61 protein-coding genes and 1 tRNA gene (1 of these 62 only partly in view) are annotated in these 55,631 nt (G+C 55.1%); 26 read left to right on the top strand and 36 right to left on the bottom strand.

The window, feature by feature from the left end; genetic code table 11:
* Window positions 1-89: 89 nt before the first annotated feature.
* The 4 genes from CA948_RS02995 to CA948_RS02980 all read left to right on the top strand — a co-directional run bounded on the left by CA948_RS02995 (window position 90) and on the right by CA948_RS02980 (window position 2,164).
* Complete coding sequence (locus tag CA948_RS02995) at window positions 90-680, top strand: peroxidase-related enzyme (protein WP_108727293.1); 591 nt, start codon at window positions 90-92, stop codon at window positions 678-680.
* Window positions 681-682: 2 nt separating this feature from the next.
* A complete protein-coding gene (locus CA948_RS02990) occupies window positions 683-1,072 on the top strand; it encodes a YbaN family protein (RefSeq protein ID WP_094196352.1) in 390 nt (129 codons plus the stop codon).
* 46 nt (window positions 1,073-1,118) lie between these two features.
* Window positions 1,119-1,532, top strand: a complete 414-nt coding sequence (locus tag CA948_RS02985) for an NUDIX hydrolase (protein ID WP_108727292.1) — start codon at window positions 1,119-1,121, stop codon at window positions 1,530-1,532.
* Window positions 1,533-1,690: 158 nt separating this feature from the next.
* Window positions 1,691-2,164, top strand: coding sequence for a hypothetical protein (locus CA948_RS02980; protein ID WP_094196350.1), 474 nt, complete (start codon window positions 1,691-1,693; stop codon window positions 2,162-2,164).
* Here CA948_RS02980 and metC read toward each other — a convergent pair.
* Complete coding sequence (metC, locus tag CA948_RS02975) at window positions 2,144-3,367, bottom strand: cystathionine beta-lyase (protein ID WP_108727291.1); 1,224 nt, start codon at window positions 3,365-3,367, stop codon at window positions 2,144-2,146. The two genes, CA948_RS02980 and metC, sit on opposite strands and share 21 nt — an antisense overlap.
* 146 nt (window positions 3,368-3,513) lie before the next feature.
* Between metC and CA948_RS02970 the strand changes: the two genes are divergently transcribed.
* Entirely contained in the window at window positions 3,514-3,975 is a 462-nt protein-coding gene (locus tag CA948_RS02970; protein WP_009455584.1) for an Lrp/AsnC family transcriptional regulator, read from the top strand.
* An 18-nt stretch (window positions 3,976-3,993) separates the two neighbouring features.
* Here CA948_RS02970 and CA948_RS02965 read toward each other — a convergent pair whose 3' ends face one another.
* A complete protein-coding gene (locus CA948_RS02965) occupies window positions 3,994-4,863 on the bottom strand; it encodes an MOSC domain-containing protein (RefSeq protein ID WP_094196348.1) in 870 nt (289 codons plus the stop codon).
* A gap of 552 nt (window positions 4,864-5,415) precedes the next feature.
* Here CA948_RS02965 and CA948_RS02960 point away from each other — a divergent pair.
* From CA948_RS02960 to CA948_RS02945, 4 genes are all read left to right on the top strand, one after another.
* The gene (locus CA948_RS02960) at window positions 5,416-5,682 is read left to right on the top strand and encodes a hypothetical protein (RefSeq protein ID WP_108727290.1); all 267 of its coding nucleotides are present in this window, start codon (window positions 5,416-5,418) and stop codon (window positions 5,680-5,682) included.
* 180 nt (window positions 5,683-5,862) lie between these two features.
* Window positions 5,863-7,311, top strand: coding sequence for a GGDEF domain-containing protein (locus CA948_RS02955; protein WP_108727289.1), 1,449 nt, complete (start codon window positions 5,863-5,865; stop codon window positions 7,309-7,311).
* Between the two features lie 343 nt (window positions 7,312-7,654).
* A complete protein-coding gene (locus CA948_RS02950) occupies window positions 7,655-8,311 on the top strand; it encodes a 3'-5' exonuclease (protein ID WP_094198314.1) in 657 nt (218 codons plus the stop codon).
* Window positions 8,312-8,398: 87 nt separating this feature from the next.
* Window positions 8,399-8,665, top strand: a complete 267-nt coding sequence (locus CA948_RS02945; protein ID WP_230018614.1) for a DUF3892 domain-containing protein — start codon at window positions 8,399-8,401, stop codon at window positions 8,663-8,665.
* 91 nt (window positions 8,666-8,756) lie between these two features.
* On the opposite strand, the gene CA948_RS02940 is transcribed toward CA948_RS02945, so the two are convergent.
* A complete protein-coding gene (locus CA948_RS02940) occupies window positions 8,757-9,908 on the bottom strand; it encodes an ABC transporter substrate-binding protein (protein ID WP_108727288.1) in 1,152 nt (383 codons plus the stop codon).
* Window positions 9,909-10,123: 215 nt separating this feature from the next.
* Here CA948_RS02940 and CA948_RS02935 point away from each other — a divergent pair, with 215 nt between their 5' ends.
* The gene (locus tag CA948_RS02935; protein WP_108727287.1) at window positions 10,124-10,831 is read left to right on the top strand and encodes a tellurite resistance TerB family protein; all 708 of its coding nucleotides are present in this window, start codon (window positions 10,124-10,126) and stop codon (window positions 10,829-10,831) included.
* Window positions 10,832-10,934: 103 nt separating this feature from the next.
* Complete coding sequence (locus CA948_RS02930) at window positions 10,935-11,753, top strand: META and DUF4377 domain-containing protein (protein WP_108727286.1); 819 nt, start codon at window positions 10,935-10,937, stop codon at window positions 11,751-11,753.
* Between the two features lie 405 nt (window positions 11,754-12,158).
* On the opposite strand, the gene CA948_RS02925 is transcribed toward CA948_RS02930, so the two are convergent.
* Together CA948_RS02925 and CA948_RS02920 are read right to left on the bottom strand one after the other, a co-directional pair.
* The gene (locus CA948_RS02925; protein ID WP_094196341.1) at window positions 12,159-12,503 is read right to left on the bottom strand and encodes a DMT family protein; all 345 of its coding nucleotides are present in this window, start codon (window positions 12,501-12,503) and stop codon (window positions 12,159-12,161) included.
* Between the two features lie 115 nt (window positions 12,504-12,618).
* Complete coding sequence (locus tag CA948_RS02920) at window positions 12,619-12,855, bottom strand: hypothetical protein (RefSeq protein WP_203226741.1); 237 nt, start codon at window positions 12,853-12,855, stop codon at window positions 12,619-12,621.
* Window positions 12,856-13,064: 209 nt separating this feature from the next.
* On the opposite strand from CA948_RS02920, the gene CA948_RS02915 reads away from it, so the two are divergent.
* Window positions 13,065-13,595: a P-loop NTPase family protein gene (locus CA948_RS02915; RefSeq protein WP_108727285.1), complete on the top strand. Its 531-nt coding sequence runs from the start codon at window positions 13,065-13,067 to the stop codon at window positions 13,593-13,595.
* A gap of 444 nt (window positions 13,596-14,039) precedes the next feature.
* Here the strand turns inward: CA948_RS02915 and CA948_RS02905 are convergent, their stop codons facing one another.
* From CA948_RS02905 to CA948_RS17575, 3 genes are read right to left on the bottom strand one after another with little or no spacing between them, the layout of a single operon-like run.
* Entirely contained in the window at window positions 14,040-14,513 is a 474-nt protein-coding gene (locus CA948_RS02905) for a DUF2514 family protein (RefSeq protein ID WP_159086111.1), read from the bottom strand.
* Complete coding sequence (locus CA948_RS02900) at window positions 14,492-14,950, bottom strand: lysozyme (protein ID WP_108727283.1); 459 nt, start codon at window positions 14,948-14,950, stop codon at window positions 14,492-14,494. Before CA948_RS02900 ends, CA948_RS02905 begins: the two co-directional genes overlap by 22 nt.
* On the bottom strand, window positions 14,934-15,161 hold the full coding sequence (locus tag CA948_RS17575; protein ID WP_159086110.1) for a hypothetical protein: 228 nt from the start codon (window positions 15,159-15,161) through the stop codon (window positions 14,934-14,936). Before CA948_RS17575 ends, CA948_RS02900 begins: the two co-directional genes overlap by 17 nt.
* A gap of 136 nt (window positions 15,162-15,297) precedes the next feature.
* Between CA948_RS17575 and CA948_RS02895 the strand changes: the two genes are divergently transcribed.
* A complete protein-coding gene (locus tag CA948_RS02895) occupies window positions 15,298-16,284 on the top strand; it encodes a site-specific integrase (protein ID WP_108727282.1) in 987 nt (328 codons plus the stop codon).
* Here the strand turns inward: CA948_RS02895 and CA948_RS02890 are convergent.
* From CA948_RS02890 to CA948_RS02790, 20 genes are all read right to left on the bottom strand, one after another.
* On the bottom strand, window positions 16,267-16,962 hold the full coding sequence (locus CA948_RS02890; RefSeq protein WP_108727281.1) for a hypothetical protein: 696 nt from the start codon (window positions 16,960-16,962) through the stop codon (window positions 16,267-16,269). The genes CA948_RS02895 and CA948_RS02890 overlap by 18 nt on opposite strands.
* 1,107 nt (window positions 16,963-18,069) lie before the next feature.
* Window positions 18,070-19,668, bottom strand: a complete 1,599-nt coding sequence (locus CA948_RS02885; protein WP_108727280.1) for a hypothetical protein — start codon at window positions 19,666-19,668, stop codon at window positions 18,070-18,072.
* A 73-nt stretch (window positions 19,669-19,741) separates the two neighbouring features.
* The gene (locus CA948_RS02880; protein ID WP_108727279.1) at window positions 19,742-20,398 is read right to left on the bottom strand and encodes a baseplate wedge 1 family protein; all 657 of its coding nucleotides are present in this window, start codon (window positions 20,396-20,398) and stop codon (window positions 19,742-19,744) included.
* Window positions 20,398-21,849, bottom strand: coding sequence for a hypothetical protein (locus CA948_RS02875; RefSeq protein WP_108727278.1), 1,452 nt, complete (start codon window positions 21,847-21,849; stop codon window positions 20,398-20,400). The genes CA948_RS02880 and CA948_RS02875 overlap by 1 nt, the downstream gene beginning before the upstream one ends.
* A gap of 11 nt (window positions 21,850-21,860) precedes the next feature.
* Window positions 21,861-22,223 (bottom strand): contractile injection system sheath initiator, encoded by a 363-nt coding sequence (locus tag CA948_RS02870; RefSeq protein ID WP_108727277.1) that lies wholly within the window; start codon window positions 22,221-22,223, stop codon window positions 21,861-21,863.
* Entirely contained in the window at window positions 22,223-22,894 is a 672-nt protein-coding gene (locus CA948_RS02865) for a Gp138 family membrane-puncturing spike protein (RefSeq protein WP_108727276.1), read from the bottom strand. The genes CA948_RS02870 and CA948_RS02865 overlap by 1 nt, the downstream gene beginning before the upstream one ends.
* Window positions 22,891-23,796: a phage protein gene (locus CA948_RS02860; RefSeq protein ID WP_108727275.1), complete on the bottom strand. Its 906-nt coding sequence runs from the start codon at window positions 23,794-23,796 to the stop codon at window positions 22,891-22,893. Before CA948_RS02860 ends, CA948_RS02865 begins: the two co-directional genes overlap by 4 nt.
* Window positions 23,780-24,109 (bottom strand): phage baseplate plug family protein, encoded by a 330-nt coding sequence (locus tag CA948_RS02855; protein ID WP_108727274.1) that lies wholly within the window; start codon window positions 24,107-24,109, stop codon window positions 23,780-23,782. The genes CA948_RS02860 and CA948_RS02855 overlap by 17 nt, the downstream gene beginning before the upstream one ends.
* Window positions 24,106-24,672: a phage baseplate protein gene (locus tag CA948_RS02850; protein ID WP_108727273.1), complete on the bottom strand. Its 567-nt coding sequence runs from the start codon at window positions 24,670-24,672 to the stop codon at window positions 24,106-24,108. The genes CA948_RS02855 and CA948_RS02850 overlap by 4 nt, the downstream gene beginning before the upstream one ends.
* Window positions 24,673-24,751: 79 nt before the next feature.
* Entirely contained in the window at window positions 24,752-26,653 is a 1,902-nt protein-coding gene (locus CA948_RS02845) for a tape measure protein (RefSeq protein ID WP_108727272.1), read from the bottom strand.
* Window positions 26,654-26,795: 142 nt separating this feature from the next.
* Window positions 26,796-27,275, bottom strand: a complete 480-nt coding sequence (locus CA948_RS02840) for a phage tail assembly chaperone (protein ID WP_108727271.1) — start codon at window positions 27,273-27,275, stop codon at window positions 26,796-26,798.
* The gene (locus CA948_RS02835) at window positions 27,275-27,703 is read right to left on the bottom strand and encodes a phage structural protein (RefSeq protein WP_108727270.1); all 429 of its coding nucleotides are present in this window, start codon (window positions 27,701-27,703) and stop codon (window positions 27,275-27,277) included. Before CA948_RS02835 ends, CA948_RS02840 begins: the two co-directional genes overlap by 1 nt.
* A 77-nt stretch (window positions 27,704-27,780) precedes the next feature.
* Window positions 27,781-29,139, bottom strand: coding sequence for a DUF3383 family protein (locus CA948_RS02830; RefSeq protein WP_108727269.1), 1,359 nt, complete (start codon window positions 29,137-29,139; stop codon window positions 27,781-27,783).
* A gap of 96 nt (window positions 29,140-29,235) precedes the next feature.
* Window positions 29,236-29,766, bottom strand: coding sequence for a phage neck terminator protein (locus CA948_RS02825; RefSeq protein ID WP_159086109.1), 531 nt, complete (start codon window positions 29,764-29,766; stop codon window positions 29,236-29,238).
* Between the two features lie 125 nt (window positions 29,767-29,891).
* The gene (locus CA948_RS02820; RefSeq protein WP_094196322.1) at window positions 29,892-30,140 is read right to left on the bottom strand and encodes a hypothetical protein; all 249 of its coding nucleotides are present in this window, start codon (window positions 30,138-30,140) and stop codon (window positions 29,892-29,894) included.
* Window positions 30,137-30,517 (bottom strand): hypothetical protein, encoded by a 381-nt coding sequence (locus CA948_RS02815; protein ID WP_108727267.1) that lies wholly within the window; start codon window positions 30,515-30,517, stop codon window positions 30,137-30,139. The genes CA948_RS02820 and CA948_RS02815 overlap by 4 nt, the downstream gene beginning before the upstream one ends.
* 13 nt (window positions 30,518-30,530) lie before the next feature.
* Window positions 30,531-30,854 carry a DUF1064 domain-containing protein gene (locus tag CA948_RS17920; RefSeq protein ID WP_108727266.1) on the bottom strand — a complete coding sequence of 108 codons (324 nt, stop codon included), beginning with the start codon at window positions 30,852-30,854 and terminating at the stop codon, window positions 30,531-30,533.
* A 3-nt stretch (window positions 30,855-30,857) separates the two neighbouring features.
* The gene (locus tag CA948_RS02805; RefSeq protein WP_108727265.1) at window positions 30,858-31,565 is read right to left on the bottom strand and encodes a replication protein P; all 708 of its coding nucleotides are present in this window, start codon (window positions 31,563-31,565) and stop codon (window positions 30,858-30,860) included.
* Window positions 31,549-32,346 (bottom strand): hypothetical protein, encoded by a 798-nt coding sequence (locus CA948_RS02800; protein WP_108727264.1) that lies wholly within the window; start codon window positions 32,344-32,346, stop codon window positions 31,549-31,551. The genes CA948_RS02805 and CA948_RS02800 overlap by 17 nt, the downstream gene beginning before the upstream one ends.
* Window positions 32,347-32,782: 436 nt before the next feature.
* Complete coding sequence (locus tag CA948_RS02790) at window positions 32,783-32,974, bottom strand: helix-turn-helix domain-containing protein (RefSeq protein ID WP_094196318.1); 192 nt, start codon at window positions 32,972-32,974, stop codon at window positions 32,783-32,785.
* A gap of 82 nt (window positions 32,975-33,056) precedes the next feature.
* Between CA948_RS02790 and CA948_RS02785 the strand changes: the two genes are divergently transcribed.
* Window positions 33,057-33,746: a LexA family protein gene (locus tag CA948_RS02785; RefSeq protein ID WP_199827875.1), complete on the top strand. Its 690-nt coding sequence runs from the start codon at window positions 33,057-33,059 to the stop codon at window positions 33,744-33,746.
* A gap of 36 nt (window positions 33,747-33,782) precedes the next feature.
* Here the strand turns inward: CA948_RS02785 and CA948_RS02780 are convergent, their stop codons facing one another.
* On the bottom strand, window positions 33,783-34,049 hold the full coding sequence (locus tag CA948_RS02780; protein WP_108727262.1) for a hypothetical protein: 267 nt from the start codon (window positions 34,047-34,049) through the stop codon (window positions 33,783-33,785).
* Window positions 34,050-34,835: 786 nt separating this feature from the next.
* Here CA948_RS02780 and CA948_RS02770 point away from each other — a divergent pair.
* A tRNA-Ile gene (locus CA948_RS02770) sits at window positions 34,836-34,914 on the top strand.
* A gap of 144 nt (window positions 34,915-35,058) precedes the next feature.
* Here CA948_RS02770 and CA948_RS02765 read toward each other — a convergent pair.
* Window positions 35,059-35,544, bottom strand: a complete 486-nt coding sequence (locus CA948_RS02765) for a DUF4440 domain-containing protein (protein WP_108727260.1) — start codon at window positions 35,542-35,544, stop codon at window positions 35,059-35,061.
* Between the two features lie 290 nt (window positions 35,545-35,834).
* Between CA948_RS02765 and loiP the strand changes: the two genes are divergently transcribed.
* From loiP to nhaA, 7 genes are all read left to right on the top strand, one after another.
* Entirely contained in the window at window positions 35,835-36,593 is a 759-nt protein-coding gene (loiP, locus tag CA948_RS02760) for a metalloprotease LoiP (protein WP_108727259.1), read from the top strand.
* Window positions 36,594-36,994: 401 nt separating this feature from the next.
* Window positions 36,995-37,300: a YchJ family protein gene (locus tag CA948_RS02755; protein ID WP_395013465.1), complete on the top strand. Its 306-nt coding sequence runs from the start codon at window positions 36,995-36,997 to the stop codon at window positions 37,298-37,300.
* Window positions 37,297-37,767, top strand: coding sequence for a GNAT family N-acetyltransferase (locus CA948_RS02750; RefSeq protein ID WP_108727257.1), 471 nt, complete (start codon window positions 37,297-37,299; stop codon window positions 37,765-37,767). Before CA948_RS02755 ends, CA948_RS02750 begins: the two co-directional genes overlap by 4 nt.
* A gap of 36 nt (window positions 37,768-37,803) precedes the next feature.
* Window positions 37,804-38,322, top strand: coding sequence for a DedA family protein (locus CA948_RS02745; RefSeq protein WP_108727256.1), 519 nt, complete (start codon window positions 37,804-37,806; stop codon window positions 38,320-38,322).
* 6 nt (window positions 38,323-38,328) lie between these two features.
* Window positions 38,329-38,673 (top strand): DMT family transporter, encoded by a 345-nt coding sequence (locus tag CA948_RS02740; protein ID WP_094196252.1) that lies wholly within the window; start codon window positions 38,329-38,331, stop codon window positions 38,671-38,673.
* 16 nt (window positions 38,674-38,689) lie between these two features.
* Window positions 38,690-39,148 (top strand): D-aminoacyl-tRNA deacylase, encoded by a 459-nt coding sequence (dtd, locus tag CA948_RS02735; RefSeq protein ID WP_108727255.1) that lies wholly within the window; start codon window positions 38,690-38,692, stop codon window positions 39,146-39,148.
* Window positions 39,149-39,266: 118 nt separating this feature from the next.
* Complete coding sequence (gene nhaA / locus CA948_RS02730) at window positions 39,267-40,631, top strand: Na+/H+ antiporter NhaA (RefSeq protein WP_094196250.1); 1,365 nt, start codon at window positions 39,267-39,269, stop codon at window positions 40,629-40,631.
* A 51-nt stretch (window positions 40,632-40,682) separates the two neighbouring features.
* Here the strand turns inward: nhaA and cnbZ are convergent, their stop codons facing one another.
* On the bottom strand, window positions 40,683-41,444 hold the full coding sequence (gene cnbZ / locus CA948_RS02725) for a 2-amino-5-chloromuconate deaminase CnbZ (protein ID WP_094196249.1): 762 nt from the start codon (window positions 41,442-41,444) through the stop codon (window positions 40,683-40,685).
* Between the two features lie 379 nt (window positions 41,445-41,823).
* On the opposite strand from cnbZ, the gene mgtE reads away from it, so the two are divergent.
* From mgtE to CA948_RS02705, 4 genes are all read left to right on the top strand, one after another.
* A complete protein-coding gene (mgtE, locus tag CA948_RS02720; RefSeq protein WP_094196248.1) occupies window positions 41,824-43,164 on the top strand; it encodes a magnesium transporter in 1,341 nt (446 codons plus the stop codon).
* Between the two features lie 160 nt (window positions 43,165-43,324).
* Window positions 43,325-46,291, top strand: a complete 2,967-nt coding sequence (locus CA948_RS02715; protein WP_203226740.1) for an MHYT domain-containing protein — start codon at window positions 43,325-43,327, stop codon at window positions 46,289-46,291.
* Window positions 46,284-47,300, top strand: coding sequence for an HD-GYP domain-containing protein (locus tag CA948_RS02710; RefSeq protein WP_108727254.1), 1,017 nt, complete (start codon window positions 46,284-46,286; stop codon window positions 47,298-47,300). The genes CA948_RS02715 and CA948_RS02710 overlap by 8 nt, the downstream gene beginning before the upstream one ends.
* A 118-nt stretch (window positions 47,301-47,418) precedes the next feature.
* The gene (locus CA948_RS02705; protein WP_094196245.1) at window positions 47,419-47,949 is read left to right on the top strand and encodes a helix-turn-helix domain-containing protein; all 531 of its coding nucleotides are present in this window, start codon (window positions 47,419-47,421) and stop codon (window positions 47,947-47,949) included.
* 9 nt (window positions 47,950-47,958) lie between these two features.
* Here the strand turns inward: CA948_RS02705 and CA948_RS02700 are convergent, their stop codons facing one another.
* From CA948_RS02700 to CA948_RS02680, 5 genes are all read right to left on the bottom strand, one after another.
* Window positions 47,959-48,375 carry a hypothetical protein gene (locus CA948_RS02700; protein WP_094196244.1) on the bottom strand — a complete coding sequence of 139 codons (417 nt, stop codon included), beginning with the start codon at window positions 48,373-48,375 and terminating at the stop codon, window positions 47,959-47,961.
* Between the two features lie 12 nt (window positions 48,376-48,387).
* On the bottom strand, window positions 48,388-49,503 hold the full coding sequence (locus tag CA948_RS02695; RefSeq protein WP_238988639.1) for an aminotransferase class V-fold PLP-dependent enzyme: 1,116 nt from the start codon (window positions 49,501-49,503) through the stop codon (window positions 48,388-48,390).
* 15 nt (window positions 49,504-49,518) lie between these two features.
* A complete protein-coding gene (locus CA948_RS02690; RefSeq protein WP_094196242.1) occupies window positions 49,519-50,817 on the bottom strand; it encodes an MFS transporter in 1,299 nt (432 codons plus the stop codon).
* A gap of 98 nt (window positions 50,818-50,915) precedes the next feature.
* A complete protein-coding gene (locus CA948_RS02685) occupies window positions 50,916-53,315 on the bottom strand; it encodes a mechanosensitive ion channel family protein (protein WP_108727252.1) in 2,400 nt (799 codons plus the stop codon).
* Between the two features lie 43 nt (window positions 53,316-53,358).
* Window positions 53,359-55,631, bottom strand: partial view of a DUF3772 domain-containing protein gene (locus CA948_RS02680; protein ID WP_108727251.1) — the 3' portion only. 169 nt of this gene lie beyond the right edge of the window; 2,273 of the gene's 2,442 nt are visible here — the last part of the coding sequence; the start codon falls outside the window, past its right edge; the stop codon is at window positions 53,359-53,361.

Raw genomic sequence — 55,631 nt, 5'->3', positions numbered from 1 at the left:
TATCGTCTTGACCGACCCTGGACACCTTTGCGTAGCTGGATTTAATTACTCGATGAACTAGAACATCCATTTTCACCTGGAGACAAGCCATGCCCGAGACACAAGCACAACCCGCTATCAGCCGTTATCCCGTCCCTACCCTGGCCGACATGCCCGAGGATATTCGCAGTCGTATTGAAGCCGTACAGGAAAAATCCGGTTTTATTCCGAATGTATTTCTGGCTCTGGCACACCGCCCTGACGAGTTTCGCGCCTTTTTTGCCTATCACGACGCGTTAATGGAAAAGCCCAGTGGTTTGAGCCATGCCGATCGGGAAATGATTGTGGTGGCTACCTCCGCCGCCAATCAGTGTCATTACTGCATCATTGCCCACGGTGCGATTTTGCGCATCCGCGCCAAGAACCCGTTGGTGGCAGACCAGGTTGCCGTGAACTGGCGCAAGGCCGATATTCCGGCGCGTCAAAAAGCCATGCTGGCGTTCGCCATGAAAGTCTCGCAAAACGCCCAGGAGATTGAAGACGCGGACTTCCAGGCCCTGCACGAGCACGGCTTCAGCGACGAAGACGCCTGGGACATTGCCGGCATCAGCGCCTTTTTTGGTCTGAGCAACCGCATGGCCAACTTCATGTCCATGCGCTGCAATGACGAGTTCTACATGCTGGGACGCGTTCCCCGCTAAGCATGATGCGTTACGCCCTGATGGTTGCCGGGTGGGTATGTGTAGCGCTGGCCATTGCCGGCGCTGTTTTACCCTTGCTGCCTACCACGCCTTTTGTGCTGCTGGCTGCATGGTGCTTCTCCCGTAGCTCCCCCCGCTTTCATCAATGGCTGCTGGACCAGCGCCATCTGGGCCCTTATTTGCGCAACTGGGAAAACGGCCAAGGCTTGACCCGCAAAGCCAAACGTCGGGCGCTGATCATGTTGTGGCTGTCGCTGGCCGCCTCGGCCTGGCTGACCAGTCACTTGGGCTGGTATCGACTGGGCTTGTTAATTCCGGGCATTTTCGCCACTCGTTATTTGCTGCGAGCCAAAACCCTGGATGACACCCCTTCCGAGCCTGTGCAAAAATAGCCTGCTTGAACCGATCCTGGCTTGACCCCTTTTGCTTGAAGAACCCATGTCTCATCCTGTCATCTTGCTGGCTGCCGCCTACATCACCAACTCTGCCGGACAAATTTTGCTGGTCCGTAAACGTGGCAGCGCCTATTACATGCAAGCCGGTGGCAAGCTGGAAGCAGGCGAGACGCCCTTGCAAGCCTTGCAACGTGAACTGGATGAAGAACTGGGCTTGAAAGCGGAAGAAACCGCCCAGGCCCGGTACGAAGCCTACTTTGAAAGCCCCGCCGCCAATGAGCCTGGCCATATGGTTCATGCCCACGTGTTTACGTTGACAGTAGACCGCGACATTCAGGCCGCTGCCGAGCTGGAAGAAGCCCGCTGGGTCAGCCCGCAAGAAATCCGTTCGCTGACGCTGGCCCCTTTGCTGGCTAACCACATCCTGCCGCGTCTGTGCGCACAGGCCGCGGCCTAAGGCTCAACCTGCACAAGACGTCCTTCCGTCTTGTGCCGTCCAAACCACGAACCGCCTATTTTTTGGCATAATGTCGCCCTTGAGTCCCCTCTTGCGGGGACGTAGCTGTTTGCCCGACCAGCCCGCAACGGCGGGCTTTCTTTATTGAGCGCTAATTTATGTCCTCTTTGCCCTGTCAAGGCGCAATCGTCACCTTTACCCTGCAGCAGCTGCGTGCCGCCACGCAAGCCGGGGGCATTTTAGGTGTGTCCATCAAAGGACAAGGCAATCATTTTTTTGTACAAGTGGCCACGCGTGCCGGTCAGGCGGTGCTGGTTACCGCCCGCAGCAAAGATCCGCGCAGTTTCAAAAGTCCCTTGCAAGCCATGGTTCTGCTCAAGCAAGTGGGTATCGTTACAGGCCAGTTTGACCTGACCCAGTACTCGCCCGACCAACAGGAAACCGCCCCGCGCAGCCGTCGCCGCCCGGCCAAGCCCAGCAAACTGGGGCTGCGATGGAACCGAATTGCAGAACGCATCTCCAGCCCCGCTCAACCTTCTTTGGACGATCCCAGTCTGGACATTAATGAAGAACAGACGCGCCGCCTGATCGCCCGACAGGAAAACCAGCAGTTAAGCCTGCTGGGCAACTAAGCACAGCCCCTCTGTGTTTCTGGACGTGTTAAGGGCATAGGCCGCATCCAAAGCCTGTGCCAGATCTTGCTGCAAGTGCTGGGGCTCTTCCAGCCCTACATGCAAACGCAACAACTGCCCCTGCCCGAACAAGGCGCGCCCGTTGCGCTTGGGCATATCCATAGGCAAAGCCAGGCTCTCGAACCCGCCCCAGGATAGACCGATACCAAACAGGCGCAAGGTCTTGAAAAATAAAGATAACTGCGCTTGACTCAACGGTTCCAGCACCACACCGAACAAACCCGTAGAACCGGTAAAATCCCGCTTCCAGATCGCATGGCCGGGATGAGACTCCAGCGCCGGATGCAAAACCTGTTGTACCTGTGGATGATGTTCCAGAAAACGGGCAATCTGCAAGGCACTGGCCTGATGCTGACGCAAGCGTACACCTAAGGTGCGCATGCCACGCAGCGCCAAAAAGGCATCATCAGGCCCGGCTGTCTGACCAAAATCATGCGCCGCCCGACGCAGCAACGGCCAAGCGCGTTCATTGGCCGTGGCAACTCCCAGCAAGGCATCGGAATGCCCCGTCAGATATTTGGTGGCAGCCTGAATAGACACATCCACGCCATGTTCAAACGGCTTAAAAAACAAGGGGGTAGCCCAGGTATTGTCCAAAAGCACATACGCCCCGACCGCATGCGCACAACGTGCAATGGCCGGGATATCCTGAATCTCGAAGGTGGCCGAACCGGGCGACTCTACGTACACCACCTTGGTATGGGGACGAATCAGGCTGGCTATCTCCTCCCCCAAAGACGGCTCGTAAAACTGAACCTGAATACCCATGCGGCTAGCCAGTACCTGCTGCGCAAACGCGCGTACCGGTCCATAGACCGAATCCGGTATCAGCAAATGATCCCCGACTTCCAGCATGCCCAACAAAGCATGGGTACACGCCGCCAAGCCAGACGGGAACAGGCTGGCCTGAAAACCGCCTTCCAGCTCGGCCACGGCTTGCGTCAAGGTTTGCAAGGTAGGGTTGGTGAAGCGGCCATAAGAAACATAGGGATTGTCAGGTTCCTTGCGCTGGGCCCATTGTTCCAGATTGTCGGCCAAAATAGTCGAGCCACGACAAACGGGCACATTCACAAAGCCAGCCGACACGCGGGTGTCCCGGCCTAAATGCGTCAAACGCGTATTTTGATAATCGCAGTCCTGCATGCTGTTTTCCTGATCGTGATCGCTAAAGACGAATGGAAACAGTCTACGCAAGAGCCCAGGGGCAATTATTGCGTTTTCACGCTACCACAGGCAGAATTCAGAGAATAAAAATCCACAACTACCGATATTATTGGGAAATTATTTTTATGCTGGATAAATTCGACAAGCACATCCTGGAGATCCTACAAAACGATGCCACCTTGGCGATCCAGGAAATTGCCGATCGGGTGGGTTTGTCCAGCACTCCCTGCTGGCGACGCATACAACGTCTGGAACAAGAGGGCTATATCGAAAAGCGGGTGGCGCTACTCAGTTCAGAAAAGCTGAATGTAGGAGTCACGGTATTTGTGGCTATCAAGACCAATCAGCACAACAAGCAGTGGTACAGCCAGTTTTCGGCGGTGGTCGAGGCAATCCCACAGATTGTGGAGTTCTATCGCATGAGCGGCGATACCGACTATTTACTGCGTGTCGTCGTGCCGGATATCAAAAGCTTTGACCGGGTTTACCAGCGACTGATCTCGGAAATAGAGCTGACCGATGTCAGCTCCAGTTTTGCCATGGAGCAGATCAAGTTCACGACACGTCTACCCCTGGACTACGCCTGATCCGGCGCCGGTTAATGCTTAAAAGCTGTATTCCACGTCCAAGGTCTGGCCAATCGTCAGCCTCTGAGACCGGGATTCAACCAGCATGGCTTGCATGCCAAACAAGGTGCCTTGCGGAAACTGGCGACTTTGCGCCAAGGCCAAACCGGGTTGTGTGCCCACCTCGGCCGTTCGCTGGTTCACGTTGGGCATAGGGCAACGGGTGCACTGACGGACAAACGCAAAGCTCAGACCCTCGCTGCTCACACCCAGGACGTAGTCTTCCTCGTAAGCGGGCAAACCCGTGAAAACGACGTTGGCACGGAAACGATCCATGGGCACCGCTTGCTCCCCAGACTGCAGAACCAGGCGATTGAGCTCTTCCAGGGACGCCTCATTGGTGAACAAAAAGGGCAAGGCGTCGGCAAAACCAAAACCGTTTAGCTGATCACCGATCTGGCGCCAGCCCTGAGACTTTTCTTCCCAAGGGCGTACCCGTTCAGTCAGGACATACCGACGGGCACGACTATGGTTACGCAATACCCGACAAGGGGTTTGCAAAAAGTCGCTAAACCATTGCGCGACTTGATCGCCTTCATCCCGGCCCAACGTATCTGAACTCCAGATACGCACAGAGACGGCGACGTTATCCCCTACCGGAGCATCCAGAGACCAGCTCAACGTCTCCATACCGGGCGCTTGGACCGTAATCTGCCCATCCTGTACCAATGGTCGAATCAAGGACATACGCGGCCAGCGACGCTGCGTCATGAATACGCCCTGCTGGTCAACAACGACCCACTCGCGATCGTGGGCCAGGCCCGCAACGCTAACCTCAACGCCCTGCGGATGCGCCTGGGCTGCACAGGATTTGATGGGATGGGTGAACAAGCCGGTGATGGTAATCATGGGAGGCAACAACAAAAGGCAAGATAAAGAACGTATTCTAAAACAGCCTGTTCAACAGCCCGCCCCTGCTTTGACGATAGCGTGCAAAGAAGTGGATTAGAAACATCGACCTGCGGCAATGACGTCCCCCTGACACTTGACAACATCGCAAACCTATGACTTAATAGTTAGCTGATCGCGCCCATATATCCATTACATCAAGAACGTGCGATCAATATTTTCTTGAATATACCCACGTAAACAGGTCCCTTTGACCTTCTGGCATGTCCCCAAACATGCGGGTATTCATTTACTACGGCGACGGCAGCCACATCCAGACTTATTTTTTGCATCGTAGCGGACTACTTGCTCCGTCCATATGCTTGGCAAACGAATAAGGCGCTGTCCATGCTGTCACAGAGTACGTTTGCTTGACATTGTTATTGTCCAGTCAGCGATGCTCTACATTGAAATAGCAATGGCCTGACCTCCGTGTGGAGGCTGGTCCATCATGGTGTCATCAAATCTCAATAAAAAAACGATGTAATGACACCACACGATAAGGAAAAAAATATGAAAAACGTCTATCCAACTGGTTTGATCTCGCGCCCTGACCATATTGCCTTGAATAAAACCGATATTCGCATTGGCGATACGGTGTATCTGCAACCTAAAAACGGCCCTCGTATGGCTGGTACCGTGATCTTCAGTTCACCTGTACACGGCTGCACCACCTACACTGCCGACGCCCATAGTCAGGATGCCAACGTACGGTTTCGCTTCCGCCTGCAGGACGTGCATCACGTGGCCCCTCGCCATCCCATGCCCGCTCTGAATTAAGAATATGCTGCCTAATTAATACGGGGTAGTCAGATACAGCCCCGTATTAGTCTCATTTGATAACACATAATTACAATCTGTAATGGCCATTCCTGCTTTCGTCCTAAAATAGTGGCGGCTTAAAACTTATCCGACGCTGTAAAGCGTCCACGTTGAGCGTGCGCTCCTATGGCAACGGATATGAAACCAAAGCAGGCTTTCTGCTTGCGCCCACCCCGGCGCTACTCCTATCTCTCCCGGTTTTTCCTGTTCAGCCTGGTCCTACTTCTGACCCTGCTGGGTACCAAGCTGCACCATTCCGATGCACTAACCATCTTCTGGCCTACCGAAGCTGTGCTTCTGGGTCTGTTTATCCGCCGCCCAGACTGGGCCAGTCAAAAATTTAACTGGCTACTCATTACGCTGGCCTATTTCTGTGCCGAGCTACTTGCCACCAACCCCCTACCCATTGCGCTGCTTTTGACCGTAGCCGATGTCAGCGGCGTCAGCCTGGCGTATTGGCTGATCACCCGCAATCGCCAGTTGGATCTTTCCCTGCGTCGCCCCCAGGCGATGTTGACGCTGGCCTCCTACTACGGCCTGGCCTGCGTTTTATCTGCCTTGCTAGGCGGTTTTGCCCTGTATCTGCATACCGATCAGGATTTGCCTTTGGCCATTCTGTCCTGGATGCTGACTAGCTTGATTTCCTATAGCGCTATCTTGCCCGTCATCCTGACCGCCCCCGCGCGCCCTTGGCGCCGCTTTCTGGAATACTGGAACGAACCGCACCTGATGAGCCTGGCCCAGTTAGCGCCCGCTCTGTCCTTGTTATTGGCCAGCTTGTTAAGCCTGCTGATTGACGGCCCCGGCTCCCTGGCCTTTCCCGTCCTGCCTTTATTGTGGTGCGCCCTTAGCTACTCGCTCTTTTCGACCACCTTACTGACGTTGTTCTATGTGCTCTGGACGCTGTTTGCCCTGAGCCCGCCGGTGTACTTCTTGCCCAATCAGTTCCACTCCTCGCTAGACCTGCTGTCACTGCGCATCGGGATTGCTTCCATTGCGCTGGCCTCTATCACCAGCGCCAGCCTGATGTCAGCACGCAATCTGGCGGTTGAAAAACTGCAGCAACTTGCCCACCACGATGACCTGACGGGCTTGCTCAACAAACAGGCTTTTTATCAGCAAAGCCAGACAATACTGACCCAATGCCGTTTGAAACAGGTTCCTATCAGCGTCATCGTTCTGGACATCGACCACTTCAAGCCCGTTAACGACACCCACGGCCACCATGTCGGCGATCTGGCCTTGAGCGCTGTTACCCAACGTATTTCACTGGCTTTGCGCGAGACCGATGTATGCGGCCGGCTAGGCGGAGAAGAATTTGGTATTTTGTTGCCGGACTGCAGCGCACTACAAGCGCATGCTGTTGCTGAGCGAGTCCGTAAAAGCATTTCCTTGCTGCCCTTTTGCCTGGACAACGACCAACAACTGACTATGACTGCCAGTTTGGGCATCGCCACTTTGGACTCTTCAACCCTGGATCTACACGCGTTGCTACGCCAAGCAGACACTGCCTTGTACGAAGCAAAACGCGCGGGTAGGGATCAAAGTTATTCCTACCATTTGCCCGAGCCCAAGACAGGTACTTGACGCTATCCGTAAGCAAACCGATACTGATGTATCAATACGAAACAACACATCAGGGAGCGGTGATATGGCGTCAGTTTACGGCTCGCCCTTGTGCCAGGCATGTTTGGCCTTGCCACAGGGTGTCAGTACTAGCCAAGCGCATGCCGATTTGCGCTTACTTGGGCAACACCCCCCATCTCCTGACGGAGCCCACGAAACACAGTATCGCTGTCTGAACTGCCAGACTCACTGGCTACTACGCACCAATCGCTGGGGAACTCCTGAAGGGTTTCGCCTCAAGCCCGTATAGGCAAAGCCAGACACATGCACTACCATGACGGCTTTGTCTGTTAGCGATTCCTGTATGTCTGCCCTGCTGTTTGATACTGAAACCACCGGCACTGCCCAGCCTCAAGTCATCGAGGCCGCTTGGTTGCGTTTGAGCGACCCGGTATTTTTGCTGGTCAATGAAGAATTTGAGCAACGCTACCGGCCTGATCAAGCCAATACGCTAGGCGCCTTGGCCACGCATCACATCTATGACGAGGAGCTGCAGGACTGCCCCCCGCACACCGAATTCAAGCTGCCTGCCGACACCCAATACATCATCGGTCACAATGTGGACTATGACTGGGGGGTGGCCGGTTCCCCCAATATCAAGCGTATCTGTACCTTGGCCTTATCGCGCCACTTGATTCCAGGCCTGGATAGCTACAGCCAATCTGCTCTGATTTATCACATTGATCGCGCCAATGCTCGCGAACGCCTGCGCAACGCACACAGCGCACTGGCCGACGTACGCAATTGCCTGTCGCTGCTGCAGTATTTGTTGGGGCTCAAGCAGAACATCAACACCTGGGAACAGTTGTGGCAGCTCTCCGAGCACGCCCGCATTCCCACCGTTTTGCATTTTGGCAAACACAAGGGCATGGCTATTGCCGATGTGCCACAGGATTACAAGAACTGGTTGCTGCGCCAGCCGGACCTGGACCCCTATCTGATCAAGGCTTTGAAGGTATAAACCTCAAGGTTCGTAAAATCCCTAATGGCTACCAGCCTGCTTATGCCCAATGATGAAGGTCCCAACAAGAACTTCATGAGGTGGCAAATGATCGAGGTTGCATACGTCACGAAAGATATGCGTCGGGACCCTTACGAACGAATTACCCATCTTGGAGGAGCGGGCTGGCAACGCTCTCAACCCGATGTTGTCCAGCAAATTGAGCAGGGCCAAGAAGACTACTACATTCTTCTGGATGGCATTCCCGCCAAACTGACCGTGGCGCTCAGCCGTTTTGGTGCCAAGTACCTGAAAACTGAGCTTGAAGTTGAAGAGCCTCACATTTTGCTCAGCCTACCCAGCCAGGCTGCTTGAACAGCAGCCTGACTTTCCTTCCTCTATCTATCAGGGAACACAAAAAAACGCGGCGTGACGCCGCGTTTTTCATACCTGCCTTCAAACCTGCTTACGGTTTGAGCAAGCGCCATTGGCCGTTACGCACAGTGATCAGTTCACGACCACGCTCGTCAAAGCCGCTATGGTCCTCAGGCGACATGGTGTAGACACCTTGGGTTGCCACCAAGTCACGAGTTTGCTCCAGTGCATCACGCAAGGCAGAACGAAACTCAGGCGTACCCGGTTTGGCCTTGCTGGCTGCTTCAGGAATCGCCTTTTCCAGCAATAGGCCGGCGTCATATACGTTGGCACCAAAGGTAGCAGGGGCCTGACCATAACGCTCGGAGTAGCGCTGGATATAATCTTGAGCAATGGGCTTGGCAGGATTGCTGTCTTCAATCTCAGGCAACACCAGCATCAGGCTGGCGGCCAGAATCGTGCCCTCCACCTGCTCGCCCCCCAGGCTCAAGAACGCAGGCAAAGCGGCACCGTGCGTTTGATAAATCTGCCCTTTGTAGCCTTGCTTGACCAAAGTCACTTGCGGCAACACGGCAGCCGCGCCCGTGCCGGCCACCAGAACCACATCCGGTTTAGCGGCGTAAACCTTCAAGGCCTGACCCGTTACCGAGGTGTCCGAACGTACATAGCGTTCCGTAGCCACAATCTTGATATTGTTTACATCCGCCAAGTTTTTGAACACGTTCAACCAGCTCTCGCCATAGGCATCGTTGAACCCGATAAAACCCGCAGTCTTGACGCCATTGTCAACCATATGCTTGACCAGGGCCTGAGCAATAATGTCGTCGTTCTGGGTGGTTTTGAACACCCATTTCTTTTGCTCAGTCATCGGCAACACAACCGATGCCGCCCCCACCGGTGCCAGCACCGGCGTGCCCGCATCAGCCGCAAACTGAATCAGGCCCATTGCGTTGGGCGAGCCAGTAGGCCCGATCAGGGCATCGATCTTGTCCTCGGAAATCATTTTCTTGAACAAGGTGACGGTCTGGTTCGGATCACTGGCGTCATCCATGGAGATGTACTCAACGGTCAGATCTCCAACCTTGGTTGGCAAGAGGGGCACTGTATTGCGCTGCGGCAAACCAACCACCGCTGTCGGCCCGGTTGCCGAGGCGATCACGCCGATTTTGACTTGTGATTGGGCCGGAGCGGCCAAGGTGGCCAACACTACGGACAAAGCGAAAGCAGTTCGAGTCAATTTCATAATATACAGAGCCAGTTAAGCCCTTCCCCCCTTGATATCAGCGCAAGCGCGCCTATATGGATTGATCGGGACACAAGACACCCAATTGCCCATGCCATACCCGCCTTCTTAGGCGACTTTCCCCGGCAGGTCTGCTTACAATTGTACGCGGGCGCGCCCAATAAAGTAGTTTATAACGAAGCTACTGTTTACCCCTTACCTGATAGAGCGAATCCATGTCACTTCAGCAAATGTTGCAACAAATTCTGCAAAGCGGCCAAAGCGCCCTGAAACAAGGCCAAGGCCAGTTAAATACCTCCGGCCTGGGTAAAAAGATCAGTGAACAGGCGGGTGGTTTTGGCGGTGGGGCCGTTGTAGGCGGCGTTCTGGGCGTACTGCTAGGCAACAAGAAATTCCGCAAAATGGGGGGCTCCATGGCCGCCTATGGTGGAGCCGCTGCCCTGGGCGCCCTGGCCGTCAAGGTGTACCAGAACTGGCAAGAACAAAATGCGGGCCAACAAGCTGCCCCTTCTCCAGTGCAAGCCGTTCCTCCCGCCCCACTGCCTTTGGCCGCCAGCAGTCAAGCCGATACACACGCCATGGTCATCCTGGCCGCTTTGGTCTCTGCTTCCAAGGCAGACGGTCACATTGGCGATGCCGAGCGCGAACTGATCGATGCAGAAATCGATAAAATGGCCGCCCCCGAACAGGCACGCCACTGGTTGTCCCAGGAGCTGCTCAAGCCTGTTGACCCGCAAGCCGTTGCCCAACTGGCTCAAACACCCGAGATGGCGGCCGAGATTTATTTGACCAGCGTACTTGCCATTGACGAGCAAAGTTATATGGAACGAGCCTATCTTGATGAGCTGGCACGTTTACTATCCTTGCCAGACTCTTTGCGCAAAAGCCTGGATAATCAAGTACAGGCTTTAACAACAAACTAACTCCAACTGGCAACTGTTCCGTGCAACGACGTCACCGGAGCGCGTTTGTTTTCCTCAAGGGCGCCACACAAGGCAAGCCAAGGACTCAACAAGGAAACCACCCATGAAAAGCACCTTCAAGTTAACGATTGCGTCAATCGCACTAATGGGTCTGGCCGCCTGTGCGGCTCCAAACAACTCATCCAGCCCCGCTAACTCCGAGCACCATATGGACAAAGAAACCGCTTTGCAGGCTTATCACTGGCGTCTATTTGCCACTGCAGGCAAAGACGGCCAGCCAGCCCCCGCTATTGCTGGCGCAGGCGGTGAACAAGTCACCCTGAATTTCACCGACAAGATGATGTCGGTCGACAATCTGTGTAATGTTCTGGGCAGCGGCTACACCTTGAAGGGCTCCAGCATTAGCTTTACTTCGCCGGTCAGCACCATGAAAATGTGCGCGGACCCCGAACTGATGCGCAATGAGCAAGCCGTGGGCAAGCTGCTGCCTACGGCAACGACATGGAGCATGAGCAAGGCCGACTCTGCGCCGAACAACCCGGCCCCCGTCCTGACTCTGAGCTTCAAGGACGGCACCCAATGGCGCCTGAAAGGGGAGCCTACTGCCACGACCCGTTATGGCAGTGAGCCTACCCGGGTGTTTCTGGAAGTAGCGGCGCAGCGCGAAGCCTGCTCGCATCCTCTCATGCCCAACTACCAGTGCCTGAAAGTACGTGAAATCCAGTACAACGACTCTGGTGTCAAAACCCACCTGGGCGAATGGATGTACTACTACGGTGACATCGAGGGCTACACCCACACACCAGGTGTTCGTAACGTGCTGCGTATCAACCGCTACGAACTGAAAAACGTCCCTGCTGATGCCTCTTCCAAGGCCGACGTGCTGGACATGGTGGTGGAGTCTGAACAAATCGGCAAATAAGTCAGGCAGCTACCCTATCTGAGTGCTGTCTTCACGAATGGCCGAATCCAATACCCCCAAGGCTGGTTTAAGCCATCTTGGGGGTCATTTATTTCAGGCTGTTTTTTTATTAGGCTTAGAAAAAAACCCTATTTCAAATTGCCACAACAGGATAAGAAATCGCAGCCAGGGAGCCACAAACAGTTACGCACTGCTATGCATTGAACCTAGTCAACAAGCTTACTCATACGTAATATGGGAATACCGGATAACATTTTCCACCTCCCTATTTATCCGGCTTCAAGCCTTGCAATATGCGAGGCTTTTTTTTGTCGCCGGGCCGCCCCAAGACAACCCCCCCCCCGGGGGGCAGCAAGCCAAAGGCGTAGCGAGGGGGCCCTTTTTGTACCGGCAATAAGGTATTCCTTATTTCAGTGGCCCATAAAATATAAAAAATGCCCCGGCACCAATCAGCGTGAAACCGACCAGGTGATTAAGCGTAAAACTCTCTTTTAGATATAGCACCGAGAACACCACAAACACCAGCAAGGTAATCACTTCCTGCATGGTCTTTAACTGGGCCGCACTGTAAACGGTATGCCCCAAACGATTAGCCGGCACTGCCAGGCAATATTCCACCAAGGCAATACCCCAACTGATCAGTACAACTTTCAGCAATGGGCTATTGGGATACTTCAGGTGCCCATACCAGGCAATGGTCATGAACACATTGGAGACGACCAACATCAAGATAGGGAGGATCTTAGCCATTCTGGACACGAAGAAAAAAAGCGACCTGCGCCGCGACCCGGCCAGTGTAGCGTCACATTGGATTAGCGCCTATGAGGATAATCAGGCAGCAAAAAAACGGGGTATCAAGCAACGGTTATCCGTCCACGGTTTTCAGAAAACCCGCCACGATCTGCCCGCGACCACCAGACAACAGAAACTTGTGGTGGGCCGTTTGAGGTAGCAGATGGCCTTGCTCCCGCACGTCCTGATCATCCACAGGATGTTTCAAGGCTTCCGCTTGCGTCGTCTGACTACTCTCCGACGGACCCGTGTACTGAGCATGGGAAGGAAACGACAGCACGCTTGAGAACAAAGTCAGTGCAACGGCCAAGCACATTTTGACCTAAGTGGGCCCAATAACTCGTATTGTTCACCGTTTGAAACCCAACCATAACAGCAGCTATCATCAGCGTCCTGATCACAATAGCGGTGTTGGGCTTGCCTGCTTACCAAGCGCGACGAGATAGGGCTGTGATGATAGACTCACTTCACCTTAACTTAGCTCACCGCCACTGACCTGCCTCACACCTGCACTGCACCATGCCCCCTCTTGAAAGCCTCGGCCCCCGTATCTGCATTCTTGGTCCGTCCAATAGTGGCAAATCCACCTTGGCTGACGCTATCGAACGCAAACTGGCCATCCCGGCCGTGCACCTGGATCAGCTCTACCACCTACCCCATACCAATTGGATTCCCCGCCCCGAAGCGGATTTTGTTGCGCTGCATCAGGCGGCTATTGCGCAAGAACAATGGGTGATGGAAGGTAACTACACTCGTCACCTGGCCCCACGCCTGGAGCGCGCGACAGGCTTTATCGTGCTAGAGGTTTCCACTGCGACCAGCCTGCTGCGCTACTTTCGGCGCACCCTGTTTGAGCGAGATCGTCGTGGTGCTCTGGAGGGCAGTAAAGACAGCGTGAAATGGCAAATGATCCGCCACATCGCCATCGTCACACCGCCTAATCGCCACAAGTATTTGAGCATTTTTGAAGCGAGCACCTTGCCTAAAATTAGGCTGCAGTCAACGCGAGAACTTAACCTTTTCTACAAACGTGAACAGTTGAAAGCTTAAGCCAAACGCAATCGAACACTCTTTAAGCCCCCTCCCGCAAACGGCTGCACCTTTGAACGAAAAGCGCTATATTCATTTATTTTGACATAGGACAAAATATAATGCTTAGCTCTTGGGCACTCATGCTAAATGTAGGCTTTTATGCCTTTCTCTGGCTCTTCTTTACCACACTGATCGTCAATGGACTGAGAGATACGCTCCTCTGGGACGGACGCGTTTTTGGCGTCATTGCCCTCATTTTTTTAGCTATATTGATTTACTACTGGTGGCCTTGGTTTAGATATGACCCTATGCAAAGAGTGCCCACACTCGACATGCTTAACGAAGACGCATTGTTAAGTCGACTTAAGGCAGCGTTTATCGGATCCCTAATCGGAATAGGTGCTGGAGCAATCGCTTGGCAATACTTTCGCTCAAACCGATAACTATCAAACACAGCCAGCATTACCGCACATTAAATACATACCCCTGCAAACCACCTAAAGCGCTCCTGTATCCGTCAGCAACGCTTGCCATTTCTGTATATCGTTCTGCGCACAGGCCGACCACGTGGCGCAGCTCGCTGGCAATTCGGGCGTTTGCATCCAGCGTTTGTCCGGCTCGGGCAGCCTGAGCGGCGACACGATCATTGGCGGCGGCGAGCTTGCCGCGCAAGCCGTCAAGATCGGCGCGAACAGCCACAGCAGCACGCTGGGCCGCATCCAACTGCGTTTGATACATAACTCGAACATCCTCCACCTCCTTTTGTAATCGTTGTTCCATCAGGCGCGCACGGACTTCGGCCTGCAACTGCGCCGCCCTGGTCTCTGTGCGAGCCAGCTCATAGCCCTTGCGATACTGCCCCTGGCCATACAGCGCCCCCCATAAAAAAAGGGCTGCCAGAACAGCAGCCCCTGCTAAAGCAGACTTGATAGACATAGCTGCCTCTCTGCCTGACGCCGCCGCTCCAGCCCCCGCAGTTTGCGGCCACCGGCATAAACCCAACGGTCTAGCTCCCGACATGCTCCGGCTATATCCTGAACCCGTAGCTTGCACAGCAAAGTGGAATTGGAAAACGCCCCGGCCCCCACGTTGTAGACAAAGCTGCTCAGCGCCACACGCACTTCATCCGGCAAGGGATAGCTCACAGAGCGATCCACCACAGCCAAAGCACGACGCACCTCCTGCTCGGTCAAAGCGTCACAATGTGCCGGGCTGGCCACATCCCCCAGCTTGACGCCTTGCGTGTAGCCGTCGCAAATGGTCGGAATGCCCACCGGGTCCACATAGGCGATCAAAGAGCGCCCTTCCCAAGCAGCAACCAAAGCAATCGCCGCCGAGATCACCCCCGCCCCCCACTTAGTCTTCAGATCCATGCTTCCACTCCTTGAGCTGGCGCCAGGCCTGCCGCACCCCACCCACAATCCGCGCAGCCGCCCGAATGAACTCGGGCAGCTTGGTCACGATCAAAATCACCACATAAGCCGCCCATAAAGTCAGCACAAAATCCTGCATGGTCCAACCATAAATAAGCAGGGCCGAACCCGTGCTTATGGGTAGGTGAGCGGCGTCGTTATCGAACATCATTTTTTTTCCTTAAATAAGCGTGATCACCAAACTAGGGAACCCGCAAAAACGCCGAATAAACGCTCCACAGAAACATGGGCTGTTAAAAATCACAGTTGAAGCGACCTGCTATATGGCCTACAAGACAGATTTACTTATGAATGCCACCCGTCAGCGCCGCCTTTCCCGAACCTGCCCTTCATTGGCAGAGGCCTTGGAGCGATACCTGAGTGAGGTGTCTACACTAAAAAAATCGGCCTACCAGGAGCGTTCACTAACCCGGGCCTGGAATAGCACCCTGTTGGCAAACCGGAACCTAGCGCGGATTACCCCGCAAGACTTGCAACGCGTACGCGACGAATGGATGCAAGATCGCGCTCCCGCTACCGTCAATCGACGGATGGCCCTGCTATCCCATCTATATACCGTCGCCCGTAAAGATTGGGGCTATAGCTGGTTGGCTAACCCGGTTCAGCTAATTCGACGCCCCGCTGTCAACGATGCACGCGACCGTCGACTTTTTAATCAGATTCGTCTGTATGGCGTCAGCGCTGAGGAATGCCCACGCTCCGAGTTCGAGTGGATCCTGAAACACACCCGCTCCAGTTGTCTGCCCACTGTGGTCAGCTTGGCGGTGGAAACAGGCATGCGTCGCTCGGAAATCGTGAATCTGACGCGCGAGCAAATTGATCTGACCCATGGGGTCATTACCTTGCAAGACACCAAGAATGGGGACACCCGTTATGTGCCTTTAACACCGTTCGCCCGCGACGCACTGCGCAAATGGCTAGTGGGCAAATCACTGCGTGGCCGCATTTTTGATGTCACTCCCGGATCTATCAGCCGAGCTTTCGCGCGCGCCCGCCTGCGCGCACGTAAAGCCTACGAAGCCTTGTGCCGTGGCTACAACCGGCGTCCTGTACGAGCCTACTTTCTGGATTTGCGGTTTCACGACTTACGCCATGAAGCTACTTCTCGGTTAGCTGATGTCTTCCCCGCCCACGAGCTTGCCAAAGTGACCGGGCATAGAGATACCCGGATGTTGCAACGCTACTTTCATCCTCGCGGGCGGGACTTGGCTCAAAAACTGATGCGCAGCAAACTGGGCCGCGCCCAGGCTGACCACTTACGCCTGAGCGCCTGATACCGGCCAAACAATGGCTTTGACAGCCTCCTCGGAAACAGCAGCATCAATCTGATCACGCAAGCCCTGACGCACACCAATGAGATGCTGGGTCAACTCCAGAAACGACCGCACTTGTGTCAAGGTCTTTTCACGCATTTCGTCCAACGAAATGCCACGGGCAGTCGCAATGCCATCCAGATACGGCGTTGCTATCGATGAGTCTTTGGACCATGCCAGGGCCTCTGCCTGCTGTACAGGCCAGGTCAAGCGCTCAGTTGCAGGATAACCGGCAGTCAACTCAGACACGGCACTCTCAAAACCCGCGTTCACAAGGGCCAACTGCTGTTCACGCAACTGCTCCAGGCTTGGCTCCACCTCAGGACCAGACTCGACACTCAGCCAAGGGGGCAAGACTCCCAGGCCATCATAAGTCTGGCCAAGGTAGGATTCGCCGAGAGTATAAGGACCATCCGGGGTATAAAGCGTAGCTTGGCGATTGTCCTCCACCAGTTGCCACTCTCCAGTATTTGCATCCCCGTACTGAATATCCAGCGTTTCCAGGCGAGACACCCAACGTGCTACCTTACCGGCAGGAATAGTGCTGGGCGGCGCAACGACGACATCACCAAATCCTTTCTCTTGATAAGGGGTCTGGCCGCAAAACAGGCCATGAGCATCAGTTTGAAAATAAGTCATAAAAACTCCTGACCACATCGTGGTGGCTTGAAAAATTAAAAAAGTGACTATGGGACTGCAAATGCGAGGTTGCTAGGCAGCGGCCAGAATGACGCAGTAGAACGAATAGTAGGCTCAATGAGATTCGCTGAGATGATCGGGGGCGTCCCCTCTACGGGGGTCTTTCTAGAGAAGCGAGACCCTGTAGAAAACTCCTACCGTATGACTGGTGCAGGGTTCTCATCCACAGTTTCTTTTGACTCCAAACGGGTGGTTCGGTCGAGCTTAGAAACCCGTCCTTTAAATACCTCATTGCATCCGCGCCTTCAGATCTGAAGGCGCGGATAAAGTGCGGTGCTGATCGGACGACTCACACCCGACGTACGCACTACACGAGAACTATCAAAATCTACACGACTTAAAAAATACCCAGCACCAGGAATTGCCTCCTGCGCATAATGTGTCGCATGACTAGAGACTCTGAACAGTCCATCTGATGAGTCGGCAACTAAAGATCCGACAACACCGACTCAGGGTTGAGCTGTGTCTATTTGCACAGAAGCTAACCCTCTCAGCCCTCATCGAATAAGTAAAGCACCGTCGAGTTTTCAGTGCCTAATGGCTTTAACTTTGCTACCACGAATTCAGATTTGAATGCGCGGGTGGAGAGCCGTATTTTGCGGTCGCGTTTCGGAGCCCTGATTTGGGACCATTGCTGCGGATAAAGGCCCCAGAGAGCCGCCTGTATCAGCCCCCACTAAAGAAATAGATGCGCCTGTCACGTCAAAGCTACTTGATGCCCAAGTCTGAATCGGGAGCATTTTTGTGGCTGCAGGTTGCGCATTACCCAAACCTCTCACATTTGCAGTTGGGTGGCCACTTCGCTGCAAATGCGAGGCCATTAGGGACTCTTCAAATAGAGGCTGTTCGCTGGGAGAAACATGATGTCTATGGTTTGAAGTCGGGAGGGAATATCCATACGTTAGACCGAGCAAAGCTTGGCGCGACTGGGATTAGCGCGTCGATTGGTTTAGCCGACTCAGCAGATCCTGGGATTATTTACGGTGTTGTTCACACAGGTAATGGATCTGAAACCCGCTCAATTAATACGGCGCTATATCCACGTATTCAAATTTGAATACGTGGGTGCAGGGCGAGATTAATAGGTCGTGTTTCTGCTCCTCCCGTAGAAGTGGTAGGTAGTGTGCCACCAGGCTCCTCATAGTCATAAGAGTCCACGGCCGAACCATAAATGAAATATCGGGCACCGGTATTTCCCTCAGGGGTCGGTGCCAGGTGTGTGTGTGTTTTAAAGCCTTCAACTTGCTTGGTACCTATCAACCTCGCATTTGCAGTGTCAGCGTCAGTTCCGGTTGCGCGGATGAATTGATCACGCAAATCAGGCAGGCGGAAACTGCCTGCAGAGACTTTCGAAAACACAAATGCCCCCTTCTTCCAGTCCCCTGGAGCGACGACGTGGCCGTTTGCCTCCGCCCAGGCCACCAGGGCAACAAAGCGTGTATTGGTTGGAGCAACGACCTGCCCAATTGCATCAACTTCATCCACGCGGGCATTCTTCGACGTCCCCCAGACAAAACGACCGACGTTCAGGCTGGCATAGCCTGTAAACGAACCGATAGTCTGCCATTGCAAGAGCTGTTGGCGATCGATCACGTAAATCACCGGACCTTGGTTGGTCTTTGGTGCAGTGGCAAATGTGGGGATCGAGGTCGATTTGTCGGCCTTCGTATCGGGATCAAAGTTCTTGTTGTGCCAGATTTTGCAGGCGGCCCGATACTCCTTCTTGCCCGACACACCACCGTTCAAATAAAAATTATCAGTGTAAGGATCGGTAGAAAGGCGCAAACCAGCATTCAGTGCCGTGCCATACGGCATATCCAAAAAGAACGAGCCTCCACCCCAGGTCGTAGTACGGTTCTGGTAGTACCAGCCAAATGGATTGACACTATCCCGGCCATTAGCCGGATTAACGGTACCCGCACCCAAGCCATAGTCACCCACAGCCAACGCCCGGTTCCACGCGGTGTACTCACCGGATCGACGGCCACGCCAAGCAAGCTCACCATCAAAAGAGGCATAGAGCTGACCGCCACCGGAACCTGACTGACGGTGGAATACCACCCCTTGATTAGTCACACCGGCGGGTAAATTGCTGGCGGCTCCTTGTGCATTTGGCACGTAATACATGCCAGCCCCCACGTCCAGCGTGCTCAGGTTTTCCGCTGGCCAGGCATCAATCGTCGTATCTGCACCGGCCCTTCCCAAGCCAAATGCACCCACTGTCAGGATTTTGCCGGCGGTGGTATCCCGGGCCGAGGACTGCAGGTTCAGACCCAGACCATAAGGAGTCAGGGCCTTGGTCTTGACCGTCCGGGCAGCGGCTTCCGCATCACTGGCGTAGGCCGTCATGCCCTTGACCGTCGCACTCGCATCGGGCGTCGCTGCCGTCAACAACTTGTTCAGCCCCAGCAGGTCATTGGCACCAAGCGTGACCTTGCGCGCACTGGCAGCCGACTTGAACTGCCCCCACAACCAGGCAAACTTTTCATCATTCAGTTGCTGCAGTTTGTTGAACTGCTCCACAGAAGGCGGGGTCGAACCGATAAAGGCCCAGCCCAGTTTGTACTGATCATCTTGCAGATCAATCACACCGCCAGTTTGGCCCCATTTGTATTCGAAGCCAGAATAAAAATTCACTACTGCCATGTTCACACCTCATAAAAAGACCGTCCGAAGGCGGTGGCTACCAACACGCGTGCGTGGTTGGCAATATTGGTTGTCAAATCACTCGTGCAAGCATTCCGATGCCAAAGCCATAAAAGCCCTGACTGGTAAAGCCAAACGGTTTGTCGTTAGACCCTGTCAATATGTGGACCCCCACTCCAGCCGCCGCAGGCACCCATTGATACGGGTCGGCCATCAAGGGATTATTAGGGCCGGGTAAAGCGCTGATCCAGATATTCAGCTTGGCGTTACCCACGTCTTTGATGCGCACTTGGGACACGTCAAAAATCGTCTTCAAGGCCGCAGCCATTTCCGGGCTCGTGCCATGCCCATTGTTGACGGCGATCTTCCAGTACAGGATGCGCCGGTACTCCGGATCCAGAAGCTTGCTGGATCCGGATGTTTCGCTTTCATGCTCACGACGGATACGCGCCAAGTCGAAGCCAACGGTCGCAGGCTGGCCAACAAAGCCGAAGAACTGCACATAAACCGAGTTTTCAATTTCGCGAGATTGCCCAACGATCTGGCCAATGCCATCCAGTTGTCGGCCCACCGCGACATCCAGCCAGCGCTCGTCGTGCAAAGCCTTGAGCTGATGATGTTCAAGCGGTGCATATAAGGCTCGCACCAAGGACTCCAGTCTTGAGGAGCCACCGTATTGGTCCAGAAAGTGTTTCCAGGCAACATCGGCATGACCTTGTTCCAGATTCATCACGTCACCTCAATCCGGCTGGCATCAAACAGCGCCTTCTGGGCATCCCCGATCTCGATATTGGCTGCTTTGTAATCAGTTGGACGAGGCACAAAATCAGGATCAGTGGAGTGGGCAAGTTTCAAATCCACCTGTGCAATTCCCCTGGTGCCATAAATCAGGCAAAAGAATCGCTGGTGGCGCACATCCAGACCGATTGTGTGCTCTTGTCCGGTCGCCAAAATGGCTTTCTCAATCTGCCCGAAACCATCTGGCGGAAAGGCCTGCTCGTCCACCGGTAGCAGGCTCACCACTGCTCGCACCCACACATACACAGCCTGGGGCCGATCAAACTGAATCAGTTGGGTCCCTTCCGATGTGTCCAGTACTTTGGTGACTGCCCCGTTGGTATCAATGCCACCGCTCTTGAAGCGATAAATCGCGTGAGCAATATCATCATCAAGCCCACCATCAGCAATCACATGCACGCTGTGCGGCTTGCGCCCAGCGGCATCAATTTCATCGGTTTGATTGTTGAAGACCCGGATATCACGAATACCGGGGACCTCATTAAGAATGTTGGGGCCGATACTTGGCAGCGTGGCGGCACCAAACCGGAATACACCCAGGCGATAGCGCGCACGCAACTGAGCGTCTGTTTCTCGCTGATGTCCCACTGCACCTGGCTGCAAATTCACCACCCGCGCCCAGCCAGCAACCAGCGTCACTATCGAATCCAGATCACCTGGTTCGGCCTTCTCGGCAATCGCATCCACGGTTTCGGCCAGCACAGGCGAACCAATCTCTGCGAAAGACAGGTTGCTGCTAAGCTGGACACTGACTGCCAAGGTGGCCACAGCAACCAAACGGATGGTTGCGCCGTCACTGGCGATCTGCAAACCGCTGGGTGCCAAAGCCGCCATCAACCCCGCCAGGACAGAAGCCATGGTGGCCCCAGCGCCACTGGTATAGACATAAGGCGTGCCATCCACCGTCACCGAATAGCTGGCCGAAGACTGCACAAGCGGAGTAATGCGCACATCTGCGGCGGCCTCTGCTCCGATAGTCAGGTTCTGTGTTGTGCGCCAGATCGTTTGCGTACTGCGGTGCCGAATCTGTGCGCTGGCCGGAATTTGAGTGCCCTGCAAGCCGTAAGCCACGACATACACTCGACTGCGCTCTGCCTTCAGGCGCTTGACTCCCGAAAAGGAGACGGCCCGATCCAGGGAGGCGCCACTGGCCGAACCCGGGTACATGGCGTAATACACCCCCTCTCCCATTTCCCATAGAGCCGCTTCACGCTCGGCAAACGTGTCGATCACTATCCCCGTTACCGAGTCCGGCCTAGTTTCCATATCATCAGGCAAGCCGCGAACACGTAAATTGCGGCGCAGCTCTTCTATGATTTCCATCCGGATCTCAGGCAGGCGCGGACGCACAAATCCCTCCGGAGTCACACCGTAATCAGCCATTTTTAAAAATCCTATTGGGTGACGGTGACCGTAAGCGGGCCCGCGTCTGTTTGAATTTCAGGCAATGTGATCCGGGCTCGGCGCGCAATGGCATTGAGCTCAATCTGCACCATGGGCACAGCAATCACACCGGGGACGGCACGCACTTTGGCGCGCACAATATTTTCGATCTCGGCCCGATTAGGAGCCTTGACCATGATTTTTTCCAGATAGGGAACGCCCCAGCTCTGGTCCAGAAACCACTCACCCAGAAAAGTCAGCAAGGTGACGGTAATTTGCTGACGAATTCGCGCAGCACCATCAATCAGAACCAGATCCTGCGCTGAAGACAGCGCCAAATCATGACGGCCATTCAGTTGCAAATCCCATGTCATTACACTGGCCCTCCCGTCGTGCCACCACCGGTTTGCACCCCGCTATGACGATGGTCCGAACCGATGTTCTTGCCGTTATGCATAATCTTTCCCCCCTCAAAACTGGCACCACCACTGATGCTGATTGAACTGCCTGAGCCCCCCGAGCCGGCCATACCTGCCGTGTAAGTCAACAAACCATTAACCGTGACCGGGCTATCAAAAATGGTTTCCTGGGCAATGACATGCTGACGAGGCACTCGCACAGTCAAACTGCCGTCGGGTGCCAGCTTCAAAGAGCCGGGCCCATACTGCACTGTCAGGTTTTCCGTATCTGCTACCGGGCCAGGACGCATCACTGGCGTAGCGAAGGCATCACTCAAATCAAATTGACGGGGATCATCGGGAGCCTGGTCTGAGCCCGATAGCCAGTTTTCCAAGCTACGTTGGGAAAAGTGCAGAACAACAGGGTCGCCAGGTTTCAAGGGGACCGTAATCATGGCCTGCCCCCCATCCGCAATCGGCCAGCACACGGGTACTGCAACGATCAACGGTGCAGCCAAGGTTTGACCATTGGCCAATTGCTTGGGCAAAGCGGGTTTTGCAGTCACGGTCCTGCCGTCGTAAGCCTGCACTACGCCAGGCAGACAAACATTAATATCAGACAAAATAGACGTAATGAGCTGATTCATGAGCCGTCCTTCTCTTTAGGCGCAGCATGGCGATCCAGCAGCTCCATCGTGGTTTTCCAGTCACCGGAACCATCCCAATCACCCGAGTGCTTCAGACTTTCCACCCGGAACCAATCCACCGCCTGACGGCTTTCCAGTTTGACCAGATCACCAGGGTTCAAACTGGGCAGCAGCAACGATGTGACACGCCAACCATCGGCCTGCTGACGCTCGGACTTGATCTTTTCGCTCCCTTTACTGTCCGCCTTTTCTTTGGCGCTCTGCCGTATCCGCTCGGGATTACCCAGCAAGCCACTTTCCGGCGACAGCACAAAACCCTTGCGAGGCGTTACCCCGCAACGCTCAATAACCTGCAGTTCACCGTTCTGTATGGAGTACTCCAGCCCGCTTCCCTGCACGACTTTATGCAAGGCCACTCGGGCAGCCCCATAAAAACTGAAGCCGTTTTGCCAGACCCGATCCGGAGCATCCTCAGACATCACCAATGACAAGCCCATTTGAAATGCAATGTCTTCAATGATCAGCCTGGCCCGAACGCCGGCACCACAGCCCAAACTGACAACGGTGTCTCGAATTTGAGCAAAGCCGTCCCGCACTTCCAGCTCCGTCACAATCTCCGCGTTCTGAAAGCTGCTTGCCCCTTGCACCACGGTTCCATAAGCCAGGAGCAAAGCCCCCTCTTCCTGCTCGTAACCTGCATAAAGAGCGACCACATTATCGGGCTCCACAACAGCCTCGCGGGTGTGCGGGCTCAGGTTCCAGATACTGATCTTGATCTGGTTCGGGGACTCGTTGGTATCCTTGCTCACTTCAAATTTCATACGCAATGGCGGAGCGATCTCCAAGCCCGGTTCTCCAGGTCGCCCCACCAGCAATCTGTACGTTCTATCGAAGCGCGCCATACTCTTGCCTGCTCAAGTAAAAGAAAGTGGCCTGACCGCTCAGAAAAGAGCTTCGCGTCAACTGCAGTTTTTCATCCTGCACATCTACGACAAACTCTCCAGGCGGCACATTCAAGTGCCGGAACTGATCCAGCAAAGGTGTGTTTGGTACCAGCACCAGGCCACTCAAAATACTTTTTGTATGGGCATCCTGCAGCCCCAGAACCCAAATTTGAGCCTCGCTGTTCCAGTTGAAACTCAGAAAATAGCTGGCTCCCTCCAGGCTGACTTCAATCACGAAGCTGTTCTGGTCCACCAAGGGAATTTCAATCATGTTCCACTCCCTGTTTGCACTTTCAGATTGCTGGAAGGCACAGTTTGGGACCGGGTATCACTGACTTTGCCAGTTGCCGCCCCCGTCTGGCCCGCCTTGCCTTGAACGGAAGGCGCTACCTTGTCAGCAGGGATATCAGCCTGGCGCAACTTGGCTACAACAATCTTCTGAAAGTTGCAGACCACATCCAGTTTTTCACCTTCGTTCTTGCGAGTGATCGCTGCCTTGGTCATGGCGTAGTTCTGATAAATATCCGCCCCGGTCACGATAGTGATGGGCTGACGACGCTCATGAATCTGGCGAAGCGCATCCTTGGCCGCAATCAACTTGGATCGACCACCACTGAGAAACGTGTAAATGCTGGCAGCGGTAATGACACCCGACAGGCTCAAGGTTTCTGGCTCACGAGCTATGTGGTCAGAGATGACCGAGCCATCTTCCACCGCATACTTGCTGACGCTGGCGGTCAACTCGGTTTCCTCGGTCAACAAAGCATCCAAAGGAATACTGCCCAGCATGCTTTGCTTGCCAGCCAGATCAAATAACAAGGTTACAAATGCCATAATGAGCCCCCATAAAAAAACGCCGCTCTGTGGCGGCGGGTTTGCATTCAGCGCATCCAGGGCGCAAAAAGAAACAGGTTCAAGGTGGAGTTTCGGTATAAGGGGCACGCAAACTCAGATCCTGATTCGAGTTGGCAAACCCGTATTGCTGCACTGCTAGCCCTACGGTATCTACAATCTTGTCGGCCTGGTCCTTGGTCTGCACATTCACCATCATGGTGCGATTATCGGTGTACTGGCCTCTTGTGAAGATACTGGAGACGGGCGTCGCCGTTTCAAAGCCCAGCGCACTCTTGACGCCATCCAATGTCGCCCAGCTTGGCAGCCCCGGCACCATGGAGGAAAAGAAAGCCCCCACTTGGGCGAACTGCTCTTCAAACCAGCTGAACATACGCGTGAATGTGGCTTTGATCTCGACCCAGGTCTGCTCGGCAGCCAGCACGAATGTGTCCCAAAAGTCTTTGGCAAAGCTCACAATCACGTCGCGGTAGCTCAGGATCAGTACAACCAGCGTCACGATCAAGGCCGGAATGCCTCCAATCAATAACACCAGGCCGGTCACTACCGTAATAACCGCCCCCCATTTCTCGATCCAGGAATCTACTGTCTCGGCGCCGCCCCCCAGCAAATCCTTGACCCACACCAAAGCACCTCGAACGGCTTCAATCTCCCCTTGCCATTGCTCGGATCGGCCAATAATCGAGCCCAGTACAGAATCTCCTCCCTGGAACCAGGAAATCACATCCTGAACGACCAAACTGATGGCTTCCACAATAATCATCCAGCGCAGGAAGGGGCGAACAGCGACCCACAGCTCCTTGACCAGCACACCGGTCACACCGGCCAGGCCACGCAGCATTTGCGTTACGGACTGCCCACGCCCAAGCAATGCTCCCATACCAGCTTCCAGTTTGCGCAGCCCCTGAGCCGCTCCAATCAGAAACAGCAAGTGTGTGATCTGCTCAAGATGATCACCCAGCACCTTCAAGGCGAAACTCAACAGCTCGATCACGCCGGTCTGTTGCTGCAACACCCCGCTGACCCGCGCCAACTTGTCCGAGAACTCAGTCAAAGAACTAGCCAGGGAAGCTGGTAGCTTTTCCACATCCCCACGCATGGTGCTTAACTGATTGCCGAAGGCGGACACCATCATGTCAGACGTAATCAGGCCTTGCTGGGCCAGCTCAAACAAATTCTGACGAGTAGCACCCAAAGCAGGATTGGTGTTATTTAGCCCATCAAGCAAATACGTCAACATGCGCCGATTATTGATCAGCATGGTCTGAAAACCTTCACCGCTCAGCTTTCCCTGGACCAGATCTTTAGAAAACTGCGCTATAAAAGCACTGACTTGCTGCGGGTCCGAGCCACTTGCCGTCAAGGACAAGCCCGTCGCCGCCACCACGTCCAGACTGTCTCGTGCCCCTTTTCCTTGACTTTGCATAAGCGGATGAATGCGCAGAAATAAATCAGCGCTCTGCGAAAACGGCTGACGTGCTTGCTTGGAATCCGCGCTCAAACGCTGATCAATAAACTGGTGTTCTTGTTCACCCTGGGAGCTCATTGCCAGTTGTGCCTGGACCTGGTTGAACTGGTCGCCGGCCAACAGCACATCCTTGACCGTATCAAGACCAATATTCCTGGCGATGGTTTGCTTGATAGCCCCGGACACGGAACCAATCGCCGCTCCCCCGGCTGCACCCGGTGCTGTGCTCTTGCCAGCACGTGATGGATCCGAAGAGCGCACACCCACCCCAGGCCCACGAATGCCACGTACCAGGTTTCCCATGGCCAACTGGGCATTTTTTGCGCCTCGCTCCAGCGCATTCAAGGCGCGGCTTTGCTCGATGGACTGCTTTGCCAACTTCGCAAAACCCACCGCATCCTGTTGAAGGCGCTGGTACCACTGCGCATACGCCTTCAAGTCGGACAGGTCCACCTGGCTGCGCACCTTCGCGACAATTTCACGGACATTTGTCATTACTTGTTCACTGTGCGTGCTGCTTCCATAGCAGCAGCCTCAGCGTCCATAAGGTGGTTTAACTTGATCAAATCCAGCAAAAGTACTTCCCGTCGACGAATCTCGCCGACGGTTACTTTGCTGGCCATCACGGGTCGCCAGATCAGGAACTCTCTTTCGAGTTCTGGCTGATAGCTCCCAACGGGTTTGCTGACAGTTGGCTCAGGTCCAGACCAGAACGGCTGAGCCAACGCCCTAAAGGGGAGGCGAAGTTCACCTTCAAAACATGGAACAACAGCTCCAGAATATCGGTGAACTCCTTAAAAACCATCGCACGCGCCGCCGCATCCAGACGCACGTCTCGACCATTCATCGAAACAGCGACAGAGTCAGCATTGATCAAGCGATCTGTCCACTGCTTGAGCTGACGCCCACTCAGTTTTTCGGACAGCTTTTCAATGGCACCCGACATCAACACTTCAGCCTGCTCCGCTTGCGCTCCCAAACTCAAAGACAGCAACTCCCCCACTGCTGGCAAGAGGTCTTTTTGCAAATCACCAAAAACCTCCAGCGCTTCAAACGCATCCATCGGCGTGATCAAGAACATGGTGTCGTTGACTGTCACCTCCACAGGGCGTGCCATCAGTCGTTACCCCCGTTAGTGAAGCCGCCCACCGCTTCCAGAGTCCACTCACGGCTACCGATGCCCTTGGCAAAAGTGGCATTAGCCTTCTTTTGCACCCAGGCCATACCCGTAAACAGCGTGCTGCCACGCAGGTCCGTAATCAGGATAGGAAATGCACCTGCACCGCCTGAGAGACGATCCACATCGCACAAGGACGAGAGCACGTCGTTGGAGCGGCTGGTCTGTTGCAGGGTGATCTTGATGGTGTGACGGGGATCATGACTGATCGAGCGAGATACATCGCCATAGACCCCCACCGAGCTGCTGACACCGTCACCTTGAGGTTCAATACTGATAAAAGTGTCATCAGCTGGGCCCGTGACGGTATGCGCGCCCAGAACACATTTAACTTGCTTGGAATCGTAGCTTTTCAATTCATAGGCCATTTCAGGCTCCCAAAGAAAAAAGCCTGGCACTAAACCAGGCTGGATTTATGACAAAAAGGGACGCTTATGCGCCTGGATTACAGGGCGTAGCTCAAGCTGCCCTTGATTTCGGACACGTGAATGGCGCCAGCCAGGCGAGCAGTGAAGTACACGTCGCGCAAGACACGATTCGCCTTGTCGTTGAAAGGAACCTGGCTGCTGCGTGGCAGGCTCAGGGTGTAGCTGGGAACAATACGATCGTTCTCGTCCAGCTCTTCAGTCGCAATACCACCACGACGCACGTTCAGATCCAAAGGAGCACGGATGGCATTGCCGATCATCTGGATACCATCGTCAGTGAAGGCGACTTTGCCATCTGCATTGATCATGGCCGAGACCACCGACACTTTGATCTGTTCGACCAAGGCATCACGCAAGCGGATAACGTCAATCCATTCTCCCGCGGCCGTCAAACCACCTTGGGTAACTGCAAAGTTGCGGAATGGCTCAAAGGTGGAGAAGTTCTTGCCATGTGCCACCAAAGCCTGGCCTTCACTCAGTTCGTCGTAGGCAATACCTGCCAGCTTCTTCAGTGCCCAGGTTTCCTGACCGGGGTAGTAAGTAAACATGGAGGACATCAACGCGGCTTCAGGGTACTGCGTTGCGGCTGCTGCGCTGTAAATGCCAAAGCTGCGGAAGTACTGTTTTGCCTGCAACTGGCTAGCCAAATCCTCGCTCGAATCGGGATCAATAATGCCCGCATCAGCCGAAGCCGTACCAAACAGTTTCTCGTTGGCTTCAGTCCAGGCGGCAGCCGACAGCACATCTTCTTTGGCACGGCTGGTAATAACCAGGCCATACCAATTAAAGGGGCTATTGGCGATCGAGGACAGAGCTTGGGTCACAGTCTCAGTACCGGGCACCACCTGCATGGCCAGATTGCCTTGCAGTTGAACCGCCAGGGCCGCACCCACCGTTTTATTGCTCACAGTCACCACAGCTTCGGCTGCAGTCGCCGTCACAGGAGCAGCCGTTTGTGCAATCGCGCTAGCCAAACCCGAGGCAATTTCTGCCACCGTGTCTGTTTCCAGCGCCTTGTACGACACCTGCGCATCCAGCTGTTGACCCTGTTCGTCACGCCAGCGCAACTGGACACGGTAGTTGGCATCAGGCACAGCACGACTTACCGAAACTTTGAGCTCGTCAACCTGACGACGGCCAATAAAGACCTGACGAACGGCAGGAATCTGTGCGAAAGCATCGCGCGCAGCCCAGTACAAGGGATCCGTATCTTGCAGTCCCATGTCCAGCAGTTCATCCGCACCGGTAATGGTCATGGCGCGTGCTGTCGAGAGCACATGACTGCCCAGAATCAGCATGTCGGAAAAAGATTGTTCATTGATTGCGGTCGTACGCAACGCAATATCTACGTTGGCGATCCGAGATAGTTTTGCCATCGGTGGCTCCAAAAAGAAAAAACCACCTGGATCGGTGGCTAAAGCGCTAAAAAAACACGTTCAAGAAAACAGGCCCGGGCAGGCCTGCCTGGTCACTCAAGCAGGGGGCTGCCCCCCTTTCACTTCCACAAACTCAATCACATGCACTTCATCATCCATGCTGGCCGTATACAGGACATCCAGATCCAGCCGTGTATGGGCTTGCCCCTGTTCAGCCTGGTCAGGTTCCACCTCCGAGAGCACAGCGCGAACTACAGCAATGTTCAGCTCCTCACTGAGAGCCTGCAAAGACTCGGACTCCAATGCCAGATGAACACGTTCCAGAATGTTCCAGCTATCCGTCGCAAAGCAGCGCAACTGAAGCTGTGCCTGATAATGCGCGCTGACTTGGCGGATACCAGCCTCGTTAACCCGTCCGTGATGGCTAGGGCCAGGATGACCCTGGGTCATGGAGAAAAGGAGATAAGGCATCGCAGGTAACTGCCCCTCCTCTACAGGCTCACGAAGCACCGTATGCGGCTCGGCCGCTTTGGTAATCAGCGTATAAAAATCGTCTTGGGCATAGCTCATGGCGGTACGTTTCCTGGTCTGGACAAGCAGGCCGATACAGAGATCAAGTAAGTTCATCAAAAAACAAAGTGGCTCCTTGTGCGGAACATAAAAAAAACCCCGCCGCAATTACTTGCTCGGGGTTGTTTCGTTTGCATTGGACGCAACTTTGCACGCCCATTATTGCAATTGTGCTTGCAGATTCATAGCGGGCCATGTTGCAGACTGCAACGCCACGCGTAAAAGGCAGAGGTTTCACCCTCTTTGATCTTGTCCACCTGGCCTGAATCCTGCAGTTGCACCAGCACGCGCTTGACGCCTTCGCGCATGGCGTTGCGTTGTGCAGTGGACAGATCCATGCCTTTGCTGACATGCCGCACAATCTGAATCATGCGGAACTCTCGTCCCGGATAGGCCGCTAACAGGTCTATGACTTCGGCTGCATACTTCACCGCAAAATCTCCTTCTCAACTGTGATTCTGAAATCCATCAAATGGCGGCGGTAGTCTTCATCCCGAAGGACCGCACCAGTCACCCTTTTGATCCACAAACGGGCTGTGGCCTGACGTTCGCTGGCGGTCAGATGGCCGTACTGGGCATTCTTGCGTGGGTACTCGGCCTGTATGACCATGGCTTGATAGTGCGGCAGGCGCTGGTACAAGGCATCCACCGCCAGAGCATGGTCCTGGTGTATGGGCCGAAAGTCCTCTTGCCAGGGAACGTAGCGCTCCATATTGCCCACGGTCTGCCCAGACCAGCACCAGCGGGCCCAGTTCCAGAGCAGATCATCGCCGCTTAGGCCCTGTTTGTTTTCTGCTTTGATTGTCATGTGTACTCCTCCTTCAGACACGCTGGACGGTGATGCCGTGCATCCAGGTCAGCAAGACACGTTTGATACCTTGAAACAGACTGTGTGTATGGCGGCCTACCTCCACAATGCGACGGCCGCTCCTGTTATCCGTGTAGGCAAAGTCCGCGATGTAGCAAATCCTACTGGCAGGCATCAGGTGGCGGAAAAACCGTGGCGCCAGACTCCAGGATGGTTGCTGTACCAATTGCCTGATCTGGCCGCGCTGCTGCAAAACCCGTAGCTCCTTGTAGCGATGGGCCGGTGTTCCGGTGATAGGCCTACGCACTTTTTGATGAAGCGGTGTTGTCAGATCCATAACTCACTCCTTTCCCAAGGCGGCTTTAGCCATTTTCAGGACCGCCAGAGAACGCTCTTGGGGGTGCGCCAAGATCCGGTTCGCCCAAACTCGCGGGTCCTTGTTGTTGTCGCCTGAAATGACCTGGGCCAGATCGCGTACGCGTCGCTGTCCTTCCCGACGGCCTTGCTCTCTGTCTTGTGGTGAAGACAAAGCCAATCGGGGCGACGGGATTTCTGGCCATTGCCCTTTGGCCAGTTGATCGCCCAGAACTTTGTGCCAACGCTGCTCCAGCTGCGTGTAAGCCTGATTCAGCAAATCAAACTGCCCGATACTGATTGCCGCGTAATAGATCGCCGGGTGCGACCACTCGCCCATTTCTCCTCGCACCCGTGCCTGCATGCCACGCACGGCCTGAAAAAAGGCAGTCTCTGGTTCCAGTTGAGGACGGCAGGCCCGCAAGAACTCCGGCAAGCTGGGTGGCCAATCGAACATGCGGCGACAATTCTTGATGCCCAGTGCCACATCCGTGGGCGAGACGCCCTCTTCATCAAAGGCCTCGGCCCAGGCTTGCTTCCAGTCTTCGATGGCTTGCTTGTCGCGGAAGTTGGAACGGAATTTGTTGGGATAAATGCCATTGAGCCGGTTGTACAAATGGTCCATCAGGCTGATGCCTTCCAGCTTGGTGTGACGCAGCAGCCAGGGGTTAGAAAAATCAGACATCGATGACATCGTCTATCTCCTCGCGTTGCCGATGACGGTTCACATAGGCCAAGGGGTCAAAACCCGATGCTTGCCCTGCACGGAACTCATTACGCCCTTCCAGCCAGCTGGCCTTGCCCCCGCGCCAGCCACGCAACATGCACTCGGCCAGAAAATCATCGACGCTGTAACCCATCTCCAACGCCCGGTGGGCCTCGGCGCCCAGGCGATTCAAGGCAGTTTGCGTCAAGGGAGCTTTGATCTCGCGACGATGACGCAGATAATCCGCGACCACTTCTGCACTGGGTTCAGCAGGCCAGGCAGAGAACTCCAGCGCCGGAGCCTTGCGCCGCACATTTGTTTTTTCTTTATCTTTTTCTGTCTCTGTCTCTCCTTCTTTATCTGTCTCTTTATCTAGCGCGTTACTTGGCCGTTTCGGTAACGTTACGGGCGCGCTACTGCCCTCCTTACCGTCCTGTTCCTGCTTTTTTCTGGCCCGAAAGCGCGCCACGCGCTCTGCGCTGCTGTCAGATTTCATCTGACGCTTGTCCCACGCCAAGGGCTGCAAAGTCTCTGGGTCGATCAAGCCCACTTCGCTTAAACGACGCACGACATCATCCAAGGTGCGCAGGTCCAGACCCAGCTTGACGGCCACCTTGCGCAGCATCAGGGTGTCCCCACTGTCGAGCACGCCCTGCCCCTTCAGACACAGCAAGGCGACGTAGTGCCATCTGTCCTCAAAAGCCAGTAGACGCAACTTCTCGTCATCCACCATCTCGGTGTAGGCACGAAACCACGGCATATTGCTCATCAGCACGCTCCATCCTGTTTTACGTTCTGCTGTGCCCAAGCCCACACAGGCTGCACTCCCAGTTTCTGTCGGGCTGGGTGACAAAACGGCATACCCGGGCGATAAACCAGTCGGACAAGGGCTTGGCCCTTCGGCACGACCTGCCTGAGCAACGGCAAAGGCTGTACAGCGATTGGTTCTGACACAAGCTGCTTGGGCGGCGACCCCATCGCCTGCGGCCAGTGGCTTTCAATATGTTTTTTCATGGCATCCCGAAATGAAATGCCACACGCCTGAGATCTGTTTGCAAACATGTGGCGCGCAGCAGGACCCCTGACCCCAACAGGCCAAGAACATCCGATTAATAGGCAATGCCCCAAGGGCACAAGAACTGTGTCACCCCATGACACAGCCGATCTGTCAGGTTCGGCTTACAAGCCAACCCCATCTTGAATGCTTAGATGTTTCTAGAACTTTCTTTGGGTGCTGGGGCAGGCACCACCGGGTTCATGTGATGGAACACCAGTTGCCAAACGCGTGGAATGACACCGGCCTTCTCCCATTGAGATATGCGGCCTTTGCTCAAGCCTGTGATACGCAGTACGGCTCGGCGACCGCCCATTTCTTCGATGATGTGTTTAGCGTTCATGTGTTGAGTATAGATAGTTCTAAACGCAAAGAAAAGAAATATCTAAACCAATGTTTAGTTTTTTCTTGTTTTAATGTTGAATATGGATATTTACTCGATTCGCCGCAGAAACCTGCAACGCCTAATTGAAGACCGCGCTCACGGCAACGCGGCTGACTTTGCGCGCTCTATTGGGCGCACACGGGCGCAGTTGGCCCAGTACCTGTCATCCACCTACAACGGCGGGCGCAGCATTGGCGAACGAGTGGCGCGCGCCATAGAAAAAGAAGTGGGTCTGGAAGCACATAGCCTGGATCAACAAGGCTATGGCTATGGTGCCAAGCGTGATTTTGACTCCAACGTGCAAAACGCCATGATGGGCGAGCGGCGCATTCCCCTGCTCAACTATGTGCAGGCAGGTGTCTTTCGAGACCCGGGCCAGAACTTCACGTTTGAAGAGGTAGAGTATCTGCTGACAGATCTGTGCCTGTCCGAGCGCTCTTTTGCTCTGCAGATCAAGGGCGACTCCATGTTGCCGGACTTCAAGGAAGGCGACCGAATTATTGTTGATTGCGAGCTCACGCCCCGCCCCGGTGATTATGTCGTCGCCAAAAATAGTGAAGAAGAAGCCACTTTCAAGAAATACCGCCTCCTGTGCATTGATGAAGGCGGGCAAGAAATCTTTGAGCTGGTGCCGCTGAACGAAGACTACCCGTCCATTCGCAGCGACCAGCATGCCATTGAAATTATCGGCACCATGGTGGAACACCGGAAATACTATCGCCGGTCATAAGCCACTGACTGCGCGGCTTACCCGGCGTGGCGCGGCCTAACGCTTTTTCATTTCCTGATCGACCTTCTCCATCCAGGCCTGGTCGCAAGGTACGGGCTCTACAGAAGCTTTCCCGTACAAACGAAAATGGACCACGTTGCACCACTCCTGCGAGCCATAATCGGGACCATGGCCTTGGCCATCTGACACAGCCAATTGGCGATCCACCTGTTCCAACCATGCTTGGCTGCCAACTGCCTCGGTGGGCGCCATCGTTTGACAAGCGGCTAGTAATAAAGCGGGGAAAAGCATTACGATTCGCATGACATCATCCAAAATAAAATAGCTATTACAGCAGAGCACAAAAAGAAACGTATTTTCAACGCTCTTTTTATGGCAAAACCATCGGGGGTTCAAGCTCGTCCCTGGCGCGTGAGACAAAAATGAAATGCTTGTTCCTGTGCCTGATCATGGCACTGCTACCTCTCGATACACAGGCACGAAATACCCCCTGTTCAGGCAAAAAAGGCGGTATCTCCCATTGCGAGGGGGAGGTTTTTGTATGCCGTGATGGTTCTGCCAGCGGCAGTAAACGATCTTGCCCCACGTACACCGGTACAACAGGACGAAGTTCGCCATCGGCTCCACAAACGCTGCAGTCAAACAGCGCTTGCACATGTGTCAGTGGCACCTATTGCACGGGCCCGCGTGGGGGCCGCTATTGCGAAACCAGCACAGGTAGCAAGCGCTATCAACGCAAATAAAAATGCCGGCTGAAGTGCTTGCTTAGCAATTGCCTTTTTTCGCCTGGCCGGGTGGACAGTGGCGCTGTCCATATCCGCCGTGCCCATCTGGATCCACAATGACAGAACCTCTGGGGGTATGAACAGCACAGGCAGAAAGAATGGATGTCAGGGTCAGGGCTAAAAACAGTGTTTTCATCATTATTCTCTGGATTTCAGACGCACCCATTGTCCTCCAAGGATAAACAACAAGGTGCTACCAATCGCGAGCAAATACGGTTGGCTTCCCAGACGCCCCCATCTCTTGCGTTGCGCGCAGCTTCGCTAGGCATAAACACGGACTTTATGTAATAATTGCGGACTTGTTGCCCCTCTAGCTCATGCTTGGTTAGAGCAGCGGACTCATAATCCGTTGGTGCCGTGTTCGACTCACGGGGGGGGCACCATCCCATCCCCTTGCCAGCGTCGGCCTACACAAATAATGATAATGCCGAACTTGCTTGTTCTCTGCCGTTTGGCGTCCAGCCAGCAGCAAGCTTAAAACCTGGGTTTGGTGCTATTTGAGCACGTCACCCAGGCTTGAAAAGCGCTTATTTATCAACAGGCGAAAGTGAGGAGTGGTGGCTGACGATGAGCCAGTCCTGGCCGTTCCACTGATACGTATAGGTATAACGCGCGCCTACGTCTTTACCGCTGCTGCCCATATGAAACGTGTACAGGCCCGAGTCCACGGCCATATTGCAGCCCAGGGTGATTTGTCTGTCCGTTACCTTGCCTTGCGGTTTGGCGGCCAGAAAATGTTCAAAGTAGTCTACTTTTTCTGCCGTGCTAACGCGGTTTACTCCAGACAGTGTGGGCAACAGAATCGAACGCTCTGCATAGTTCTTAGCAACAACGTCAGGCTTGCCAGTTTGTAGAGACTGGTTCCAACGTTCAAACAAAGCGGCAACGCCTGACTCATCTATCGGTGCACAGTTCTGTGTCATTTGGGCGCCCGGACCACGTTCGCCCTGGGTGTGAGCCGCACACCCAGCCAGTACCAGTGTTCCCAGCAACACCATGATTTTCTTACTCATTTCCTTGTCTCCCTCTCGTTTTGTGAAGTAAATAGTAACACTGGTACCTAATCATTACATTATCGTTTACCTCCGAATGGGACTTATCTTCTGGGCGGCCCACGGCAAGCATTCCAGCATAAATATCATCTTGGATTAAAACGCTTTAACCTCGCTTATCGTGCTCGCCTACAGCTCTTATCTGCGCGCAAGGGCGGCAGCAATAATTGTTAAATATTGTTTTATATACAGACCCTTCACTGTCGAATCATTAAAATCGCTTCTTTTTTTATAAGTAGAAGGGGAAATCCATGACTTTTCGTATGGGTGCGTTGGCTGCCATGTTGGCCGTCGCTGGCCTGACCGCAGGCTGTCAGACTATGGATGTGGGTGGCTTGGTGGGTGCTGGCAGCAAGGCTGTTCAGGCTTTCAGCTTGTCTGATCAGGAAGTGGTCGCTTTGTCTGATCAATCCTGCAAGCAGATGGACGCTGAAAACAAAGTGGCCAGCGCCAACAGCAAATACAACAAACGCCTGCAACGTGTCGTGAAACCATTGACGAAACAGTTGAACGGCCAAACACCAAACTTCAAGGTTTACCAGACTCAGGAAGTCAACGCCTGGGCCATGGCTAACGGTTGTATCCGTGTTTACGCCGGCCTGATGGACAAGATGAACGACGACGAGTTGCGCGGCGTGATCGGTCACGAAATGGGTCATGTTGAGCTGGGCCACAGCAAGAAAGCCATGCAAACCGCCTACGGTCTGTCCGCCGCTCGTGATGCGGCCGCCGCGACTGGTAACAGTGTGGTGACTCAGTTGAACTCCAGCCAATTGGGCGAGCTGTCCGAAGCATTTCTGAATGCTCAGTTCTCGCAATCGCAAGAGTCCGCTGCTGATGACTACTCCTTTGACCTGCTGACCGAGCGCAAGCTCAAGACGCAAGGCCTGGTCTCTGCCTTTGAAAAATTGGCAGCCTTGGACGGCGGCGAGAGCAGCGTGATGAGCTCGCACCCCGGCTCCAAAGAGCGCGCCCAGCGCATGCAACAGCGTATCGACGCGGCTAAATAAGCCAGTTCGACGTAGCCAAGAGCATGCCTGTGACCCGTCCGCTTTTGCGGGCGGGTTTTTTATGGTGCACACCTGGGCGAGCAGCAAGACTTGGACAATCGCAACGTCGCCACCACAAAGGCAAGCAGGAACTTTTCGGCAGTCAGAAATACCAATTACACAGCTTCAGTACTCGTACTAGCTCGAACACCCCAGGCATGAGAAGTCACCGCCTTGAAAAAGTTACTTTTCGTCGCGGGGGGCCATAAGCCAATACCGGCTTTCAGGTATGCTTGTGCCATTCTTTGGTCTTGGCAGTTACGCTCTTGAAAAAGTATTCCTCTTCAAAACCTTCCTGCCCCTGTGGCAATTCCAACCCCTACGAAGCCTGTTGCGGCCCGTGGCATCAAGGCCCCCAATACTTGCAAGCTCCCGATGCCGTCACGTTGATGCGTTCACGCTACTGCGCGTTTGTACGCGACGATCTGGACTACCTTCTGGCCACTTGGCATTGCTCCACCCGCCCTCATTCACTGGAACCCAATCCACAGGGTTTGCAATGGCTGGGCCTGGACGTGCGACGCCATGAGCGTGTTTCCGACACAGAGGCGATTGTAGAGTTTGTGGCACGCAACCGTTTGCATGGCCGGGCCAATCGTCTGCATGAAATCAGCCGTTTTGTCCTTGAGCAAGGCCAGTGGTTTTACGTGGACGGGGATTTTTCATGAGCCAGCCCAGTAAGCCGGAACAAGTGCAACAGATTCATGGTTCCAGCCTACCCATGGCTTTACTCCTGGAGGCTGACCCCAGCACAAGCCTGATTGAACGCTACAGGGACACGCCGCACGCCTGGTGCATCCGGGATCAGCAACACATTGTGGCCGCAGCGATTTTGCAGCGCAACAATGCCCAGGACTGGGAACTGATGAACATGGCTGTTTTGCCCTCGCATCAAGGTCAGGGACTGGGTCACACGCTGCTGTCAGCCGTGATTGATTATGTGCGCCAACAAGGTGGACAGACCTTGTTTGTCGGCACCGGCACAATAGGCTACCCGCTGTTTTTCTATCAACGCGCCGGTTTTCGGATTGTGGCGATTGAACCCGATTACTTCCTGCACCATTACGACGAAGCGCTGTTTGAGGACGGTTTGCAGCACAAAGACCGCCTGATTCTGAGTTTCCCCCTGAACTAAAGGACAAGCCATGACTGTCCCTTCCTTCTGGTTGATATGCTAAGTACTTTAAGCAATTTTGCCGAACAAGCCACAGCGCTGATCAGCGCGCACCCTCAATGGGTTGCGCCTGCCGTATTTGCGCTGTGCCTGGTTGAGTCTCTGCCCTTTTTGGCGCTCATCATTCCAGGTACCGCTATCCTTTTATCTGTCGGTGCGCTGGTTGGCGCTGGCGAAATGGATTTGCTGCCCGTCTGGCTGGCCGTCACGCTGGGCGCAGGCATCGGCAATGCCATCTCCTTTTATCTGGGCCAGCGCTACGGCGGTAATCTGTTCCATTTCGAATGGGCGCGCAAACGTTTGCACCTGTATGCAAAAGCACAGGCGTTTTTTGCTCGCTGGGGGTGGTTCAGTATCGTAGCCTGTCGTTTTGTGGGCCCTTTGCGCTCGACGGTTCCATTAATTGCGGGCACCTGCGCCATGTCACCCGTCAGCTTTCATATCTCCTCCTGGGCTTCAGCCGCTTTATGGGCCAGCGTCCTGCTGCTGCCTGGCTGGTTCAGTTTTCAACCTTGATTTCCCATGACTCCTGTAAGCCTGGCCTACCTGCATTTATTCGTCGCGATTATCTTCGAGATCATTGCCACCAGCTTGTTGCAACGCTCTGAGCAGTTCACCCTTGTCGTACCCAGCGTATTGACTGTGCTGTTTTATGCAGGCGCGTTTTATTTTTTGTCGCTTAGCCTGCGCGTCATGCCTGTTGGCGTGGCGTATGCCATCTGGAGTGGTGTAGGCATTGTGCTGATTTCGCTGATCGGCTGGGTGCTTTTCAAGCAGAAACTGGATTTGGCCGCTATGATCGGTATCGCCTTTATTGTGGTGGGCGTACTGATTGTGAATCTGTTCTCCAAAGCTGTCGGCCACTGATCTTCGTGAACTATCTATGATTGCCTTGATTCAACGGGTACGTCAGGCCCAAGTCGATATTGAAAACCAAACCGTTGCAAAGATTGGGGCTGGCATGGCCGTGCTGGTCTGTGCTGAACACGGTGATACCAGCGAGCAAGCCAGACGTTTGCTGGACAAGCTATTAGCCCTGCGCATTTTTTCCGATCAACAGGGCAAGATGAATCTGAACCTGTTGCAAGCGGGTGGCCAGCTTTTGCTGGTCAGCCAATTTACCTTGGCTGCAGACACGCGCAAGGGTAATCGCCCCGGTTTCAGCCGTGCGGCGCCCCCTGCCCTTAGCCAACCCCTGTTTGATGAACTGGTGTCCATGGCCCGCACCCGCCTTCCTGATACACAGTGCGGCGTGTTTGGTGCCGATATGCAATTGAGTCTGACCAACGATGGCCCAGTCACTATTCCCCTGCATATCGCTCCTGACACTGCCTCAAGCTGACGTTTGCCTTAAAGAAACTCCCTCCCTATAATTGCGCAGGGTGTTTTGCTGGCATGGTGCAGCAGGGCAGGTTAAACATATACGCAAGGTCGGGCCGCCTTGTGGAGATTTGCCGACCATGTCCCACCCCTCCTCCGGTACGCCCTTACCGCGTGCCCATGTCGTAACCCGCCAGCTTCAAGCGCAATTACAGCGGCTTTTGCATATCGAAGCCCTGGGCGGGGTTGTCTTATTGCTGGCCGCTACCGTGGCTTTGATCTGGGCCAACTCCTCATTTTCCGATAGCTATTCAGCCCTCTGGCACACACAAGTGACTTTGGAGCTGGGCCCATGGCGTTTCTCGCAAGATCTGCATTTTTGGGTCAACGACATTTTGATGACCCTGTTTTTCCTGGTTGTCGGGATGGAGATTCGTCGCGAGATCCATGACGGGGCCCTGTCTGATTGGCGCTCGGCCATGCTGCCTATCTGTGCCGCCCTGGCTGCCATTACCCTGCCCGCGCTGATCTATGCGGCCATGAACCCCGATCCAAAAGTGTTGATGGGCTGGGCCATTCCTACGGCTACCGATATTGCGTTTGCCGTTGGCGTATTGGCGTTGCTGGGCCGTTCCCTGCCCCCCAGCTTGCGGATATTTTTGCTGGCACTGGCCATTATTGATGACCTGATTGCCATCCTAATCATTGCCTTCTTTTACTCTGGCGGACTGGACTACAGCGCCTTTCTAATTGCCGGTGTTGGCATTGTGGCTGTTCTGGGTCTGCAAAAAATGGGCATCGGTTCGGCTTGGGCCTACGTCGTTCCCGGCGCCATTCTATGGTTTGGCATGCTCAAAACCGGTGCTCACCCGACCTTGGCCGGTGTGGTCCTGGGCATGATGAGCCCGGTACGTGCCCTGCCCCTGCCACGCAAGGCACGACACCTGAATCTGGAGCTGGCAACCAAGCTGGAAAGCCAGCACGATACCCATGAAATCATGTATACCCTGCAAAAAATGCAGTTAGCCCAGCGTGAAATCCTGCCTCCGGTCCAGCGCATTCCCGCGTTGCTGCACCCATGGGTGGCATTTATCATCATGCCTGTGTTTGCCCTGGCCAATGCCGGGGTCAGCCTCAATGGTCTGGACCTGAATGCCGCCGGCGCGCAAAGTGCCCTGTTTGGCGTGGCTATTGCCTTGATAGTGGGTAAACCCTTGGGGGTCTTGCTAGGCACCTGGCTACCCGTGCGCCTGGGCCTGTGCACCCTGCCGGCTGGCATGAATTGGTCCGGTGTCGCCTTGATCGGTTTGCTGGCTGGTATCGGCTTTACCATGTCCATCTTTGTCGCAAACCTGGCCTTTGCCGAGCCTGTTTTGCTGGATGCAGCCAAGTTGGGCGTACTCTGCGGCTCCCTGGCCTCGGCCATCCTGGGGTTGGTATGGGGCTTGATCGTACGCCGTCGTTATCAACGCTCTGCGTCTGAAGCGGCGTATAGCCGAGCATAAAAAAAAACAGGCCCACGCAAGCGTGGGCCTGTTTTTTTAAGGGTGAATCAATTAATCAATGGTCAGCACACGCTCGTTCAAGATACGACGGCAATCCATTTCATACTCCAGATCCTTCACGGGAGGACGAGCCAGATGCCAGCCCAGACCATGGCTAATCGCCCCGCGCCTGGCCAACTCACTGGCCATAAAGGGGTGCACATTATGCACGGTGTAAGCATGAGTGGCCGTGGTATCGGCCCACTCATGGCCCAGCACTTCCAGACGACGCTCCATTTCATCCAGGACCCATTGGGCTTTCTTGAGTAGGCCGTCAGGCGATACATCCCGATAAGCCACAATGCTTTCAATATCGTCATCGGGGGTTTCGGGCACTTCGCAACTGCCCGCAATCACAAAGGTGGCTTCTTCAATATCGGTTTCCACCGTATAGCTGAAAGCGTAAAAGCTAGGCTCGGCAGGCGCACCGACCAAAGGCGACACATTGCTGCGCGCGACCGGATTGTGTTTGCCTTTGATCAGGCCCCACTCTTTCAGCGTTTCCAGGTACAGCTCATTGAATTTGTTGAAGTCGCTGTCGCTGACTGGCTCGGGGGAGCGCAGCTCGCAAGCGCACAAGGCCGTCAAAGGACGCTCTTCCGCTTCCAGCACGGCTTGAATCAGGTCAAAGCCTTCTTTCAGTGGCACGGGAGCCGAAAACACGACCCGGCAGATCTCGTAACCGGGCTGAGCGGCCACCCCGCCCGAAAAGCGGGTCACGCCGGTCGGAATGAAGCGGTAGTTGCCTTGGTCAAAATTAATCGCATTGCTCATGGTTGTTCCTGATCGTGTAGTGGGCCTGGGCCCGCCTGGGTCGAGTCGCCGCCAATGCGGCAAAGCGGGCACTATAGCACCCTCTGAGCCATCTCAAGTTCGATGCATGGGCGCAAACGCCACCTTAACCGCACAAATCATTTATCCGCACCTCATCGCAATCATTTTGACTTCCCGCGCAGACCTCCCTACGATGGCGATATTCTTCACCACGCTGATTGTCTGCTTGGGATAGCACTGAGCGGTTCTATGGGTAAATCATGGATCGATTCACAGACATACTTCACCCCTTCTATCAGCCCTTCCCCCATAAAAATACTCGCCTGACGTTTCCCACGCCAGACCATTTTCTGTACTTGCGCGTCCACTGGAGTACTGCATGTCCCTGCCCCCCTCAACTGATTTACTAGGCCCTCAGACCCCTGTTGCCGACATTGCTCTGGCCCTGAACGAGCTGGAACGGCGCCCGGCCCTGCAAGCTGCCCAAGAGCTGGATAACCAGCGCTTACAAGCCTTGCTGGAGATACCGGAGCTGCGTTGGGCCAGTGCCATTGTGTTGGAGCTAAGCAGCCCCGAGCGCCTGCCGGTGCTGGAAACACTGGCCGAAGACCGTATGGCCGACTTGCTACAGGATCTGGACCACGAGGACCAAGAGCAGATTCTGAGCCGCCTGAGCCAAGCTACCCGCACCTCCATCATGCGACTGATGCACTATCCGGCCGATACCGCCGGCGGCATCATGACCACCGAGTTTCTGCAAGTGCCCATGAGCTGGAACGTCGCCCAGACCCTGCAGCATATCCGCGAAGTAGAAAGCACTCGCGAGACGGTCTACGCCATCTATGTCGTTAACGACAAACAGCAACTGCAATTTGTCGTTCCCTTGCGCAAACTGGTGTGCGCCGACCCGCAAGCCGCCTTGACTGAACTGTGGAGTGGCGACAGTCCTATCGCCGTGCAGGCGCTGACCGATAAAGAAGCCGTTGCCCAACTGATACGCCGTCACGACTTTCTGGCCATCCCGGTCGTGGACGAGACCCAGGCCATCATCGGCATTGTGACGGTGGACGACGTCATTGACGCCCTCATGGACGAAGCCGCGGAGGACATGAACCGCTTCGGGGGGGCCGAACATATTGGCAAACCTTATTTGCAGGCCGGCTTTAGCACCATGATCCGCAAGCGTGGAGGATGGCTGGCCATTCTGTTTTTGGGTGAAATGCTGACTGCCAGTGCCATGCAGTATTACGAGATACAACTGGAAAAAGCTGTGGTCCTGGCCATGTTCATTCCCTTGATCATGAGCTCGGGCGGTAACTCCGGCTCGCAGGCCACGTCCCTGCTGATTCGCGGTCTGGCCCTGGGCGAAGTCCGGGTACAGGACTGGTGGCGTGTGTTACTACGCGAACTGCCGGTGGGCCTGGTACTGGGCACCATGCTGGGGGCGATTGGCTTTGTTCGTATTGAAGTCTGGCAGCACCTGGGGCTATACGACTACGGCGAACATTCCTTACTGATCGGTTTGACGATCTGGATGGCCTTGGTCGGGATTGTCACCTTCGGATCCTGCATCGGCTCTATGCTGCCCTTCATTTTGCAACGCGTCGGTTTTGACCCGGCCAGTGCCTCGGCACCGTTGGTGGCCACTTTGGTGGACGTGCTCGGTTTGGTCATTTATTTCTCCGTCGCTGCACTGCTATTGACCGGAACATTGCTCTAGTTATGAATGTTTTTGTTCAATCCATACAAAAAATTGCACAGTAAGAGACAAACTCGGTAACCTATCCGAGTTTCAGCGTTACATTCCCTCTCATTTGCAGAGGGAGCCAAACTTATTTTGCGTAATTTGGCCCCATGGGCCACTTCGAACATGAGCACCTATGCGGATACTCGACCAGTTCTTCATCAGTGCAGACCAAATGGCTCCCTTTTTAGTTGGCAGCTATAACAGTGGACTGGTCATCCTGTCCCTGCTGGTTGCCATCTTCTCTTCGGGCATGGCCTTGCAAACGGCCCATATTGCCCGCATGGCGGATTTAAGGCTGCATCGTCAGATCGCCATTTGCACGGGTGCCATTGCCTTGGGCGGCGGCATCTGGACCATGCACTTTATTGGCATGCTGGCCTTTGAACTCTGTACCAGCGTGCATTACGACCCGGCCATCACCATGCTGTCGGTTCTGCCCAGCGTAGGGGCATCCTGGGTGGCGCTGCAAATCCTCTCGCAAGCCCGAGTCCAGCGTTCGCATCTGATCATGGGCGGCATCTTGGTGGGTCTGGGCATTGGCACCATGCACTACAGCGGCATGGCTGCCATGCGTATGGCGCCGGCGTTGCGCTATGAACCTGTTACCTTCTTCTTGTCGGTTGTGCTGGCGGTGGTACTGGCCACCGTGGCCTTGTGGATACGCTTTCGCCTGCATCGCACCCGTCTGACCTTGCTGCAGCGTGTGGTGATCAGCGGCATTGTGCTGGGCTTGGCCATCTCCGGCATGCACTACACCGGCATGGCCGCTGCCCGTTTCATTGGCCAGACCACGCCCCCCGATGACATGATCATCTTCAACAGCACCTTTGCGTCCATGGTGCTCTCCACGTTCACTATTACCGTGACCGTGCTGGTAACCGCGGCCAATGGTCTGCTGCGCTATCGCCAACTGTTTTTGAAGATGGAGGAAAGTGAATCGCACAACCGGGCCATTGTGGATACGGCGATTGACGGCATTATTACCATCAACAGCAACGGGACCATTCTGGATTTCAACCATTCGGCAGAACGCCTGTTTGGATGGAAAGCCGGGGAGGTGCTCGGTCGCAATGTGAATATGCTGATGCCCGAGCCAGACCGCTCGCGCCATGACAGCTATCTGTCCAATTACTTGCGCAGTAATGACCCCAAAATCATTGGCGTCGGTCGGGATGTGACCGGACTGCGTAAAGATGGCAGCTTGATGCCGATGCGCTTGGCCGTCGGCAAGGTTCGCCAGCCCGGTGAGCCGCTGTTTGTCGGCTTTGTCACGGATATGAGCCGCTATAACGCGCTGACCGAATCCTTGCGTCAAAGCGCCGAAAAAGCCGAGCAGGCCGCTCAGGCCAAGAGTGCCTTTCTAGCCAATATGAGCCATGAAATCCGCACCCCATTGAACGCGATTATTGGTTTTAGTGACTTGATGCTGAACGGTCAGCTCAATGCACAACAGAACAAGCACCTGAGCATCATCAATCAGTCCGCCCGCTCTTTGCTGGCCTTGCTCAACGATATTTTGGACACGACCAAGCTGGAGCGTGGCTCGGTAGAGCTGGAGCAGGTCGACTTTTCCCTGCTTGACTTGTGCAAGCAGATTGAGGCCTCGCTGCGTTTGGCTGCGGATGCCAAGAACCTGGAATTCCGTCTGAATTATGCGCCCGAGCTGCGTCTCTTTTATAAAGGAGACCCCTTGCGTATTCAGCAGGTGCTGAACAACCTGATCGGCAATGCCATCAAGTTCACGCAAAGCGGCGCAGTACACGTCGATGTGACCCCTGAACCTGGGCGCAATGCCGTCTGCATCCGCGTCACCGATACGGGTATCGGCATGACCCCCGATCAGTTGCGTGATGTCTTTACCCCCTTTACGCAGGCCGATGTGTCCATCAGCCGCCGCTTTGGTGGTACGGGCCTGGGTGTGTCCATTGCCCGCCAGTTGGTCGACCTGATGGGCGGCACGCTGGAAGTCCAAAGTACCTTGGGCGTGGGCAGTGTATTCGAGGTCCGCATTCCACTGGAGCCCGGTCAAGAGCCCAGCATGAGCCCGGAGGATGATCACCTGCCCAAACTGCCTGCGCTGCGCATCCTCGTGGCCGATGACGTCAGCCTGAATCAGGAACTGTTGACTCTGGCCCTGGAGCAGCACGGACATTCTGTTGTGGCAGCCGATAATGGCCACAAGGTGTTGGAGCTGCTCTCCAAGGAAGACTTTGATGTGGCTTTGCTCGATGTGCATATGCCCGAGCTGGACGGCCTGGAAACCGCCCGCCGCTGGCGCGAACAGGAACGCCGCGAAGCACGCCTGCCCTTACCTTTGATTGCGCTGACCGCCAGCGTCATGGAGTGCGATCGCCGCGCCACCGAAGAAGCCGGGATGAACGGTTTTGCCACCAAACCGCTGAACCTGCCCGCTTTGTTGCAGGAAATTGCACGGGTCATGGGTTTAACCCCCGCCGTCCCCAAAGAGCATCACGCCGAACCACAACACAGCAGCCTGATCGATTGGGAAACGGGCGTGAGCCTGTGGGGCTCGCCCGTACGTCTGCGCCGCGCCCTGCTCAGTTTCCTATCAGACCTGCAGACCCGTTACCCGCTTGATGAAATCAAGCAAGCCTCACCGAACTGGGAAGTGGTGCTGAGCAGCTTGCACGGCATTCGCGGCACCTCGGGCAATCTGGGCCTGCCACAGGTTTGTGCACTTAGCGCCGAACTGGAAGAAAAAGTTCGTCATGGCCAGACGCGCCAGATGCGTGGCCGCATTGCGCAACTGCAGGAAATGTTCAGTCGCATCGCCCACGAATTAAGCCAGGATGGCGCCCCAGCGTCCTCTTCTGAGCCACAGCACGTCGTGGTTCCCCCCACCGATCTCGTCTTGAACCATCTTCATACCCTGCATAACAGCGTCTTGCTCAATGAGCTTGATGAGCCTTCTTTACAGGTGATTTGCCAGTATCTGGAAAGCACAGGGCAAACCGATACCCTGAATAATCTCAATAAAACTATCGACGTATTCGACTTCGTTCAGGCCAGCATCATCTTGTCTGCGTTAATCAAAGACCTGGATGCCAGCTTGGCTGAAGATACGCCACGCCATGAATGAATTCACCGCGCCACGCCCTACCCTTTTGCTGGTCGATGACGAACCGGCCAACCTTCAGATTCTGCGCCATACCCTACAACAGGATTTCCGTCTGCTCTTTGCCAAAGATGGCTTCAAGGCGCTGGAGCTGGCCCAGCGGGACCTGCCCGACCTGATCCTGCTGGACATCATGATGCCGCAGCTCTCGGGCTATGAAGTCTGTCGAGCCTTAAAAGCGGACCTTAACACCCGCCACATCCCTATCATTTTTGTAACAGCACTCTCGCAACCGAACGACGAGCAAATGGGTCTGGGCATGGGGGCGGTAGACTACATCTCCAAACCCTTTAATCCGGCGATCCTGCAAGCGCGCATACGCAACCACCTGTCCTTGGTGCAAATACAGGAACTGCGCGACAGTCGCCTGCAGATTATCCGATGCCTGGGCACCGCTGCCGAATACAAAGACAACGAGGTTGGCCGTCACGTTATCCGCATGAGCCACTACACTCGCATTCTGGCTCACTGGCTGGGCTACTCCAGCGAAGCGGCCGACGAGTTGCTGCATGCAGCCCCCATGCACGATATTGGCAAAATCGGTATCCCGGACTACATCTTGCAAAAGCCAGGCAAGCTGTCCGCTGAAGAATGGGAAATCATGCGTACGCACACCTTGATTGGTGCACGCATTATTGGCCAACACTCCCACGGCCTGCTAAAACTGGCACGCACCATCGCGCTGTATCACCACGAGAAATGGGATGGCAGCGGCTACCCCTACGGCTTAAAGGGTGAAGATATCCCTCTGCCTGCCCGCATTGTGGCGGTGGCCGATGTATTTGATGCGCTCGCCAGTGAGCGGCCTTACAAAAAGGCCTGGAGTGTGGAGAGCTGTATTAACTATTTACGTGAGCAATCAGGCCTGCACTTTGATCCGCAACTGGTTGCCCTGCTGGACAAATGCTTGCCCGAAATGCTGCATATCAAAGAAAAATGGGCGGATGACGCACACCCGCTGACAAAGACCTAGCCCCACCAAACAGTCCCGCCCCCATCTTCTGCAGCCCGACTGTCAGACTGGCCCGCCCCCCGCATCCCGGCAGCCTTGTCTTACAATAAGGGCTTTCCCACCTACTGCCCGATCCTACATGGCCGCTTTGCGTATTCGCCAAGTCCGACTTCATAAAAAGCTGTCTCTGCGCAAGCTGGCCGAGCTTGCCCAAGTCTCCCCCGGCCTGATCAGCCAGGTGGAACGCGGGCTGACTCAACCCAGCCTGGACACCTTGCGCCAAATCGCGCGAGCACTGGATACCCCCTTGTTTTCCTTGCTGGATGACAATGTGGAGCAAGTGGCGGTGGTGCGCCAGAATCAGCGCATGAGCATTCAATCGGCCTCGGGCGTGCAGTACCAACGGGTGTCGCCAGGCTTTGGCAGCATCGAAATGCTGGCGGGCTTTTTGCCGCCGGGAGGAAGCTCGGTCGGGCAGCGCTGGAGCCACCCTGCCGAAGAGTGTGTGCTGGTCACCGAAGGCCAGCTACTGGTCGATGTCGGGGATGATCAGCACTGTTTGCAAACGGGCGATAGCTGTTATTTCAACTCCAGCCTGCCTCATGCCTACCGCAACCCTTACGACAAGGATGTGCGTTTTATTGTGGCGATCACCCCACCCAGCTACTAAGTGCCAGAATTAGACGGCGCTGTGCAACTGGGCCTGAATCAGATCCAGCTCCGTCTCATGACAGCGCTGCAAGCGTAGCCAACGGTTTTCATCCATATCTGCACTACGCGTGGCCAGCATGATCAAAATGCAAGAATCCTGATCCAGTGGTTGCACCATGGCACTGATACGCGGCATGCGTTGCGTGGCGCTGCCTACCCAATAGCGAATCAGCCCTTGTTCGATCAGAATCTCGACGCTGACGTGGGTTTGGCCACCGTCAAACAGGGACGTCCCCACGACCAGCCCCGGCTCCACGGTTCGTGTGTCAAAGCAGCCCAGGGACCAACGCCCCAAGGCATTCAGATCTGCCATAAAGTCCATGACCTGCGAAGCCGGACGTTCAATGCGGCGACTGGCCTGATGAGCCCACCTTAAACTATCCATTCCCCTTCCCCCTTACCAAGCCGTCTGCAAGGTGTCGCACAAGCGCAGCACATCCTGCTCGGTACAGACATTGCCAGGCGACAGACGCAAAACGCCGTCGCGCTGGTCACAATACAGCTCCTGCTCGCGCAACAGATCAACCAGGGCCTGGGCACGCTGGGCACTACTGGCACGCAACATAATGCTGCCGCCGCGCTCATTCTCAGCTAATGGCGTCAGCACCGGCCAATTAGCCTTGGCAGCACGATCCAGCAAGACAGCCGTCAATGCCCGGTTTTGCTCCAGCAGGTTTTCCACGCCGCTTGCCAGCACAAAGCGCATACCGGGCAAGGATGCAATGCTGCCCAAAACAGCCGGGGTGCCATGGTCAAAACGACGCGCGCCCTGGGCATAACTGAATTGGTCCAGATTCCAGTTAAAGGGATTTTCCTGACTGAACCAGCCGCGAAACTCAGGCTCGCACTGCTCGATCAAATCCGCACGCACATGCAACAGACTGGCCCCCGACACACCGCAGGCCCACTTCAAGGAAGCAGACAAGGTAAAAGCCACACCTTCATGCACGGTAAACGGCACCAGACCGGCCGCTTGCGTCAAGTCCAGCGCCATCAGGCTGCCATGTTCCGTAGCGCACTGCGCCATACGATCCACATCCACCCGATGCGAGGAGGTTGAGCTGACCCACGTCACCAAGGCCACCCCCACACTGTCGTCCCAGGCCTTGATGAAATCATCGTCCGTCACATAGGACAGACCGGCGCTCAAAGGCACGGTACGCAAGGTAAACCCCAAACGCAGAGCCAGCTTTTGCAGCAGGAAATGCAGGCTGGGAAAGCAATCGGCCGCCACCAGCACAGTACGTCCTTTCAGCACGTGCGCGGGCAAGGAGCCCAGAATGCTGTACAGGCCACCAGTGACGTTTTCACTAAGCGCAACATCCTTGGAGTCAGCGCCAATCAACGTGGCCCAGGCATCCATGAAAGCCTGTTTTTGGCCCAAGGCGTAGCCCCACTGCGCATCATCCGGTGCCGACCAGACCTGACTGAACTGATCCAGCTCGGCACGCATGGCAGCTTCCTTGCCCTCGAACATGCCTATGGAGTGATAAAGAAAATATCCGGACATCATTCACTTCCTTGAAAATCAATCGGCCAGCTGACGGCCAGAGGTTTCCTGCACCGTGCTCAAGGCCACAATGCCGATCAGCGCCACCACCATCACGTAAAAGGCAGGTGCCATGCTGGAACCGGTCAGACCCGTCAACCAGGATGCGACAAAAGGGGCCGTCGCCCCGCCCAGAATAGTGGCGATGTTAAAGCCCAAGGACACGCCGCTGTAGCGCACTCGTGTAGGAAACAATTCGGCATACAGGGGGTAACCCACGGCCTGGACCACAATGAACGGAAGAATGGACACGGCCACCGCAATGACGGCCAGCGGGAAGCTGCCCCAGGAAGCAACCCACATGGTCAGCGGCACCAGTATCAGATAGCCCAGCAAACCAATCGTCAGCAAGGGCTTGCGGCCGAAACGGTCAGACAGGCCGCCAGCAAAAGGCATGATGAACGCCGAGCACAAGGTGACCAGCGAAATCAGCCAGAACACCGCCGTGCCGTCGTACTTCAGAGTGTGAATCAAGTGAGTGCTTAAATAGACCACGCCCACATAGCCTGCCGCATTCTGGGCAAAACCAATCGCAATAACCTGCAACAGGGGACGACGGTAATCACGCACAATCAAGGACAAAGGCGAGTGCTCGGGATGATGGCTCTTGAGCATTTCCTTAAAGCGTGGCGAATCCTCAATACGCGAACGAGCCCAGACGCACAGAATGATCAAGGGGATGGACAGCAGAAAAGGAATGCGCCAGCCCCAATCCAGCATGGCCTGCTTGCCGACCAGCGCCGTCACCAAACCGGCAACGCCCGTTGCCAATGACAAGCCCAAGGTGGCCGCTGCCGGGTTGAATGCCCCAAAAAAACCGCGTTTGCCGGGGGGCGAGCATTCCGCCACATAGGTGGCCGCGCCGGTAATTTCGCCACCCGCAAAAAAACCCTGCAACAAACGGCACAGCAACAACAAGGCCGGTGCAGCCAGCCCCAAGGTCGCGTAGGTCGGCAACATGCCCATTAAGGCACTGGCCACCCCGATCCCCACAATGGTGAACATCAAGGCAGCGGTGCGGCCATGCTTGTCACCGAACCAGCCAAAGAAAATCCCGCCCAAAGGGCGGGCCAGAAAGGCGCCGCCAAATACGGCCAGTGTGGACAGCAAGGCCGCGCTGTCATTACCAGTGTGGAAAAACAGGACGCTTAACGTTACCGCCAAGACGCCATACAACTGAAAATCGTAGTATTCGATCATTGTGCCCAAACCAGCAGCACTGGCAGCACGCCAGGGCGATACGGCTGCCTCGCCCTGAGAGGACTGTTTCTTGCTCATGTCTCATCCATCCTGTTGCGCATCACGCGCTTTTCTGTTTAGTGTGGCTAAACAAATTATACGGATGAATATTTCAGCTTTCAATCACTGGGAAAACCCTAAAGGTCTTCGTCCTCGGCTTTGTCCTTGTCCATTGCTTCCTGCACCCAGCGTTGCGCCGGATGCAAGCTGATACCCTGCTGCCGCAGACGGCGCAAGATATCCAGCATCAGGTTGCTGCGCACCCGGCGATGCACCCGCATGCTATTGATGAAACAACGCGTACTGAACGCGACCCCATCACCAAAAATCCCGTCACACGTCAAGATAGGGGCAGGCTCATCCAGAATTTCCGGCTCGGCCAGCACCGCGTCGCGCAAAATCTGCATGACCACATCGGCATCTACATCCAGCGGGAATAACAGGCGGGACTCAATCGCCCCCAAAGAGGTCGGCGTGTAAGTCAGGTTGCGTACCTGCCGGCCCATCATCTGGGCGTTGGGGACCATCACCATGGTGCGATCAAACCGCTCCACATAGGTCGCTCGCAAACGGATCTGGCGCACATTGCCTTCACTGCCCTCTACCTCCACCCAATCTCCCACTTTGACGGGGCGCTCCACCATCAGCATCAAACCGGAAGCAATGTTCTGCACAATACCCCGCAAGCCAAAACCCACCCCCACCGTCAAAGCCGTAAAAATCCAGGTAACGGACTCAATCGGCACACCCAGCATGGATAAGCAGATCACCAACAAAACGAAGTAAGCGACATAGCCCACCATGCCGACGATGGCATTTTGCAGGCCGGGTTCCAGAGTGGTGTTGGGCATGTAGCTCTGACGTAACCAGGTACGCAGAAAGTGGATCAGTACCGCCCCCACCAGCATCACGCCCAAGGCAATCAGCCACAAGTCCAAACGCCACTGCACGGCCCCCAAGCGCAAGGCCTCACGCGAGACATCCAGGCCCGACTCCAGCATCTGTTTGGGTTCAGTCAGCCAATCCCCGCTGACCATCCAGATGGCCAGACCCAAAACAGTCATACGGGCGATAGCAAAAAACACAATAATGAACTGACTTTGCACGCGAATCGGCGCTGCATCCGGATCGTGGCTGCGATGACGCAGATACGCCAGCAAAGAGTCCGCCATGTCCTGCAACCACACCATCCCCACGTAGGCCAGCAAGCCCAGAAGCAAGGGCATGGTCATGAAATGCGACATCAAGTCATCCGACAGGCCTTGCCAGCCTGCGATGAACAAGCCCAACACCAGGGTGTACACGAGGACGCCGCCTTTAAAGGCCAAACGCGCCCAACTGCGACCTGTTCTGCCTGCCCCCTGCCCCGAAGCGTCCGTACGGTTGAACAGCTCGTCACGCAAAACCCACAAACCATAGCCGTACAGGATCAGATACAGCAGGCTGCTCACACCGTCAGCCAGCGACTGAAATGCATCCGAGACACCTATCGATCCTCGGAAAAAACCACTTATGACGTCCGCGTAGACGACCAGAAAGAAAGCGGGCGCAAAGTAACGCAGTCGACGTTGAGTCTGCGTGGACACAGGGATCAAACGCCAGGAAGCCCGAGGCTGCAGCACTATACCCTTGATACAGGCTAGCGCCACGGCCGCCACCCATGCACCCACTTTCAAGTAAGCCAGGAGCTCCAACTGGGTTTGAACAAGATCTGGCCGCTGAAACACCCGTTCAATCAACTGATCCGCCACCACCCAGATGGCGATAAACCATAAGAAAAAATTGGCGATGGTCAGGCTGGAGCGACGCAAACGCCCAGTTGGCAGATAACGGCTTACCCAAACTGGCATGCCGCGAAACAATACCAGCATCAACAACACAACAGCGGCCGCCATCCACAATGAAGCACTGCTTTGCCGCCAACTGCTGTTGCTCCACGTTTCACGCCATTGCTGAGCAAAGTCGGACAGTTTCTGGCGGTCTGCAGGCCAGGCCTGGCCCAACTCGGGCAGGCTTTCCAGCAACATCAGGGAGGAATCGCGTTGCCAGCGCTTGGCGTGCTCGTAACGCTCGGTCGCCTCTCGCAACAGTTGGCGGGTCTGCTGCGCTTCCAGCTGTACCAGGCGCGCTACGCGCAAATCAGCACGCAAGGCCGCATCAGCCCGTCGTAACTGCATTCGCTCGTTATGAAGCGTAACTTGATCCGCCTCATCCCCCGCGTCCTCGCCCAACTCTTGCAAACGGGCTCGCAACAGGCGGCTGCGGCGCTCCAAGGACTGCACCGTCCGGCCAGACAGCTCCAGCGCTTGCAACAGTTTCTGATCTTGCTCGTAAGCACGCTCCGGTTGTATCGAGATCTTGTTGTCGTCCAGACGGTACTGCATCAGGCGGATTTCGTCCTGAGTCCGCTGCAGATCGCGCATCATTTGACGCTCTTGCTCGACCTCGGACAAGGCTTGTGCCTGTGCGCTTGCCCAGGCCCCCATCAGGCTCAGGCACAAGAGCAAGACCTGTACACCTAGTCGTAGCGGCTTCATGGTTTCCGTCTCCCTGGACCCTGCCTGTTGTTGTTATCTGGATTTAATCATTCAACAAGGGATTATTGTTTTCTGTCTGGCTGGCCGCCGGCGTCGTTGGCAAGACCGTCATGGTTTGCGTATGGTGCAACGCCAACCCTTCTTTTCGCAACTCATCCAGAATATCGAACATCAAGACGCTACGTACCCGGCTGCCAATACGAGGTGACGAGACATAGCAAGTGGCGGTGAACTGCAAACCATTGGCATCAAAGCCATCGAGTGTCACATCCGGTGCGGGGTCGGCCAATACATCGCTATAGTTCTGCATCACATCCAGCATGATAGAACGCACCCGTTTAGCGTCCGTGTCGATAGGCATATTGATCTTGACTTTCACCACCCCCAAAGGATTGCTCAAGGTCACATTGCGCACGGTTTTGGTGATGAATTCGGAGTTCGGCACAATCAGGGTGGAGCGGTCAAACATCTCGATTTCTGTGGCACGAGCATTGATCTTGCGAACATTGCCCTCCACCCCGTTCAGGCTGACCCAATCGCCGATTTTGATGGGACGCTCGGCCAGCAGGATCAAACCCGACACGAAGTTCTGCACCACCGCCTGCAAACCAAAACCGATACCCACGGACAAGGCGGAAATCACCCAGGCCATGCGCTCCAGGCCAACTCCCAAAGACGAAATTGCCGTGGCCACCACAATGAAATAGCCCACGTAGCTAAACAGATTGGCGGTAGACACGCGCATACCGGGATCAATACGCGTTGCGGGCAAAAGCTGGTTGGCAACCCAGCGTTGCAAGGTTTTCACGAACACAATACCCAGAACCAGAATCAGCACCGCCAGCAACACAGAGCTAGGTTTGAGCTGCACCTGTCCTAGAGAAAAACCCGTGACCAAAAAACCAAGACGACGCTGCAACCACTGCGTGGGGTCTTCCCCAAAGGGCAGCAAGACCAGCGTAATGGCCGTGATAATCAAGCACAGACGCAGAGCCCCGGACAATACAATCACAATCTGGCTGCTGCCGCGCAATTGTGAACTGGTCCATTCATTAGCAGCCCGCTTTTCCTTGAACTGCAGCAACAGGCTTTGGCCGATATCGGCAATCAGCGCGACCAGCACATAACAGGTGCAAATCACCAGACTTAGCCACAACATCTCCTGCACAATCAAGCTGCTCAGCGCGATATAACCGAGCAAAAAGGCGATCATGCCCAGCACAATCACCACCCCCAGGGTGATGGGAATAGCCCGCAACCAGGTCGTCCCGTGCTGTACGGGGGCCGTTTTTTGCGGGTCGTCACCCGCGTCAGGCGCCGGCGTCTTGTCCCGCCCCTGACTTAAATTCCAGGCGGCGATAGCGATAAAAATGCTCAGGGTCAACGTGTTAAAGCTGTTGACCAATAACGTCGTGCTTAGCGTGGCGTTGATCAGTCCCAGCAATTGCTGCGACATCCAGGTCAAGGCCACCATGATGCCCAGCGCCAGCGGCAGCCAGGCCAACTTCAAGGCGACCTTGCTGGGAATAGGAGGCAAACGCCAACTAGGACGTTGTGCTGACAAGAGCACACGCCCCATTCCCGTCACAAAACCACCCAGATACAAGGCAAACACGGATTTGGACACAAAGCTGGCCAGATTCGCAGTCAGATTGCCGTTCCAATAAAACAGCCCTGCCGCCACCGAAGCCAGCAAACCGGGGGTCAGGCTATAGAGCACGATCAACGCGGTGGCATAAAAAGAGCGTCGTAAACGCGAAGGCTTGGTGTGGCTGATGGTAAAGCGCTCTAATCCCCGCACCGCCCAGACCGACAGGCCCAGCAGTACGGCGGCTAATGCTGCCGCCAACCACGGCACATAACCAGGCAAGTCCGTCACCCGTTGGGCCAGATCTTTGCGCATGCGCTCTACCCGAGCCAGGTCACCGGGCAAATCACGCGAGACATTGCGCCAGAAGCGCGGCGTCAAAACCGATTGCGACTGTCGCCCCAGCTCCGCCTGAAAAATCACCCGGCGCTGCTTGGACACCTGATCCAGACCTTGCGTGGTTTCCACTCCAATCAAACGGGCCAGCTTGATCATGCCGTCCAGCTCGGTCACCGCTTGCTGCAACTGTGCACGCTGACGGGCAATGTCCTCGGACTCACCGGCCGGATCATCTACCGGCCCCAACTGACTCAAACGCGCCGTGACACTCACTAACTCGGGTTCCAGGCGCATGCTCATATCCTGCGCCTGCTCTTGCGCCAGCAACAACTGATTGCGCAGGGCCACCAGATCCGAATCACCTAAACCGTCATTTTTCTGCAAACGCT

The organism is Alcaligenes aquatilis (assembly GCF_003076515.1).
Lineage (GTDB): Bacteria > Pseudomonadota > Gammaproteobacteria > Burkholderiales > Burkholderiaceae_B > Alcaligenes > Alcaligenes aquatilis.
The sequence above is the reverse complement of the archived record's forward strand: the minus strand, read 5'-3'. Positions and strand labels throughout refer to the sequence as shown.

Excerpts from the sequence above, each read along its gene's own strand:
- CA948_RS02995 (WP_108727293.1), top strand. The coding sequence starts at position 90 with ATGCCCGAGACACAAGCACAACCCGCTATCAGCCGTTATCCCGTCCCT.
- CA948_RS02990 (WP_094196352.1), top strand. The coding sequence starts at position 683 with ATGATGCGTTACGCCCTGATGGTTGCCGGGTGGGTATGTGTAGCGCTG.
- CA948_RS02985 (WP_108727292.1), top strand. The coding sequence starts at position 1,119 with ATGTCTCATCCTGTCATCTTGCTGGCTGCCGCCTACATCACCAACTCT.
- CA948_RS02980 (WP_094196350.1), top strand. The coding sequence starts at position 1,691 with ATGTCCTCTTTGCCCTGTCAAGGCGCAATCGTCACCTTTACCCTGCAG.
- metC (WP_108727291.1), bottom strand. The coding sequence starts at position 3,367 with ATGCAGGACTGCGATTATCAAAATACGCGTTTGACGCATTTAGGCCGG.
- CA948_RS02970 (WP_009455584.1), top strand. The coding sequence starts at position 3,514 with ATGCTGGATAAATTCGACAAGCACATCCTGGAGATCCTACAAAACGAT.
- CA948_RS02965 (WP_094196348.1), bottom strand. The coding sequence starts at position 4,863 with ATGATTACCATCACCGGCTTGTTCACCCATCCCATCAAATCCTGTGCA.
- CA948_RS02960 (WP_108727290.1), top strand. The coding sequence starts at position 5,416 with ATGAAAAACGTCTATCCAACTGGTTTGATCTCGCGCCCTGACCATATT.
- CA948_RS02955 (WP_108727289.1), top strand. The coding sequence starts at position 5,863 with ATGAAACCAAAGCAGGCTTTCTGCTTGCGCCCACCCCGGCGCTACTCC.
- CA948_RS02950 (WP_094198314.1), top strand. The coding sequence starts at position 7,655 with ATGTCTGCCCTGCTGTTTGATACTGAAACCACCGGCACTGCCCAGCCT.
- CA948_RS02945 (WP_230018614.1), top strand. The coding sequence starts at position 8,399 with ATGATCGAGGTTGCATACGTCACGAAAGATATGCGTCGGGACCCTTAC.
- CA948_RS02940 (WP_108727288.1), bottom strand. The coding sequence starts at position 9,908 with ATGAAATTGACTCGAACTGCTTTCGCTTTGTCCGTAGTGTTGGCCACC.
- CA948_RS02935 (WP_108727287.1), top strand. The coding sequence starts at position 10,124 with ATGTCACTTCAGCAAATGTTGCAACAAATTCTGCAAAGCGGCCAAAGC.
- CA948_RS02930 (WP_108727286.1), top strand. The coding sequence starts at position 10,935 with ATGAAAAGCACCTTCAAGTTAACGATTGCGTCAATCGCACTAATGGGT.
- CA948_RS02925 (WP_094196341.1), bottom strand. The coding sequence starts at position 12,503 with ATGGCTAAGATCCTCCCTATCTTGATGTTGGTCGTCTCCAATGTGTTC.
- CA948_RS02915 (WP_108727285.1), top strand. The coding sequence starts at position 13,065 with ATGCCCCCTCTTGAAAGCCTCGGCCCCCGTATCTGCATTCTTGGTCCG.
- CA948_RS02905 (WP_159086111.1), bottom strand. The coding sequence starts at position 14,513 with ATGTCTATCAAGTCTGCTTTAGCAGGGGCTGCTGTTCTGGCAGCCCTT.
- CA948_RS02900 (WP_108727283.1), bottom strand. The coding sequence starts at position 14,950 with ATGGATCTGAAGACTAAGTGGGGGGCGGGGGTGATCTCGGCGGCGATT.
- CA948_RS17575 (WP_159086110.1), bottom strand. The coding sequence starts at position 15,161 with ATGATGTTCGATAACGACGCCGCTCACCTACCCATAAGCACGGGTTCG.
- CA948_RS02895 (WP_108727282.1), top strand. The coding sequence starts at position 15,298 with ATGAATGCCACCCGTCAGCGCCGCCTTTCCCGAACCTGCCCTTCATTG.
- CA948_RS02890 (WP_108727281.1), bottom strand. The coding sequence starts at position 16,962 with ATGACTTATTTTCAAACTGATGCTCATGGCCTGTTTTGCGGCCAGACC.
- CA948_RS02885 (WP_108727280.1), bottom strand. The coding sequence starts at position 19,668 with ATGGCAGTAGTGAATTTTTATTCTGGCTTCGAATACAAATGGGGCCAA.
- CA948_RS02880 (WP_108727279.1), bottom strand. The coding sequence starts at position 20,398 with ATGAATCTGGAACAAGGTCATGCCGATGTTGCCTGGAAACACTTTCTG.
- CA948_RS02875 (WP_108727278.1), bottom strand. The coding sequence starts at position 21,849 with ATGGCTGATTACGGTGTGACTCCGGAGGGATTTGTGCGTCCGCGCCTG.
- CA948_RS02870 (WP_108727277.1), bottom strand. The coding sequence starts at position 22,223 with ATGACATGGGATTTGCAACTGAATGGCCGTCATGATTTGGCGCTGTCT.
- CA948_RS02865 (WP_108727276.1), bottom strand. The coding sequence starts at position 22,894 with ATGAATCAGCTCATTACGTCTATTTTGTCTGATATTAATGTTTGTCTG.
- CA948_RS02860 (WP_108727275.1), bottom strand. The coding sequence starts at position 23,796 with ATGGCGCGCTTCGATAGAACGTACAGATTGCTGGTGGGGCGACCTGGA.
- CA948_RS02855 (WP_108727274.1), bottom strand. The coding sequence starts at position 24,109 with ATGATTGAAATTCCCTTGGTGGACCAGAACAGCTTCGTGATTGAAGTC.
- CA948_RS02850 (WP_108727273.1), bottom strand. The coding sequence starts at position 24,672 with ATGGCATTTGTAACCTTGTTATTTGATCTGGCTGGCAAGCAAAGCATG.
- CA948_RS02845 (WP_108727272.1), bottom strand. The coding sequence starts at position 26,653 with ATGACAAATGTCCGTGAAATTGTCGCGAAGGTGCGCAGCCAGGTGGAC.
- CA948_RS02840 (WP_108727271.1), bottom strand. The coding sequence starts at position 27,275 with ATGGCACGCCCTGTGGAGGTGACAGTCAACGACACCATGTTCTTGATC.
- CA948_RS02835 (WP_108727270.1), bottom strand. The coding sequence starts at position 27,703 with ATGGCCTATGAATTGAAAAGCTACGATTCCAAGCAAGTTAAATGTGTT.
- CA948_RS02830 (WP_108727269.1), bottom strand. The coding sequence starts at position 29,139 with ATGGCAAAACTATCTCGGATCGCCAACGTAGATATTGCGTTGCGTACG.
- CA948_RS02825 (WP_159086109.1), bottom strand. The coding sequence starts at position 29,766 with ATGAACTTACTTGATCTCTGTATCGGCCTGCTTGTCCAGACCAGGAAA.
- CA948_RS02815 (WP_108727267.1), bottom strand. The coding sequence starts at position 30,517 with ATGACAATCAAAGCAGAAAACAAACAGGGCCTAAGCGGCGATGATCTG.
- CA948_RS17920 (WP_108727266.1), bottom strand. The coding sequence starts at position 30,854 with ATGGATCTGACAACACCGCTTCATCAAAAAGTGCGTAGGCCTATCACC.
- CA948_RS02805 (WP_108727265.1), bottom strand. The coding sequence starts at position 31,565 with ATGTCATCGATGTCTGATTTTTCTAACCCCTGGCTGCTGCGTCACACC.
- CA948_RS02800 (WP_108727264.1), bottom strand. The coding sequence starts at position 32,346 with ATGAGCAATATGCCGTGGTTTCGTGCCTACACCGAGATGGTGGATGAC.
- CA948_RS02790 (WP_094196318.1), bottom strand. The coding sequence starts at position 32,974 with ATGAACGCTAAACACATCATCGAAGAAATGGGCGGTCGCCGAGCCGTA.
- CA948_RS02785 (WP_199827875.1), top strand. The coding sequence starts at position 33,057 with ATGGATATTTACTCGATTCGCCGCAGAAACCTGCAACGCCTAATTGAA.
- CA948_RS02780 (WP_108727262.1), bottom strand. The coding sequence starts at position 34,049 with ATGCGAATCGTAATGCTTTTCCCCGCTTTATTACTAGCCGCTTGTCAA.
- CA948_RS02765 (WP_108727260.1), bottom strand. The coding sequence starts at position 35,544 with ATGAGTAAGAAAATCATGGTGTTGCTGGGAACACTGGTACTGGCTGGG.
- loiP (WP_108727259.1), top strand. The coding sequence starts at position 35,835 with ATGACTTTTCGTATGGGTGCGTTGGCTGCCATGTTGGCCGTCGCTGGC.
- CA948_RS02750 (WP_108727257.1), top strand. The coding sequence starts at position 37,297 with ATGAGCCAGCCCAGTAAGCCGGAACAAGTGCAACAGATTCATGGTTCC.
- CA948_RS02745 (WP_108727256.1), top strand. The coding sequence starts at position 37,804 with ATGCTAAGTACTTTAAGCAATTTTGCCGAACAAGCCACAGCGCTGATC.
- CA948_RS02740 (WP_094196252.1), top strand. The coding sequence starts at position 38,329 with ATGACTCCTGTAAGCCTGGCCTACCTGCATTTATTCGTCGCGATTATC.
- dtd (WP_108727255.1), top strand. The coding sequence starts at position 38,690 with ATGATTGCCTTGATTCAACGGGTACGTCAGGCCCAAGTCGATATTGAA.
- nhaA (WP_094196250.1), top strand. The coding sequence starts at position 39,267 with ATGTCCCACCCCTCCTCCGGTACGCCCTTACCGCGTGCCCATGTCGTA.
- cnbZ (WP_094196249.1), bottom strand. The coding sequence starts at position 41,444 with ATGAGCAATGCGATTAATTTTGACCAAGGCAACTACCGCTTCATTCCG.
- mgtE (WP_094196248.1), top strand. The coding sequence starts at position 41,824 with ATGTCCCTGCCCCCCTCAACTGATTTACTAGGCCCTCAGACCCCTGTT.
- CA948_RS02715 (WP_203226740.1), top strand. The coding sequence starts at position 43,325 with ATGCGGATACTCGACCAGTTCTTCATCAGTGCAGACCAAATGGCTCCC.
- CA948_RS02710 (WP_108727254.1), top strand. The coding sequence starts at position 46,284 with ATGAATGAATTCACCGCGCCACGCCCTACCCTTTTGCTGGTCGATGAC.
- CA948_RS02705 (WP_094196245.1), top strand. The coding sequence starts at position 47,419 with ATGGCCGCTTTGCGTATTCGCCAAGTCCGACTTCATAAAAAGCTGTCT.
- CA948_RS02700 (WP_094196244.1), bottom strand. The coding sequence starts at position 48,375 with ATGGATAGTTTAAGGTGGGCTCATCAGGCCAGTCGCCGCATTGAACGT.
- CA948_RS02695 (WP_238988639.1), bottom strand. The coding sequence starts at position 49,503 with ATGATGTCCGGATATTTTCTTTATCACTCCATAGGCATGTTCGAGGGC.
- CA948_RS02690 (WP_094196242.1), bottom strand. The coding sequence starts at position 50,817 with ATGAGCAAGAAACAGTCCTCTCAGGGCGAGGCAGCCGTATCGCCCTGG.
- CA948_RS02685 (WP_108727252.1), bottom strand. The coding sequence starts at position 53,315 with ATGAAGCCGCTACGACTAGGTGTACAGGTCTTGCTCTTGTGCCTGAGC.